This is a genomic window from Gibbsiella dentisursi (genome assembly GCF_039539505.1).
Classification (GTDB): domain Bacteria; phylum Pseudomonadota; class Gammaproteobacteria; order Enterobacterales; family Enterobacteriaceae; genus Gibbsiella; species Gibbsiella quercinecans.
Map to the genome: position 1 here is coordinate 1 of NZ_BAABDG010000007.1, position 57671 is coordinate 57671.

At 54.0% G+C, this 57671-nt stretch carries 42 protein-coding genes, 1 tRNA gene and 4 pseudogenes (1 of these 47 running past the window's edge); 16 read left to right on the top strand and 31 right to left on the bottom strand.

The genetic code is table 11. From position 1 onward, the window contains the following. Positions 1–373: transposase (locus ABFX35_RS14325; protein WP_346081848.1), on the bottom strand; the 373-nt coding region annotated here is incomplete at its 3' end. A gap of 81 nt (positions 374–454) precedes the next feature. Between ABFX35_RS14325 and ABFX35_RS14330 the strand changes: the two are divergent. After that, a pseudogene (locus tag ABFX35_RS14330) lies at positions 455–634 on the top strand (IS3 family transposase); the annotation flags it as partial. A gap of 419 nt (positions 635–1053) precedes the next feature. Then, positions 1054–3021, top strand: a complete 1968-nt coding sequence (locus ABFX35_RS14335) for a hypothetical protein (protein WP_346081851.1) — start codon at positions 1054–1056, stop codon at positions 3019–3021. A 465-nt stretch (positions 3022–3486) separates the two neighbouring features. On the opposite strand, the gene ABFX35_RS14340 is transcribed toward ABFX35_RS14335, so the two are convergent. Further along, a complete protein-coding gene (locus ABFX35_RS14340; protein ID WP_346081853.1) occupies positions 3487–4461 on the bottom strand; it encodes a DNA topoisomerase in 975 nt (324 codons plus the stop codon). A 53-nt stretch (positions 4462–4514) separates the two neighbouring features. Between ABFX35_RS14340 and ABFX35_RS14345 the strand changes: the two are divergent. Then, a pseudogene (locus tag ABFX35_RS14345) lies at positions 4515–5168 on the top strand (DDE-type integrase/transposase/recombinase); the annotation flags it as partial. Positions 5169–5393: 225 nt separating this feature from the next. Here ABFX35_RS14345 and ABFX35_RS14350 read toward each other — a convergent pair. After that, positions 5394–6638, bottom strand: coding sequence for an IS110 family RNA-guided transposase (locus ABFX35_RS14350; RefSeq protein WP_346081855.1), 1245 nt, complete (start codon positions 6636–6638; stop codon positions 5394–5396). Between the two features lie 82 nt (positions 6639–6720). On the opposite strand from ABFX35_RS14350, the pseudogene ABFX35_RS14355 reads away from it, so the two are divergent. Further along, positions 6721–7021, top strand: a pseudogene (locus ABFX35_RS14355) (integrase core domain-containing protein); the annotation flags it as partial. Positions 7022–7049: 28 nt separating this feature from the next. Here ABFX35_RS14355 and ABFX35_RS14360 read toward each other — a convergent pair. The 3 genes and pseudogenes from ABFX35_RS14360 to ABFX35_RS14370 form a co-directional block, all read right to left on the bottom strand. Further along, positions 7050–7964: pseudogene (locus tag ABFX35_RS14360) on the bottom strand (tyrosine-type recombinase/integrase); the annotation flags it as partial. Between the two features lie 161 nt (positions 7965–8125). Then, a tRNA-Asn gene (locus ABFX35_RS14365) sits at positions 8126–8201 on the bottom strand. 104 nt (positions 8202–8305) lie between these two features. Then, on the bottom strand, positions 8306–9460 hold the full coding sequence (locus ABFX35_RS14370; protein WP_346082376.1) for an MFS transporter: 1155 nt from the start codon (positions 9458–9460) through the stop codon (positions 8306–8308). A 159-nt stretch (positions 9461–9619) separates the two neighbouring features. Between ABFX35_RS14370 and ABFX35_RS14375 the strand changes: the two genes are divergently transcribed. The 4 genes from ABFX35_RS14375 (at position 9620) to ABFX35_RS14390 (ending at position 14059) form a co-directional block, all read left to right on the top strand. After that, complete coding sequence (locus ABFX35_RS14375) at positions 9620–10567, top strand: LysR family transcriptional regulator (RefSeq protein ID WP_346081857.1); 948 nt, start codon at positions 9620–9622, stop codon at positions 10565–10567. Between the two features lie 592 nt (positions 10568–11159). Beyond that, positions 11160–12161 carry an N-acetyltransferase DgcN gene (gene dgcN / locus ABFX35_RS14380; protein ID WP_346081859.1) on the top strand — a complete coding sequence of 334 codons (1002 nt, stop codon included), beginning with the start codon at positions 11160–11162 and terminating at the stop codon, positions 12159–12161. After that, complete coding sequence (gene dgcA / locus ABFX35_RS14385; protein WP_346081861.1) at positions 12158–13138, top strand: N-acetyl-D-Glu racemase DgcA; 981 nt, start codon at positions 12158–12160, stop codon at positions 13136–13138. The genes dgcN and dgcA overlap by 4 nt, the downstream gene beginning before the upstream one ends. Positions 13139–13177: 39 nt before the next feature. Then, positions 13178–14059 carry a D-amino-acid transaminase gene (locus ABFX35_RS14390; RefSeq protein WP_279028935.1) on the top strand — a complete coding sequence of 294 codons (882 nt, stop codon included), beginning with the start codon at positions 13178–13180 and terminating at the stop codon, positions 14057–14059. Positions 14060–14230: 171 nt separating this feature from the next. Here the strand turns inward: ABFX35_RS14390 and ABFX35_RS14395 are convergent, their stop codons facing one another. After that, positions 14231–15202, bottom strand: coding sequence for an aliphatic sulfonate ABC transporter substrate-binding protein (locus tag ABFX35_RS14395; protein ID WP_346081864.1), 972 nt, complete (start codon positions 15200–15202; stop codon positions 14231–14233). A gap of 268 nt (positions 15203–15470) precedes the next feature. Between ABFX35_RS14395 and ABFX35_RS14400 the strand changes: the two genes are divergently transcribed. Beyond that, positions 15471–16757: an NTP/NDP exchange transporter gene (locus ABFX35_RS14400; protein WP_346081866.1), complete on the top strand. Its 1287-nt coding sequence runs from the start codon at positions 15471–15473 to the stop codon at positions 16755–16757. Positions 16758–16772: 15 nt separating this feature from the next. Here the strand turns inward: ABFX35_RS14400 and ABFX35_RS14405 are convergent, their stop codons facing one another. The 6 genes from ABFX35_RS14405 to ABFX35_RS14430 form a co-directional block, all read right to left on the bottom strand. Next, positions 16773–18368 carry a putative bifunctional diguanylate cyclase/phosphodiesterase gene (locus ABFX35_RS14405; RefSeq protein ID WP_346081868.1) on the bottom strand — a complete coding sequence of 532 codons (1596 nt, stop codon included), beginning with the start codon at positions 18366–18368 and terminating at the stop codon, positions 16773–16775. A gap of 272 nt (positions 18369–18640) precedes the next feature. Beyond that, positions 18641–19948, bottom strand: a complete 1308-nt coding sequence (locus ABFX35_RS14410; protein ID WP_346081870.1) for a neutral/alkaline non-lysosomal ceramidase N-terminal domain-containing protein — start codon at positions 19946–19948, stop codon at positions 18641–18643. Positions 19949–20203: 255 nt separating this feature from the next. Continuing rightward, positions 20204–21283: a porin gene (locus ABFX35_RS14415; RefSeq protein WP_346081872.1), complete on the bottom strand. Its 1080-nt coding sequence runs from the start codon at positions 21281–21283 to the stop codon at positions 20204–20206. A 78-nt stretch (positions 21284–21361) separates the two neighbouring features. Then, positions 21362–22975, bottom strand: a complete 1614-nt coding sequence (locus tag ABFX35_RS14420; RefSeq protein ID WP_279023762.1) for a tannase/feruloyl esterase family alpha/beta hydrolase — start codon at positions 22973–22975, stop codon at positions 21362–21364. Between the two features lie 296 nt (positions 22976–23271). After that, positions 23272–23889 carry a TetR/AcrR family transcriptional regulator gene (locus ABFX35_RS14425; RefSeq protein ID WP_346081874.1) on the bottom strand — a complete coding sequence of 206 codons (618 nt, stop codon included), beginning with the start codon at positions 23887–23889 and terminating at the stop codon, positions 23272–23274. Positions 23890–24037: 148 nt separating this feature from the next. Further along, positions 24038–24427 (bottom strand): ArsR/SmtB family transcription factor, encoded by a 390-nt coding sequence (locus tag ABFX35_RS14430; RefSeq protein ID WP_279023759.1) that lies wholly within the window; start codon positions 24425–24427, stop codon positions 24038–24040. Positions 24428–24506: 79 nt separating this feature from the next. On the opposite strand from ABFX35_RS14430, the gene ABFX35_RS14435 reads away from it, so the two are divergent. The 4 genes from ABFX35_RS14435 to ABFX35_RS14450 all read left to right on the top strand — a co-directional run bounded on the left by ABFX35_RS14435 (position 24507) and on the right by ABFX35_RS14450 (position 28731). Further along, positions 24507–25697: an MFS transporter gene (locus tag ABFX35_RS14435; RefSeq protein ID WP_279023757.1), complete on the top strand. Its 1191-nt coding sequence runs from the start codon at positions 24507–24509 to the stop codon at positions 25695–25697. Positions 25698–26171: 474 nt separating this feature from the next. Further along, a complete protein-coding gene (locus ABFX35_RS14440; RefSeq protein ID WP_279023755.1) occupies positions 26172–27185 on the top strand; it encodes a taurine ABC transporter substrate-binding protein in 1014 nt (337 codons plus the stop codon). Beyond that, positions 27182–27952, top strand: a complete 771-nt coding sequence (locus ABFX35_RS14445; RefSeq protein WP_346081877.1) for an ABC transporter permease — start codon at positions 27182–27184, stop codon at positions 27950–27952. The genes ABFX35_RS14440 and ABFX35_RS14445 overlap by 4 nt, the downstream gene beginning before the upstream one ends. Next, positions 27952–28731, top strand: a complete 780-nt coding sequence (locus ABFX35_RS14450; RefSeq protein WP_279023752.1) for an ABC transporter ATP-binding protein — start codon at positions 27952–27954, stop codon at positions 28729–28731. Before ABFX35_RS14445 ends, ABFX35_RS14450 begins: the two co-directional genes overlap by 1 nt. A gap of 87 nt (positions 28732–28818) precedes the next feature. On the opposite strand, the gene ABFX35_RS14455 is transcribed toward ABFX35_RS14450, so the two are convergent. Genes ABFX35_RS14455 through sfnG form a run of 7 tightly spaced genes read right to left on the bottom strand, consistent with a single transcriptional unit; the run spans position 28819 to position 36225 of the window. Beyond that, positions 28819–30165 (bottom strand): ABC transporter substrate-binding protein, encoded by a 1347-nt coding sequence (locus tag ABFX35_RS14455; RefSeq protein WP_279023750.1) that lies wholly within the window; start codon positions 30163–30165, stop codon positions 28819–28821. A 52-nt stretch (positions 30166–30217) separates the two neighbouring features. Next, positions 30218–31492: an SfnB family sulfur acquisition oxidoreductase gene (locus ABFX35_RS14460; RefSeq protein WP_279023748.1), complete on the bottom strand. Its 1275-nt coding sequence runs from the start codon at positions 31490–31492 to the stop codon at positions 30218–30220. Between the two features lie 23 nt (positions 31493–31515). Continuing rightward, complete coding sequence (locus tag ABFX35_RS14465) at positions 31516–32268, bottom strand: ABC transporter ATP-binding protein (RefSeq protein ID WP_346081880.1); 753 nt, start codon at positions 32266–32268, stop codon at positions 31516–31518. Further along, entirely contained in the window at positions 32261–33304 is a 1044-nt protein-coding gene (locus ABFX35_RS14470) for a branched-chain amino acid ABC transporter permease (RefSeq protein WP_346081882.1), read from the bottom strand. Before ABFX35_RS14470 ends, ABFX35_RS14465 begins: the two co-directional genes overlap by 8 nt. A 2-nt stretch (positions 33305–33306) precedes the next feature. Beyond that, a complete protein-coding gene (locus tag ABFX35_RS14475; protein WP_095848163.1) occupies positions 33307–34200 on the bottom strand; it encodes a branched-chain amino acid ABC transporter permease in 894 nt (297 codons plus the stop codon). Then, the gene (locus ABFX35_RS14480; protein ID WP_346081884.1) at positions 34200–35087 is read right to left on the bottom strand and encodes an ABC transporter ATP-binding protein; all 888 of its coding nucleotides are present in this window, start codon (positions 35085–35087) and stop codon (positions 34200–34202) included. The genes ABFX35_RS14475 and ABFX35_RS14480 overlap by 1 nt, the downstream gene beginning before the upstream one ends. 28 nt (positions 35088–35115) lie before the next feature. Beyond that, positions 35116–36225 carry a dimethylsulfone monooxygenase SfnG gene (gene sfnG / locus ABFX35_RS14485; protein WP_095848161.1) on the bottom strand — a complete coding sequence of 370 codons (1110 nt, stop codon included), beginning with the start codon at positions 36223–36225 and terminating at the stop codon, positions 35116–35118. 527 nt (positions 36226–36752) lie between these two features. Here sfnG and ABFX35_RS14490 point away from each other — a divergent pair. Both ABFX35_RS14490 and ABFX35_RS14495 read left to right on the top strand, forming a co-directional pair. Further along, positions 36753–38183, top strand: a complete 1431-nt coding sequence (locus ABFX35_RS14490; RefSeq protein ID WP_095848159.1) for an EmmdR/YeeO family multidrug/toxin efflux MATE transporter — start codon at positions 36753–36755, stop codon at positions 38181–38183. 86 nt (positions 38184–38269) lie between these two features. Then, positions 38270–38740, top strand: a complete 471-nt coding sequence (locus ABFX35_RS14495; protein WP_346081886.1) for a VOC family protein — start codon at positions 38270–38272, stop codon at positions 38738–38740. A gap of 53 nt (positions 38741–38793) precedes the next feature. On the opposite strand, the gene yghX is transcribed toward ABFX35_RS14495, so the two are convergent. The 11 genes from yghX to ABFX35_RS14550 all read right to left on the bottom strand — a co-directional run bounded on the left by yghX (position 38794) and on the right by ABFX35_RS14550 (position 56244). Continuing rightward, on the bottom strand, positions 38794–39681 hold the full coding sequence (gene yghX, locus ABFX35_RS14500; protein ID WP_279023736.1) for a YghX family hydrolase: 888 nt from the start codon (positions 39679–39681) through the stop codon (positions 38794–38796). A gap of 354 nt (positions 39682–40035) precedes the next feature. After that, positions 40036–41625: a carbohydrate porin gene (locus tag ABFX35_RS14505; protein WP_279023771.1), complete on the bottom strand. Its 1590-nt coding sequence runs from the start codon at positions 41623–41625 to the stop codon at positions 40036–40038. Between the two features lie 144 nt (positions 41626–41769). Beyond that, positions 41770–43320 carry an alpha-L-rhamnosidase-related protein gene (locus ABFX35_RS14510; RefSeq protein WP_346081889.1) on the bottom strand — a complete coding sequence of 517 codons (1551 nt, stop codon included), beginning with the start codon at positions 43318–43320 and terminating at the stop codon, positions 41770–41772. A gap of 646 nt (positions 43321–43966) precedes the next feature. After that, positions 43967–45730, bottom strand: coding sequence for a tannase/feruloyl esterase family alpha/beta hydrolase (locus ABFX35_RS14515; RefSeq protein ID WP_346081891.1), 1764 nt, complete (start codon positions 45728–45730; stop codon positions 43967–43969). 406 nt (positions 45731–46136) lie between these two features. After that, positions 46137–48326: a TonB-dependent siderophore receptor gene (locus ABFX35_RS14520; RefSeq protein ID WP_346081893.1), complete on the bottom strand. Its 2190-nt coding sequence runs from the start codon at positions 48324–48326 to the stop codon at positions 46137–46139. A gap of 492 nt (positions 48327–48818) precedes the next feature. After that, positions 48819–49985, bottom strand: a complete 1167-nt coding sequence (locus tag ABFX35_RS14525; RefSeq protein ID WP_095848154.1) for a glycerate kinase — start codon at positions 49983–49985, stop codon at positions 48819–48821. A 72-nt stretch (positions 49986–50057) separates the two neighbouring features. Then, a complete protein-coding gene (locus ABFX35_RS14530) occupies positions 50058–51386 on the bottom strand; it encodes an MFS transporter (RefSeq protein WP_095848153.1) in 1329 nt (442 codons plus the stop codon). Positions 51387–51627: 241 nt separating this feature from the next. Further along, a complete protein-coding gene (locus tag ABFX35_RS14535; protein ID WP_346081896.1) occupies positions 51628–53127 on the bottom strand; it encodes a xylulokinase in 1500 nt (499 codons plus the stop codon). Positions 53128–53306: 179 nt separating this feature from the next. Next, complete coding sequence (locus ABFX35_RS14540) at positions 53307–54344, bottom strand: zinc-dependent dehydrogenase (protein ID WP_346081898.1); 1038 nt, start codon at positions 54342–54344, stop codon at positions 53307–53309. Between the two features lie 30 nt (positions 54345–54374). Next, complete coding sequence (locus tag ABFX35_RS14545) at positions 54375–55184, bottom strand: class I fructose-bisphosphate aldolase (RefSeq protein ID WP_346081900.1); 810 nt, start codon at positions 55182–55184, stop codon at positions 54375–54377. Between the two features lie 97 nt (positions 55185–55281). Further along, on the bottom strand, positions 55282–56244 hold the full coding sequence (locus tag ABFX35_RS14550; RefSeq protein ID WP_346081902.1) for a D-2-hydroxyacid dehydrogenase: 963 nt from the start codon (positions 56242–56244) through the stop codon (positions 55282–55284). A gap of 438 nt (positions 56245–56682) precedes the next feature. Between ABFX35_RS14550 and ABFX35_RS14555 the strand changes: the two genes are divergently transcribed. After that, positions 56683–57671, top strand: the 5' portion of a protein-coding gene (locus tag ABFX35_RS14555; RefSeq protein ID WP_346081904.1) for a CdaR family transcriptional regulator. 223 nt of this gene lie beyond the right edge of the window; the window shows 989 of its 1212 coding nt (coding positions 1–989); it begins with the start codon at positions 56683–56685; the stop codon falls past the right edge of the window.

Below are 57671 nucleotides of genomic sequence, written 5' to 3' on the forward strand. Positions count from 1 at the left end.
TGCTTTTTCCTTTGCTGTAAATGTCCGTCTCATTCAAAAATCCTCCGCAACCCCATGTTTTCACATGACTGTTGCGTTGACCAATTGAATCTACAGCAGCCTGCTTTAGTATTTCTTTTTCCATCTCAAGACGCTTTATCTGCGCTTTAAGCTGCTGAATTTCACGTTGTTCAGGTGTAATCGCATTGCCAGTGGACTCAATACCCTGGAGTTCCTGCTTATAAAGCCGTATCCATTTGCGCAAATGATCAGGATTGAGTTCGAGCGCCTGCGCGACTTCCCGAACATCCCGCTGATACTTAACAACCTGTTCGATAGCTTCGAGTTTGAACTCTGGAGAAAATGTGCGTTTAGTCCGACGAGTTTTGATCATGTATCACCTCATGTTCACTGTTTTAACATTAACAGGATTTCGAGGTGTCCTGAATTACCGATCCACTATAGATCCACTACAGTGGCGGAGTCGTTCTTCAGTTCGCTAAAAAAAGAGCGTATCAGAAAACGGATCTACAAAACCCGCGCGCTGGCCCGGGCCGATATCTTCGATTACATTGAAGTCTTCTACAACCGGGCCCGGCGCCACAGTCATCTCGGCGGCGTCAGTCCGGAGGCCTTCGAACAGGCCTCGTCGTGAGGACAGAATATGTCTACTGAGGTGGGGTCAGTCCAGGGTTTAAGATTTCAGGTGGGTAAAAGAAGTTTCCAGAGGCTCTCTGCTTGCAGGAAACCACAGAGATAAAGGGTGCTGTCGGTGACAGCGATTAGCGGGGGAATTACATCAACAGAGGGATCGAGGGGGTATAAGGAACTCTGTTTTGGTAAAAATAAATCATCCTAGAATAGGCAATCATTCTATCTGACAACGTTCCCTTCAATGATTAGCCATGGAAAACGCACCCCCTGGTTCTGCTTAAAAATCCAACATTGTTGACATGATTATTAATGTGGGCTTTTGAGTGTATTGTCTTCTCGCAAGTGAACGAAATGCCCATGGCATCAGGACTCAAGTTATTATAAGGTAAGGGAAATTAAAGATGAATAAGGACGCATTTCATGGTGAACAGGGAATTGAATGTCAGTCACTGTGGGCCCGTGGGCGCAGGCGACTATAATTTGCCCTATGACAGGTTAACGCCCTCCGATAGATTTGAGGCGTTTTGCCGTGAGTTGGTCGTTGAGTATCTTCGGTTGAATAAGGATTATGATTCAGTCAATTGTAGGTCTAACGGTACCAGAGGGTGTGCTCAGGGCGGTGGGGATTTTTTAATTACTATCACTGACTATAATAAAAACACTCAATATCACCTTTACGAAATCAAAAGCGGTAATACGTTGTCATGCCAGAAGTATACCAATGCCCTAGAGAAATTTGTCAGGGAATTAAAAGAATGGGATATTCCGATTTCTACCTTTTGCCTGATTACCGCCAGCCCTTCGCACGCTCTATTGGATCAGGAATTTAGAAAACAGCGAGATTGCCTTGAAGCTCTGGGTATTGAGCATCACCTCTATGATGCACTGGATCTGGCGAAGTGGATGGGAATAGTTAAATCTCCTACGTTGCTCACTGAGTTTTTTGGTAAGGAGTATGTTGAACGTTTTTTAGGTAAAGAGGCGCTTTGGCAAATTGAAAATAATGGATTGTGGGGGCGTAAGGAAAAAATAGGATGGTCGGAGTGTAAAGGCCCTGAGGAGTATAATAAGGGGAATTATCATCGCTCAATTAACGAACATGTCATCATCCAGGCATACCTCCCCAAACCTGAGAGTAATACACTTTCATGCCTGATTACCTTAAGGCACCATGATTATAACCATTTATTATTAACGCTGAGTCAGAATTATTTATTGACGCGTGCTTTTGCTGGTCGGAGGACGCCGGTTCGTGCACTTTGCCGCCCCTGGATCAAGTTCTATAAAAATGATGAATATTTTTGCGATATAGAAAATTGCCGAATAGTTCTGTCGCACGATAGTGTTGTTTCGATCTGCAATGCGTTTGATAAATTATGGCTGCGTTATCAAAAGAGCATTATGGAGATGGATGCATTATATCAATCATCTTGCTTCAGGGATGATGGCTATTGTTCGGTTAGTATTCCCATGATGGAAATTCCACTGTGGCTATGGAACAGATTGGTGATCTTCTGTGAGCATCATGACTTTTTAGGTGAAGAGGATAAATGGAATATTTTTAATACGGTGACTAACAAAATAATGGTCTTCAATACACGGCGAAGCGATATATTTCCGGGGAAAGATGTTTATTTTAGAGCTGTGCCGTCAAGATATGAAAATAAATTTAATGTCAGAAATGTTGTGTTGTTATGGGAAGTTCCTAGTTCGAATTTCCAGCCATTTGAGAAGAACATTAACCCTGATAATTACTGTGATGTACTGACGACTCATCATTGGATTAAGGATGTTCTTATACCCTATGCTTTTAACTGGTTTGAACATAACAAACATATTGTTATAGATAACAGGAAGAAGAAATTTTCCTTTTTCAGGAAAAGAGAGAAAAAAGAATATCTCGAAGAGTGGATGGTTTCATCACTGTACCAGTCAGATTATCTTGTTAGTCCTTTACTGATTAATCGGCAAGAAGATCTCCATGAAGCGATTAAAGTACTACAGGCATTTTATCACTCATGCCAGGATGATATTAGTTTCAATGAACAGGATATGCAGGCACTTCTACAGGCATTTTCTCTTTTCATAAAAAGAACGGAGTTCACTTACGTTGACTACATTTGTGGATGCATTGGTGCCAATGGTAGCAGTAGAGAAGGCATTATCTCTAAGATTGAAGATATATCGTCCTGGCCGCTAAATTTTGAAAAAAGAAATTCACTCATCGAAATGATTTTCCGCAGTATGATTGCGTGTCAACGAGATGGGAAGATGGATCTTTTTGAAGCGGACATCCAGACAATTAAAAAACAGCTCACTCCCTTTATTGAAATGATGAATGATGAAAAGTTGCTGAAAAGGCAACGAACAAAGCATGAGCTGATCTGATAAGGAACAGCGCCATTAGTCATACAGACAATAATGGCGCTGGCAGGATTTAACCTGGCTGTTGAGTAACCTCCGGAAACAGCAAGAGAAACTCTGTTTCGACCCGCTCAAAGGAGGGACGGGTCAAGTCTATTGGCGCTTGCGCACAAAAGGCTCCGGTTGGTTGCCGGTCGGCACCGGCACAAGGCAAGTGAGTATTACCATGTGCGATCAATTTACTGCCTGATGGTCATGCAAACAGTAAACAACTGATTATCGCAGTAAGAGAGTTTACGCTCTGGCCTGCTCGACCATTTTACCGATCCAGATTTCCTGCTTTTGCAGAAAACTCTCCAGCGTTAATTTCCCTGCAGCAATGTCGTCCAGCGCCTGTTCCCATAATGCTGTCATCCCCGGATCTTTAACGATAGCGGGTAACAGACTCATGAGCAGAACGGCGCTGTTGGTGGCGACCAGATGGCGCTTCTATTTCTCGATATAGCCCCGCTTCAGCAGTGTTTCAATAATCCCCGCGCGGGTGGCTTCCGTACCCAGACCGGTGCTCTCTTTCAGCCGTTGTTTCAGGCGTTCATCGGTCACAAAACGGGCGGCATTTTTCATGGCGGCAATCAGCGTACCTTCGGTGTAATGCTCCGGCGGCTTGGTTTTCAGCGCATTGATCTCTGTACCCGCAACGGTGCAAATTGCATTTTTGGCTAATACAGGCAGTGACTGAATATCTTTATCCTCGTCGTCGCGGGAAAACAGCATTCGCCAGCCTGTGGCGACGACCACTTTACAGCTGGCAAGCAGTGAGTGTTCAGCACACCGAAGAACCACCTGCGTTTTATCCACCTCATGCTGCGGTAAAAACTGTGCTAGATAATGACGGCGGATCAGATCGTAAACCTCCCGTTCGTCATCGCTCATTTTGCTGATATCGGTAGTCTGCATGGTCGGAATCATGCCGTGGTGAGCGGTGATTTTTTTGTCGTCCCAGGCGCGGGATTGCTGTTGAAGATTGCAGTGTGCCAGTAGAGGCTTGAGCGTTGGGTCGCTGGTGAGCAGGGCGTTGATGACCAGCGGCACTTCGGCCATCATGGATAGTGGAAGATAGCCGCAATCGGTACGTGGATAGGAGGTAGCTTTGTGGGTTTCATACAGTGCCTGGGCGATATCCAGCACCTGCTGTGCGCCTATTCCCCATTTTTTTGAACAGACCTGTTGCAGTGTGCCTAAGTCAAAAAGCAGCGGCGCGGACTCTTTGACTCGTTTAGTTTCGATCTGAATAACCGTCGCTTGTCCGGTTTGTTGGATCCGTTGTGCCGCAAGGCGTAGCGCTGCTTCATTGATACAGCGGCCTTCTTCATCACACAGGTTTTCTGTGGTCTGCCACTGTGCGGTAAACGACGTATTCTGGGCGCTTAGCCTGACTGACCCTGACCCAAAATCCTGCGCCATTCAGAAACAGAATTCCGGCATGATAAACACTCCCCTGAACGGAGGTGGTGCCGATGAAAAGATCACGATTCACTGAAGAGCAGATTGTTTTTGCCCTCAAGCAGGCTGATCTGAGCCTCGATAAGGCCATGCTACAGGACGTGCTGACAAAAAAGATCTGACGCTGGCACGTCTGCGCGAATGGGTCAGGGATTTGCAGGCCCGTTACGGAGCCAGCGAGAGGCAGGTTTGCTTTGCGCTACGCGAGTCGCAGCTCATTCCGCTATCGTTCTGTGGCCGCAGACGACAGCGCGCTACGCTTGCGCATTCGGGAAATCACCGAAACCCGGGTGCATTACGGTTACCGCCGGGTACACGTGATGCTCAGGCGGGAAGGCTGGCGTGATAACCACAAACGGATCTACCGGCAATACCGCGAACAGGGACTGTCGCTGCGATTCAAACGTCCACGCCGCCATAAATCCGCCCAGCGGCGTCAACCGCAGCCTCAGGGGCTCTATCCAAACCACGTGTGGGGCATGGATTTTGTCTCTGATGCTTTGTTTGACGGGCGTCGGTTGCGTCTGCTGACGGTGATTGACCTTTATACACGCGAATGCCTGGGGATCTGCGTGGGTCAGAATCTGCGCTCAAGTGAAGTTGCAGAGATGCTGAACAGCATAGCGCTCAGGCGACCTTTGCCACAGTTGCTGAAAACCGACAACGGACTACCGTCTGAGTCAACTGTTTTTACGCAAAGGGCTCCTGCCATCTGATCAGAAGGCGATGGTTTATTTTATATCCGATATTGCTCATTTCCTTTTGGCTTATAAACATGCTTACCATGATATACAAGGGTCCGAATAGCCCAACAGGACTTAACACAGCATTTTGGGAAGCCATGGACGTTGAGCATTATCTAATGGTCGCGATGCGCCTTACGGCCCGTTGAATCACGTCCCATGGCTTATTTCGTAATAACCTTTATAATCAATATCCTGTTTTACAATTGCATGCGCCACTTTGGCGACTTTTGTTGCCACAGCCGTCATGGTTTTTCTTTTCTGATCGGGTTTATCTCCATTTTCCCGGATATAGCGTTCATATTTGTACCGGAAGCTGTTTTCTCTCGTTCTTACGGCTACGGTGGCGGCAAGCCAGAAGGCATATCTTAATCGTGCGTTTCCACGTTTTGACAATCGGTAACCACTGTGTTTTTGCCCGCTCTGGCTGGCGGAAAGGTTAAAACCGCAGAAGTTGAGGTACTGTAGGTAATGCGCAAAACGTGTTAAATCACCACTTTCAGCAATTATCATCCGGGCAATGACAGCGCCAATGCCCGGGATCGTACGTAAATGCCGGTAGTCACTTCGTTCCTGTAAATAATTTTCTGCCTGTTTCTCAAGTTTTAATCGTTGAGCCGAAAGTTCCACATACCGGTGAAGTTGTAATCCGAACGTGGTCACAGCCAGAGAATCATCTGGCAACGGTAATGCAATGGAATTTGCAGCAACGTCATAGAGATGTTCAAGAAACTGCTGTTTATACTGCTTCCGGCCAACAACATCCCATGACTGTTTTACAAACAAATTCCGGCCCATTAACGTGATACAGGACGGTGTGGGAAACTGAAGTAAGAACTGGCAGAACCACTCTGCCCGTGACATATGCAGAAATTGTTCAGCTTCGGGAAAATAAAGGGTCAGATAGTAATTCACCAGACTGTTCAGACAGCGGGTTCGTGCCAGCGTAACCTGATGATAGGTATTTGATATTTCCTGTATATCGATAACGCCATTCGCCAGTGGATCATAAAATGGCGAAGATAAACCCTGTTCCAGCAAATACATAATGACACTGGCATCTTTACGATCATTTTTATCCCAGGTCTTAAACAGCATCTCGCGGGCCCGCGCACATCTGACAGATGAAACAAGATGGCACTGTACTCCCTGCTGATGTAACCACCATGCGATGTTGCGATGATAATCAGAGGTAGGTTCAAAGGCAGCGATAATACTGTCATGGGGTGAAGCGGTGAGGGCAAGCAGTCGGTTGAACCCTTCCAGTGTATTTTCAATACGCAGATAAGATGTTCGTCCATCCGGGTACCGAATTTTTGCATCATGATGTTTTTTAGAGATATCTAGGGCAATCAGTGTCCCCGACATGCTGACATTGCTAACAGGAGTGTTCATTGATTTTCTCCACTTGTGACAGACACTACAAGTTGTAGAAAATGGCTGACTTAAACGCTAACCAGATGCATTCAATAGGTGTCATGGTTCTGAATTTGCAGGGAAAATGCTGGATAAATGGGTTTACGAACGGGGTATAAGGATTGACTTTTCCCGACCCGGGACACCCACAGATAATGCTACGGTGGAGTCTTTTAACGGCAGGCTGCGGCAGGAGTGCCTGAATGAGAACTGGTTCATGTCTCTGGAGGATGCACGGTGCAAAAATCGAGGCCTGGCGCATACACTATAATCAGAGCCGTCCCCATTCTGCGCTGGGCTGGATGACCCCCTCTGAATTCGCCGAAAAATCTGCCGATTGCCAGAATATGCAGCCAACCTGAAGCCGGTTATTTCTGATTATGGGTGGATCATATTTTGGGTCAGGATCAGTATCTGTTTCAGAATAGTTATGGCTTGGCGGGAAAGCGGCACAATATGCGGTGTGCGCATTTTTGCCCCACGCGTTGAGAACCGCACTTTATTAATGGCTTCGCGCGTGGCGGGAATAGTCCAGAGTTTGTTTTTGAAATCAATTTCACTCCAGCGGGCAAAACGCAGCTCACTGGAGCGAATAAAAAGATGCAGGATCAGCGTCACGGCCAGACGCGTCAACTGACGCCCTTGCTGATAATTTTCAACGCGACCCAGTAATTCAGGTAGACGCTCCAGCGGCAGAGCAGGGTGGTGATGCCTGACCGGTGCGGCGGTCACGCCATCGAGATGCATTGCCGGATTATTTTCCACCAGCCCCTGCTGCACCGCAAACCGCATGATATTACATAAATGCTGACGGGTACGGGACGCCACTTCCAGCAGACCTTTATCTTCAATCCTTTTCAATAACGCCGTGAAATGTTGTGCTTTTAACGTGGCCACGGACTGACTACCGATAACAGGGAAAATATGATTACTCATAGTGGCAAGCAGGCGGCTGGCATGATTTTCAGACCATGTTTTATTGCTTTTATGCCAGCCGAGCGCAATGGCCTTAAAACTTTTTTCGGGAGAATGGCTGGCTTTTTCTGCGGCGCGTTGTTCTGCCGGGTTAATTTTTTGCGTGAGAAGTTTACGAATACCGTCACGTTGCTGCCGAGCATCTGCCAGAGAGACTTCAGGATAGGCACCTAAACCAAGGCGAGATTCTTTACCGTTAAAGCGATATTTGAGATACCAGAGACGAGAGCCGCCAGGATTGACGAGCAGATACAGACCGAGTGAATCAGTGAATTTTACAGGTTTGGAAGAAGGTTTTAAGTTGCGGATTTTTGAATCATTTAAGGACATGTGGTGGTCACTCCATAATCGAACCGGATTGACCCCAAATCTGACCACCAAATTCTTCCGATGCATGCAGACAAATAGATATGCATCCGGAAGGTTTTTCACGCTAACTCATTGAATCAAAATCATATAGAGATTCGCAGGGATGCATGAAAACAAGAATATGGCTCCTCTGACTGGACTCGAACCAGTGACATACGGATTAACAGTCCGCCGTTCTACCGACTGAACTACAGAGGAATCGTGTGAACGGGGCGAATAATAACGGGGGCCTCGCGGTTTGTCAAAGCGCTAAACGGCAAAAAAAGTGCGTTTGCTGCGCGAATGAACACATTGGCCTGTTTTTATCCATTTTGCTGATTTTTCGAAAGTTGTTGCTCCCCTTTCACCACCACCGGGAAACCGTGCCGTTTCGCCGCCCCTACCACCGCCAGCGCTGTGGCCAGCAAGATAAGCAAGGCGGGAGAAAATGCGCCTGTGCCGAACCGTTCGAGTAAAATACCGCCGACGATGCCGCCACCGGCAATAGCCACATTCCAGGCCGTCACCAGCATTGATTGCGCGACGTCCGCCGCGTCACCGGCCGTTTTCGCCAACGCCGTTTGAAACAGCGTCGCTGCCCCACCAAAGGCCAGCCCCCAAAGGGCGACCGCCGCATAGACAATGGCGGGCTTATTGCCGGCGACGCCGAGCGCCAGCGCGGCAAAGGCAAACAGCAACGTGCTGGCGAGCGTCAGGGGCCGCAGGTAACGGTCAATCAGCACGCCGGTGAACCAGATACCGGCCAGTGACGCGATGCCGAACACCAGCAGCACCAGATCCGTGCGTTGGGCCAGGCCGGCAATCGCCAGGAACGGCGCGATATAGGTATAAAGAATGTTATGCGCCAGCACAAAAGCCAGCACGGCGAACAACACGGAGCGAATGCCGGGCAGCATAAACGTGTGCCCCAGCGGGCGGCGTTGGCTCTGCGCCTGCCCGGCGAAATCCGGCACCTGAAGGCGCACCCAGACCATCAGCAGCAGTGCCAGCAGGCTCATAATAGCGAAGCAGGCGCGCCACCCTACCACCGCGCCCAACAACGTTCCCGCCGGCACACCCAACGACAGCGCCAGCGGTGTTCCCACCATGGCGATCGCAATAGCTCGCCCTTTCTGGTGCGCAGGCACCATACGCGCGGCATACCCGGCCAACAACGCCCAGAGCAACCCCGCCGAAACGCCGGCCAGCAAGCGTGCCGTTATCGTCAGGGGATAACTGGTAGAAAACGCCGTGACGGTATTCGCGGCGAAAAATCCGAGAATAGCCGCCAGTAGCAGCGGTCGGCGCCGGATCCCTTGGGTCGCCGCCGTCAAGGGGATGGCGGCCAGCAGCGAACCCAGCGCATAAACAGTGACGGTCTGGCCGATCCAGGCTTCGGAAACCGCCATACTGTGCGCCATCTGCGGCAACAGGCCGGCCGGCAACGCTTCGGTGAGGATGGTGATAAACGCCGCCATCGCCAGTGCTAACAACGGTGCCAGGGGCAATTTGGAATCGGTCACGGGAATACCTTGTGGTTAATAACGGTTCCGCAACGATAATTACCCGCCGATTAAAGAAAAAGTAGGCTACAGTTCCTTGTTATGCGGAAACATCTGTCCGCAATGGGGGGGGAGATGGAAAACTTAAACGGCTTTGCGGTGTTCGTGCAGGTGGCGGAAACCCGCAGCTTTGTCGCAGCTGGCCGCTTGTTAGGCGTTTCGGCTTCGGCGGTGGGTAAAAGCGTGGCGCGTCTGGAAGAGAAGTTCGGTGCGCGCCTGTTCCACCGCAGCACGCGCAGCGTCACGCTGACCGCCGAAGGCGCCATGTTCCTTGAACGCTGCCGCCGCATCCTCGCCGAGGTTGAAGCCGCGGAGCTGGAGCTTTCGCAGGCTACCGCCGCGCCGCGTGGCAACCTGCGTATCAGCCTGCCGCTGGTCAGCTCGCTGGTGCTGCCGGTGCTGGGCGAATTTATGGCCGCATACCCCGAGATCGTCCTGGATTTGGACTTTACCGACCGGCTGGTGGATGTGGTCGAGGAAGGCTTTGATGCCGTCGTGCGTTCGGGAGAACCCGCCGACTCGCGGCTATCCGCGCGCAGGCTGGGCAGCTTCGAGCTGATGTTGGTCGCCTCCCCCGCTTACCTGGCGCAGCGCGGCACGCCGCAGGTGCCCGAAGACCTGCTCGAACACACCTGCCTGCACTACCGCTTCCCCAACAGCGGCAAGCTCGAAACCTGGCCGCTGCGCCGCGCGCCCGGCGAACCCGAATTGCAACTGCCGACGTCCATGATCTGCAACAACATCGAAACCCGCATGTGTTTCGCGATGCAGGGCCGTGGCATCGCCTGCCTGCCGGACTTTGCCGTCAAAACGCCGTTGGCCGAAGGCGAACTGCGCCGCGTACTGCCCGAACATGCCCAGCGTTTCGGCACCTTCTATGTGCTCTGGCCGGCCAGCAAACACCCTTCCCCCAAGCTGCGGGCGCTGGTTGATTTCCTCTGCAACCGGGTGTTTCCGCAATCGGAAGCCGGCGTGGCCGCAAAAGCCAGAACCAACGCATCGCCTGCGGCACGGCAAGATTGACACATGGAAAAGCATGCCGGGCCGCCAATGCAAGGCCGGCGGAAAAGACAATGGCCTGATCACGCCCGCTGTCTGGCAATAGCCCCGAACAGGTTTTATTTATATAGGGTAGCGTTTCATGCCATTACCCATTCTTTTAATATCCATTAAAGTATCAGTTCCAATCCTATTAAATTACATTGTTTCTAATTTTAAATTAACAAATTAAAAACAATCCGCCATTGCACCAATTTGGCGCCCCGAAATAACACACCTCACCAATTTAGCGCCACGCAACCCAATAAATAAAATTAACCGATTAATATCAAGTGGATAAGCAAAAGCAATTGGGCGGTAATTTATTATTTATGCATAAGAAAATCACATCATTTTAAAATAACACCGCAACGCAGAATTTAACTTCAAAAATCACGTAAATTTATTAATTTAAATTCAATTAAAAAACAAAAACCAGATATTATAACCATAACAGTATTGTTATTGACAATTATATGACTACGGATATTATCAATTGTGAAGTTTGATTTTTAGCCGTAATTTTTATCCCACCATGTTATTAACGTTCACGCTTTTTTGCTTGTGAGGATGAATAATGGATATTAAAAAGCCCTATTTATTATTCCTTGGCGACGCGCACGATCAGTTAGCCGCTAAAGTGGCTATCGGGATCAAACAGTGGCACCCGGAATATTGCGTTGGCCAGTACCGCATGGTGGGCTGCCATGCCGACTGCCAGTTACCCGATATGGACATTAGCGCCGCCCGTAAGGCAGGTGCGCAAACGCTGGTTATTGGCGTCGCCAACCGTGGCGGGATCATCTCTGATGCGTGGATCGCCATCTTGCAAGAGGCGCTGGAAAGCGGCATGGATCTGGCCGCCGGGCTGCATAACCGCCTGGCGGATGTGCCGCAGTTGCGTGAACTTGCCGCCAGGCTTGGCCGCTCGCTGTTCGACGTGCGCCACCCTTCGCAAACCTTCCCGGTGGCCAACGGCCGCAAACGCCCGGGCAAACGCCTGCTGCCCGTCGGCACCGACTGTTCCTGCGGCAAAATGTACACCGCCCTGGCGATCGAAAAAGAAATACTATCTCGTGGTGGCAACGCCACCTTCCGCGCCACCGGCCAAACGGGCATTCTTATCAGCGGTGCGGGGGTGAGTATTGATGCGGTGGTCGCCGATTTCATCGCCGGCGCGGTTGAAACTATCGCCCCGGCCAACGATGCCGACCACTGGGACGTGATTGAAGGGCAAGGATCGCTGTTCCACCCTTCATTTGCCGGCGTAACGATCGGCATCATCCACGGCGCGCAGCCCGATGCGCTGGTGCTGTGCCATGAGCCTACCCGTAAAACCATGCGCGGCGTTGACTACCCGATTCCGGATCTGGCCGCCTGCATGGCCTTGAATTTATCCGTTGCGCAGTTGACCAACCCCAAGGCGCGTTTCGTCGGCATCTCGGTCAATACCGCGGCGCTCAGTGAACAAGACGCGCTGCAGTTAACCCGCGATCTGGAGAAAAAATTCGGTTTGCCTGTGGTGGATCCATTCCGCCATGGTGTTGGGCGCATTGTTGACCAATTGGCGGGCCTATGATCGACATCGAACTGCTGCAGGAAGGCTGGCCACTGCAGGGCACCTTTACCATTTCGCGCGGCAGCAAAACCCAGGCGGATGTGGTGGTGGTCGCCCTGCGCGCCAACGGCGCGGCCGGCTATGGCGAGTGCGTGCCCTATGCCCGCTATGGTGAATCCGTTGACAGCGTGATGGCGCAGATCGCCGCACTGCGTGACGATCTGCGCCACGGCCTCGATCGCGAAGCGTTGCAAACCCGGCTGCCGCCCGGCGCGGCGCGCAATGCCCTCGACTGCGCCTTTTGGGATCTGGAATGCAAACAGCATAGCCAACGGATCTGGCAGCGCCTGAACCTGCCGGCGCCGGGGGTATTGCAAACGGCCTATACGCTATCGCTGGATACCCCGGCGCGTATGCAGCAGGCGGCGCGGCAAAACGCCCACCGCCCGTTGCTGAAGCTGAAGCTGGCGGATCACGACGATTTAGCCAGGGTGGCGGCGGTGCGCCAGGGCGCGCCTGCCGCCCACCTGATTGTTGATGCTAACGAAGGATGGGATGCCGCGCTCTACCTGAAACTGGTGCCGGCGCTGGCGGCATTGGGCGTGACGATGATCGAACAGCCGCTTCCCGCCGGCAAAGACGGCGTTTTAGCCGAACTGCCGCACCCGATCCCGATCTGCGCCGATGAATCCTGCCATGATAGCCATTCGCTGGCGGCGATCGCCGGCTGCTATGACATGATCAACATCAAGCTGGACAAAACCGGCGGGCTGACCGAGGCGCTGCGGCTGCGTGCCAGCGCCCAGGCGCAGGGGTTGCAGATCATGGTGGGTTGTATGGTCAGCACCTCGCTCTCGATTGCGCCGGCGATGATCGTGGCCCAGGGCGCACAGGTTGTCGATCTTGACGGCCCGTTGCTGTTACAGCGCGATCGCGCTCACGGCCTGCACTATGACGGCAGCACCCTGCACGCGCCGCAAGCGGCATTATGGGGTTAACCGGCGAGCCGCAACAACGCGATAATTAAGGAGTTCGTGATGCAACGTCTTGTTTATGTCGATGGGCACTATGTGCCAGAAAACGAAGCCAAAATTTCAGTCTTTGACCGCGGTTTCCTGTTTGCCGATGCCGTGTACGAAGTCACCGCCGTCGTTAATGGCAAACTGGTGGAGTTTGACGGCCACATGGCGCGTTTACAGCGCTCTTGCCGCGAACTGTCGCTGGCGCTGCCGGTCACCCTTGCCGAACTGCAGGCAATTCATCAGGCTATGATCGAAAAGAACGGCTTGCAAGAAGGGGCGATTTATTTGCAGATCAGCCGTGGCAGCGCCGGCGATCGCGATTTCAGCTTCCCCCCCGCCGGGGTGCAGCCCACGCTGGTGCTGTTTACCCAGGCCCGCGCCGTGCTGGATAACCCCAAAGCGCAAAGCGGTCTGCATGTCGTTACCTGCCCCGATATCCGCTGGCACCGCCGGGATATTAAAACCGTCAACCTGCTTGCTCCCTGCCTGGCCAAAGAGTACGCCCACGCGCAGCATGCCGATGATGCCTTTCTGGTGGAAAACGGCTTCATTACCGAAGGCAGTTCCTGTAACTGCTACATCGTTCTACACGATCGCACCGTGGTCACGCGCCCGTTAAGCAACGACATTCTGCACGGCATTACTCGCCACGCGCTGTTGGCGTTGGCGGCCAGCGATAACATCACGCTGGAACAACGGCTGTTCACCCCGGAAGAAGCCTATCACGCCAGCGAGATTTTCATCAGTTCAGCCACCACTTTCGTGCTGCCGGTGGTCACGCTGGATGGCAAAACCATCGGCGACGGCAAACCCGGCCCCGTCACGCGCCGGCTGCGGGAGATATACATCGAGCGGGTGAAGCAGCAGGTTAGCGATCGCCCGGCGCACGCGGGCTAACAGGCCTAGCTGGCCAAACCGAACGCGGCCCGCAATAGCGGTGGTGGGATTTGGCGTAAATCAGCACCAACGGGATATCCGCAACGGCGAAATCTATGAATTGCACAATTCCCGTTAATCAACGTTACCCGCAGTTCGTCTTCCAGGCTGGTACCCTCCGCGCCGCTGATGTTATTTTCCCGCTGTGGGGGCCCAGATCGTCACCGCCTGCGCATCGATCCGCTTAGGCAACAGCCCGGCGTCAAAAAACGCATCGGCGATTTGCTGTTGCTCATGCAAACCGTCACGCGTCACCGGCCGCACCTGGTAAGTGCGGCGGGCGTTGGCCTGTTCGACGGTTGCGCTGTCCAGATTGCCCCACAGCGGCCCCAGCAGCGCTGCCGCTTCGCTGGGGTTGGCTTTGATCCAAACGCCGGTTTTCGCCAGCTCGCGGTAAATCAACGCCAGGATTTCAGGGTGGTTACGGGCATAGGTGCTGGAGGCCAGGTAATAGCGCTGATAGCTGGCGATACCCTGCCCCTGGCTCAGCACGCGGGCGTGCTGCTGGCGCTCGGCGCTGGCGACGAACGGCTCCCAAGTCACCCAGGCATCCACCTGGCCGGTCTCAAACGCGGCGCGGCCGTCCGCCGGCGCCAGATAGGCCGGCGTAATGTCTTTAAAGCTCAAATGCGCCTTGGCCAGCGCGGCGATCAGGAAATAGTGGCTACCCGCCGCTTTGGTTACCGCGATGCGTTTGCCTTTCAACTGCGCCAGCGTGGTTAAGCTGGACGTTTGCGGCACCAAAATCGCCTGCGCGTCCGGCGAGGCCTCTTCACGGGCAAAATAGGTTAAATCCGCCCCAGCTGCCTGGGCGAACACTGGCACGGTATCGGCCACGTCCGCAGAGATATCCACATTGCCGACATTCAGCGATTCAAGCAACGGCAGGCCGCTGGAAAACTCGAACCAGCTGATGTTCACCCCCTGCGGGCCTAGCTCCTTTTCCAACGTGCCCTGCAACTTCAGCAGCGTCATCAGGGTTGAGGATTTTTGATAACCGATCCGCAATTCGGTTTGCGCCGCGGCCGGAAATTGCAGCAGCAACGCGATCAGTACCATAGCGCTATAGAACACCCGGCGTGGAATAAGGTTGTGAAAAGACATAGCAGCACCGCCCAACGGCAAAGGAAAACCATAAATTCCGGAACTTCCCCTGATAAGTCAAAGCACAAGATTGGCTATAGAAAGACGTTTTCCTGATTTACGTAGCGCAGGATCGGCCCAGGCGGCACCCATCCCCGGGTGATAAAACGGCTCTCCTCCTACGGCACCGGCCGGAGTGATTATACTCAACCTGTCAGCACGCCAACGACCGTGAGTTATTCGGGCCCGATCCATGAACCGTTGCCGGCCATGCCGCTGGGGAGTACCTATGGCGAATCTTCATGCATTATTGCACCACGGGTTAAACATTCAGCCAGGCGAAATCCGGGCGGTCGCAGCGGGTTTCATGCTGCAGTTCAGCTTATTTGCCAGCTATTTCGCCATGCGGCCGATCAGGGAGACGATGGGCATCGTCGGCGGCGTTGAGAATTTGCAGTGGCTGTTCACCGCCACCTTTTTCGCCACTTTGGCCGTCAGCCCGCTGTTCGGGTGGCTGGCTTCGCGGGCAAAACGCAAACATATCACCCGCTGGGTTTACAGTTTCTTTGCCGTAAACACCGTGGCTTTCGCCGGCGCCATTTATCTGCATGGTGAAACCCTTTGGCTGGCGCGGATCTTTTTTGTCTGGCTGTCGGTCTTTAACCTGATTGCGATTTCACTGGCCTGGAGCATTCTGGTTGATGTGTTCACACCAGAGCAAGCTAAACGGCTTTTCGCCGTGATGGCCGCCGGCGCCAGCCTTGGTGGCCTTGCCGGCCCGCTGATCGGCGTGCTGTTTGTGACCGTCATCGGTAATGCCGGGCTGCTGCTGGTTGCTACCGTGCTGTTGCTGCTCACCCTGTTCTGCGCCGAATACCTGCAAAAAACGTTCGCGGCCAGCGCCGGCACATTGCCGCCCGGCGACGATACGGCGCTGGGCGGCAACCCGTTTGACGGCGCGGTTCACGCTTTCAGGACGCCGTTGCTGTTCGGCATTGCGCTGTTTGTCACGCTGCTGGCCAGTGTGAATACCTTCCTTTACTTCGAGCAGGCACGTTTCGTGGCCGAGCACTTCACCGATCGCGCTGCGCAAACCCGCTTCTTTTCGGGCGTTGATACCCTGGTCCAATTCCTGACCCTGATGCTGCAGCTTTTCGTTACCGGCCGGATTGCCGCCGCGTTCGGCATCCGAGCGCTGCTGCTCATCGTGCCGATATTCATGATCGGCGGGTTTATCATGCTCAGTTTTTCCGCGCTGCTGGGGGTATTGGTGGTCGTGATGGTGCTGCGCCGGGTGGGTGAATATGCGTTGATCAAACCCGGCAGAGAGATGCTGTTTACCGCGGTGGAAACCACGGATAAATACAAGGCCAAGAACTTTATCGATAGCGTGATTTATCGCGGAGCCGATGCCGTCAGCGGCTGGTTGAAAGCAGCCTCCGATCTGCTGCTCAGCCCGCAAATGGGTGGGTTTGCCGGCGCTGCCATGGCGTTCGCCTGGTGGCTTTCCGCCGTTTGGGTATTGCGCCTGCACCGCCGGCAGGAAAAAACACCGGTGTACGCCGGCACGCGCTAAGCGCGCCGCACGCTATCAGGCATGGGGCGGTTTTTCATCACCGGCCGGTTGCACAAGCGACAGCGTGGCCTGGCCGCTGACGGAAACATCGCCGGATTGGCCTTCCTGCACCCCGGCATCCAGCAAGGAATCGCTGTCGTCATGGGCGATGCCGTCGGCACAAACCTTCAGCCCCAGCCCCTGCCCCAGACCAACAAGGGCGCGCACCAGCTTCGCGCTGGATTCCTGATCCATCCGTTCAACCAGCCGGCGGTCGATCTTAACCTGATCGAAGTGGAATTCGCTCAAATGATAAAGGTTGGAGTAACCGGTGCCGAAGTGGTTCAGCACGATAGCCACGCCGTGCGCCTGTAACGGTGCCACCAGTGCTTTGGCGGCGGCCAGATCCTGCACCACCATGTTTTCGGCGATGTTCATCTGTAGCCGCTGCGGCGCCAGTCCCGTGTTATCCAGCATCTGCAGGATCTCTGCCGCCAGGCGGGGGTTTTGCATTTGGCCCGGCAGCACGCTGATCGCTAATGCTACCTGCGCCGGCCATTGCAGCGCCTGCGTACAGGCACGGTGCCAAACCTGCATGGCGAGCGTGTGGATCAGACCGGTTTCCGCCGCGATCGGCAAGAAACGTTCGGGTGGCAACGGCTCGCCCTGTGTGCAAAGCCACTGCGGCTCCACCTCGAAGCCAACCACCGCGCCGGTGCGCAGATCGCGCGAAGGGCGGAAGCTGGGTTGAATTTGATCTTGATCGAGCGCCAGCTTCAGGTCTTTTTCCAGCTGTTCACGTTCACGGATGATTTGATCCATTTCTTCTTCGAAGAAACGGTACGCCGCACGCCGCTCCGCCTTGGCGCGATACAACGCCACATCGGCCTTCCGCATGGCCTCTTCGGCGGTTGCCGCATCCAACGGCAGCAACGCGATGCCCACGCCGGCACTCAAATTGTGCGCCACGCCGTTGACCATGATGGGGTTTGCCAGGCTCTCCAACAGCCTCATGGCGATACTCGACGCCGCCTCCGGCCCGAGCAGATGCCGGGCAAGCACCACAAATTCATCGCCGCCCAGCCGGGCAATGGTTTCATCTTCGCGCAGCGATTGGCAAAGGCGCTGTGCGACAATCATCAACACGGCATCGCCGGCGTCGTGCCCATAAACGTCATTGACCTGTTTGAAACCGTTAAGATCCAACATCAGCACAGCATGCACCGCCCCCGAGCGCGGCGGAGAAGCGACCGCGATATCCAGCGCCTCATCAAACTGGCGGCGGTTGGGCAAGCCGGTAAGCGGATCCTGATAGGCCAACTCACGCGCGCGCCGTTCGGCATTTTGGCGCCACAGCATCTCGCGCTTCTGTTCATGGTAGCGGCGGACGGCAAACGCCAAAAAGCCCAAGAGCAGCACCACACCAATCAGCAACGCTTCGTCCAGTTCGATCGTCTCTTTGGCGGCGCTGACCCGGCCTTCATTAGTGAAGAGATCATAAGCAAACGCCACATAGCTTAACAAAGCGACCACAGAGGCGATGATGCTCAATTCGGTCAGGCTGATACGGTTTCTCACGATAAAACGCCATAGGTGATTCAGGGAGGTGTATTGCTCTTTTTGGCCCGGCATAACAGCTTTCCCTAACGGTTAATTCAGCAGCACGGTAGCAGCGCCGGCCGCATGGGTGGCGCCGATGCAGCGCGGGCGGCCTGACCTGCACATGCACCCCTACCTGGATTGCGGCATTTACGCCATACAGCATATAAATGCCTTAGGGTCTGATGCTACACGAAACACAGCGTTCGCATAGCGTGACGACCAACAATAATACTACCATCAATACCGGCCAGGCGCGGCTGCCTGCTGCCATGACGAGCACCCGCCTGGCCGGTTGGTGCCGCTTAGCGCAGGTTATCCTCAATCATCGCAGTAAGATTATTGACGATCCCTTCCTCGGCGCAACCGCGCTCCACCGGGCTACCGTTTACCACTTCAAAAATGGGCAGATCGAACGCAGCATCATCCGGCAGATACCCGACCCGGTCGTTAACAATCGACATCAACAGGGTGTTTTTCAGCGGCGTAGCGCGCGCCAAACGGCGGGCGGTGTTGGTCATCACCTCCCCCGACACGCCGGCCAACGCCGTCTGGTTCAGGGTGATAACGCCAAGATGAATATTCACCTTATCGACTTTCTGCTGGTTGATGCTGCCCATGTCCTTGATACCGCTGCGCATTGGGCAAGAGAGAATACGCTCCTGGGCATTGATTTTCACCTGCTCGCTGGTGTGCGTCACGCTGTTGGCCAAACGCACCATTTCAGCACCGGCCATCGTGCCCTGGGCATTCATCGCTTTCCAGGCAAATTCGGCATCCTTGCCGTGATCGGCTTTCTGACCGGCGTTAAAGATGCGCGGGTTTTGATCGCCGACTGAACTGAGCGTCCAGAGCACGACCGCGTCACCGCCCAGCTTCTCTTCCGCATAATTCGTCGCAGCGCCGGCCAAATCGCCGCTAAGTTGGTTAATGCCCAGGCTGACCACCGAGTGCACCGCATAGTTGGAAACCAGCGCGATCGGCTGCCCCTGCAGATTCTCGAACTTCATCACCCACATCGCCTTATCCGACGGCCCGTCTGGATTGTAGCCAATATCCCAGCCTTTTGCGCTGTAGGCATCACGATTGATATTAATGTCCAGTTGGCCTTGCGCGACGCCGAAACGGGCCGGTTGTTCGATACGCTGCGCCTGCTGCAAAGAGGCGATCATCTGTTGGTAAAGCCATTCGCTCCACTGGTTCGAGGCCGGCGTACCGTCATGCGCCAGCGCGCCGGGCGAAACGTTGCCCACGCGCGGGGCGCTGTGGTTGTGGGTTGCGGTAATGAAAATATGATCGGCGCCGATGCCGGTCGCTTGCGCGATGCGCTTGCGCACTTCGGTCATGTCCCCCACTTCAATCGCGTCCACCACGATCAGCGCCGCGCGCACCTTGCCGTTATCAAGCAACAGGGTGCGCATATAAATGGGATCCTGTACGCGGGTAAAATCGCCGCCCATCGGGTTCATATCACGCAAATCTTTGGGCGTGATATCCGTTTTTACCGCCCCCACCTTAAGCGCGCCGCTTTCCGCGGCCTGAACGGCGCCCATCCCTGCGGCAAAAAGTAATGAGGATGAAATAATCACACTCATCAAACGTAACTTCATCATGTTTTCTCCTGGTTCATGCTAAATATACCCTTCATACTTCAAGTTGCAGGTGTGTTGGCTTGGTTACTCGGCCCATCCCTGGGCCTCGCCCCTTCGGGGCCGCTGCTAACAGCGTTCAAATCTGCTCCTGACAGATTTGTCGCTCACCCCAGTCACTTACTCCAGTAAGCTCCTGGAGATTCGCTGCGTTGCCGCCTTCCTGCAACTCGAATTATTTTGGGTATAAACAGGTGGTTTGCCACTGCTGCCGGCAGATTAAAAACCATAATAGACACCGGTAACGATTTTATTCCCGGTTCCCGCAAACAACCCACCGACGCTGTCGGTATAGTCATTTTTCTCCAGCAGGTTATAAAGAAAGTCTAAATACACGCCGGCGTGGGAATTAAGCGCGTAGCTCGCCCCAATCTCGATATAATTGGCCATTTGCGCCTTGCCGCCTTTGAAACTGCCGCTGGCTGGCAAATCAACCCCTTGAGTATAAACCCAGGAAAGAGAAGGTTTTAGCCCAAAAGGAAATTGGTACTGGCCGATAATCTCGAAGTTTCGGGTTTTATTCGCCACGTTGTCGTTAGCCTGCATGGTCATATTGCGGGTTTCTGCATAAACGGTGCCGAAATAAAAATTGCCCGGCTCCCATTTCATGCCGATTGCCCAGGCTTCGGCGCTGTCGCCCTGGTGATCCAACTTTTGTTCCGCGGTACGTTCGGAGTGGCTGAAACCGGCGATCACGCTATATGGCTCAAAATCGTAAGAGAGTGACAGCCCGGCGCCATTGCCGTTGGAACGGGCCAGCGTTGATGCCTCGTTAGCCGCCTGGAATTGGCCAGTAAGCTGTAATTTGCCATCAAGGCCCAGGAAATCGTTATTACGGTAGGTTAATACGCTGTTCGTCCGGCTGACCATGCAGTTGTCGTCTTTCGCCCAGGTTTTCCCGGTCACCGAAGGCGCCACGTCCGCATAGGCTTCGACGTTGTACATCACGCCAAAGGCGCGGCCGTAGCTGATAAAGTTATTGCGGCCCAATTGCAGGCCGGCATAAGCCTCGCGCACCTCCGTAGTTTGTTCATCTTCCGGCGCCGAGACATAAAAGCGGTAGTTCAAAAAGCCAAAGCCGCTGAGATAATCATTAACCTGGGTTTGGCCGTTAAAGCCGAGCTGAGCGAAACTTGAATCGCCACGCCCTTCGCGTGCGCCGCTGGTAATATCACTGTATTCGCCAATCATCACGCCGAATAAATCAAGCCGGTTATCATCTTTATCATAAATAACAGCGGAACACGCATTCCATGACATCAGGCACAGCGCGTAAAAACACATATTATATTTTTTCATGCTATCACACCAAAATCAAAGGCAGGGGAAGAGATGGGGCGGTTATTCCGCCCCGGATAATTTATTTCTTATAAGGAGTTAGTTCGAACAAATAAAATTGTCTGCGATATTTATATCTCCTGTTCCACTATATTTTGCGGTTTGTGGGTAAGCACAAATTGGCCGGCTACGCACGACTTGATTATTTTTCACTCTCAGCGCCTTAATCACATCCGGCGCTTTATTTTTCTCGAACCAATCATCCAGCGCATCGATTTTATTAAAGGTGTCGCAGCCGTCACCGCTATGGCAATGCGCCATGCCGGGAATAACAAACAACCGCAGAAAATCATTATTGGCTTTGCCCACGTTGGCAACGACGTCGTTATAATAATTAATCAGATCGAGGGGATTGTGGAAATCATTCCAGCCGATAAACATCAGCATTTTACCGCCGCGTTGGAAGAACGGGCGCAGGTTTGCATCCACCTGCAAACGGCCATTGAGCACCGCTTGCGAATGGGCAACGTCTTTCCGCCAGTCAAACTTTTTCCAATCCCAGTCCGGGTTTTGATACACCGCATAGCGGAACAGATCTAACGCTGTTTGGTGCGGCTTGCGCAGATAGTCGTCGATTTCAAGCTCGCTGCCCTTCGCCGGCCCCTGGAAAATAACCTCGCCGGTTTGCGGATCAACCGGGCCGCGGTAGATATTTTCCATCAGCGTAACCTGGGCCGCCGTCAGGCAATCGGCGCTATCCCCGTTTTTACACAACAGTTGTTTCGGTTCGAACTGGCATTTATCCGGTTCTTCGATAAACCCTTGCGCTTGCCCGACGGGTGACGCGCACTGCTTGATCACGGCGTTATGCAGCAGTGCCAGCTTTTCACGTGGTATATCCATTTCCGGGTGTTGATTAACCAGCCACATTGGCCAGAGCTGTGCCGCATTAAAGTTCAGCAAAGGGTTCGGCGGTGCGCCAATCACCATGCCGTCATAGTCTTCCGGGAAGTTTTTCGCTTCAATCAACCCTTCCAGCCCACCGAGCGAACAGCCGATCCAATAAGAACGCTCCGGCCCTTGGCCAAAGAAAGCCCGAATAATTGTTTTGGCATCCACCGCCATCAAATGGTGGGCCCGCCAGGCATAGTCGGTCAGCTTTTCCGGGTGGCCGGTAATGAATTTACCGCCTTTTTGCAGCGGGTTGCCCTCATCATGCCCGGTGTCGGTGCTGGCCGTGGCGTACCCTTTCTCCAGGCCGCTTAGCATCACCGGATACATGAAGTAGCCGCCCCAGCTAAAGTTACCGGTTCCCATAAACTTGCCGTTCCAGTTATCCATTGGTAACCAAACCTCAAGGCGTATTTCGGAATCGGCAGACGGGCGTTGAATGGCTTTTACCCGGCAAAATGCGGGGTTGGGCGCTAATGTTGTTTGGCCGCCGGCGTTAATACCGGTGAGGGTTTGCAGTAGCGCCATGGGTCCCGGCCCGGCCGGAACGGTGAATTCACCTTTTTTCACCACTTCCGCAGAAACGACCTCCAGCCCCGACAACGCTTTTTGACTTAACGCGGCGCACGCATCGGCGCCGGCTTTCGTTGCCGCCAGCGATTGCCATGAAACTATCTGTAAACAGGCTGCAAAAAATAAGAGCGCCTTGCGGCGGCAAAGCGCATGGGGGGATATCCCCCTTGGCATATTGTTGATCTGCATTTTTACACCATCCTCGCGGGGCACCCCGATGATCCCCCGTCATAAAAACCGGTACCAATGAGTACCACTTTTACTTTTTTTTACAATATGTTTTTATGCAGAAACAGATAGCGATCACAATTTGAGCGCCAAAGATAAGCGGAAGTGGAAAATTAAAAATTATATAACTTATTAAAATATAAATATAAACTTACAGTTTCCTTTAATGGAAAAATGCAAATGGGAATAAATGAGGCGGGAAAATCAACATCACTCATCACGGAACCAGTAACAGGAACCGGCAAAGCTTGGCGCTTTTATGGGTTATCGGCATACCGCTCTATCCCATACAGCACCACCTGTAACGCAGCAATAATATGCGCTTTTCGCGACGATAAATCATCAAACCCTGGCCTTTTCGGCACGAGCGCGCCAAAAACAATATCCATGATTATCGAAGCCAGAAAAGTTATTTTTCCTGGATCTTTGATACCAAGTTTACCCTGTTTCTGTTGCTGGCTTAGCCACTCAATTAATTCTTCACGGTGCCTGACCACGCCGGAATCATACATTAATTGATAAAGCGCGGGGTGCTCGATCGCATCTTTTAATAACATCGTCAAGAATTGATGCCGTTGCGGATCCTCATCATCATCCGTGTTCAGATGAAATATTTCGAGCAGCCCTTCCAGGGTTGTCCCGGCATTTTCTCCCGCGGCAATAGATAATACCTTATGCGTATTACTGGCGATTACCGCAATATACAGTTCATTTTTATCAGGGAAATATTTATACAAATCCCGTTTGGATATCATGCACTTGCTGGCAATCATATTCGTGGTGGTCGCGGTGAAGCCGTGGCTGAGAAATAGCTCGAATGCCCCTTGTACAATTGCGGCTTTCTTCGTGGTTTCCATTTCAGGTGATTTTTTCATCGCGTATTTATCTTATCCGTCTGGCCACAATATTTTCCCCCCTCATACTGCAAATTGCAGGAGCAGCGCCAGCGCTGTGCAAAAACGCGTTTGCATTTTTGCCCTGCAATGCGAATGAGTTGGGGCATTGCCAACAGAATAACCGATATCAGTCATGATTTATATCGGCCGGCTGCCAATTGGCCACCAGCGCCAGCAAACCGGGGAAGCGCGCATCCAGATCTTCACGGCGCAGCCGGCTGCGCCGCTCCAGGCCATATTGCCGCTGGCGGATCACCCCGGCCACACGTAGCGCTTTGAAATGGTGCGTCAACGTCGACTTGGGCCGATCGAAGCCAAACCAGCCGCAGGGGTGGTCATACGCGTCGGAATCCCGCATCAGTTTATACACGATGGTCAGCCGCAGCGGATCGGCCAACGCCGCCAGAATGGCCTCCAGCCGCATCTCATCGGCCGCCGGCTCCGGAAGCGGTGGGGGAAGGTCTTGCGCTATCTCTGCCAGGCTGGCAGGCGTGTTGTCATCAGCTAATTTTTTCATCGTCATATCATCATAGCTCTTGTACGAGTTTTATCGAACTGCTATACAGTACGATAAAACTCGTACAAGGAGTCGGTTTATGTCAGATCTCTCCGTGGCCAGCGATGCCGCCCCATCTATCGCCCGCATGCGGGCGGCGGCCTGGATGGTGACCGGGGTGTTTATGCTCTCCAACACCCCCACCCCATTGTATGTGCATTGGCAAGAGCAGTTGGGCTTTTCCTCCGGCATGCTGACCGTGATATTCGCACTTTATATCGCCGGCCTGCTGGGCACGCTGTTGCTGGCGGGGCAACTGTCAGACCATTATGGCCGTAAGCCGGTGCTCCTGCCAGGCCTGTTCGCCGCACTGGCCGCCTGCGGGCTGTTTGCCGGCGCGAGTTCGATCGGTATGCTCGCCGCAGGCCGCTTGTTGACCGGCATTGCCGTCGGTGTGATAGTTTCGGCCGGCATGGCCGCGGTTGTCGATGCTGGCGGCATTGAACATCGGCGCCGGGCGGCGCTGCTGGCGTCTATTGCCATGGTGCTGGGGGCGGGGTTAGGCCCGCTGCTGGCCGGCGGGTTAAGTCAGGCGCTGGCGCAGCCCGTGGTGCCGATCTTCACCCTTGAAGCCGCCATACTGCTTAGCGCATTGACTATCGCCCTGTGCCTGCCGGCACGCAATACACAAACCAGGCCACCATTGCGCCTGCGCTTACCGCACGTGCCGGCGCCTAACCTGCGCCAAGTGCTGTGCGGCATTGCCACGTTCGGGCCCGGCATCACCGCCACATCCTTCGTTCTTTCACTCGGCCCCTCGCTGCTGGCACGTTTGCTGCACGAACGCAGCCCGCTCCTCGCCGGCGGCATGGCCTGCGCGATGTTTTTTGCCGCGGTTGGCGTCCAGTTCGCCGTGCGGCGTTGGCCGGTTGCCCGGATCTTTCTGGCCAGCGCGCTGGCGACGGTGCTGGCAATGTTGGGACTGCTGCTGTGCATCTATGGCGCATCCGCTACGGCATTCGTGACCGCCGCTCTGTTTGCCGGTGCGGCACAGGGGCTGGGGCAGTTGGGCGGGCTAACGCTGATTGGCCTGCACGTGCCGGATAGCCACCGCGCGCAGTCAAATGCCGTGCTGAATATTGGCGGTTATATTCCGGCGGGCCTGTTGCCGGTGGCGACCGGCTACCTGATCGACGCCGTGGGGCTGGCCCAGGGCGCAACGCTCTTCGCCGTGGTGTTGGCGGCGATTGCCCTGATTGGCGGACTTTGGGCCTGGCGCCAAACGCCATAAATCACCGCGTGCTACCGATTAATGACGCCACACCAGGTCCCCTTCGGGGGTATAAAATAACGGCCGTGTTGACCAATCGGCTATATAAAAAAGTATCATCAACACCCTTAAACACTTTAGCGCCGATGGCTAAAGTGTTTTTTTCTGTAAAGCACAACGCCATGCCTTTCTTTATCTCTTTTTCAACAATGCATTGCCGATATTTTTGGTTAGCGGCTTATGGCCGAAGGGTATAATACATTCAGTAAGTTACAAAAAATTAATTCATTTTAGCATCGTACTTATTAACCAGCGCGGACCAAAACCACGGTGGTTTTATTTTGCCGGCGCGTATTGGTATTCAATGTGCTTTCGTCAGGAGCCCCACCTGCCATTTTCACCTTATTTAAACATCGCTAACAAACCCAATATCTTAACTTTTTAAATATAAGCCCGAAACGGGACTGTATTTCTCATGCATTAAAGGAAACGGCAATGAAAAAAAATCTTTCCATGTTACTGATCGCCGGCAGCCTGTGGGCAACGGCAAGCCAGGCAGAAACGCCGCCACCGGCGGAAGTGCGGGTGGCCTACAGCGGCGGTTCACAGGTATTGATGTTGGCGAAGGCCGATGGCTCGCTGGATAAAGCGCTCAACAGCAAAGTGAAATGGGTGCAATTCGCCTCCGGCGCAGACGCCCTGACCTATTTTGCCAGCGATGCCATTGATATCGCCAACTTCGGCTCCAGCCCGGCCACCGCCGGAGTGGTGCGTAAACTGCCGGTAGAGATTGTCGGCGTCTCCGGGGTGATCGCCACCTATGAGCGGCTGATCGGCAAACAAGGTATTAACAATATTAAAGATATTGAAGGAAAACGGGTCGCCTATCCGCCAAACTCCACCGCCCAATATGCGCTGGAAGCCGCAATCAGCGTCAATAAGCTCGATCGGCGTAAAATCACCCTGCTGCCGCTGCGCCCGGCCGATATGGTGGCCGCCTGGAAACGCGGGGATATTGATGCCGGCTATGTATGGGCGCCATTTGCACAGGAGCTGGAATCCTCCGGCGGCCATCAGGTGTTCGCCACCAAAGATCTGCAAAAAGACGGTTACCTAATTTACAACAACTATGTGGTCAGCAAGCGTTTTGCTGAAAAATACCCGCAGACCGTCAGCGCCTTCCTGCGCGTCCACCAGCAGAAGGTCGATGAGTTCCGTAAAGATCCGGAACACGCGGCGGCGTTGGTGGCCAAAGAGGTTGGCGCGCCGGTTGCTACCGCGGCCAATACCCTGGGCGGCCTGGAGTACCCTTCGCTGGCGGAACAAGGAACGGCGGCCTGGCTGGGTGACGGCAGCCATACCACGCAAAGCGGCATCGGCCAGGCGCTAAGTAAAACCGCGCACTTCCTGGCGGATATCGGTGAGATCCGCCAGCGTGATATCCCGGATAACTGGGATAGCGCGATCAACTCCCGCTACATTCGCGATGCGGCGGCAGCGGCAAAATGAAGCTCGGTCATCATGTCGCCATCAGCATTCTGTCGGTGGCGCTATTCCTGGCGCTGTGGCAAATCGCCGCCAGCCGGCAATGGGTTGATCCGCTATTACTGCCCTCGTTGACCGATATCGGCCTGACAACCGGCGAACTGCTGGCGGACGGCTACCGGCAAGTGCCGCTTTGGCAGCACATCGCCGTCAGCCTGGCGCGGGCGCTCGGCGCCTTTGCCGTCGCGATTGTCATCGGTATCCCACTCGGGCTGATGATGGGCCGCTCCGATGCCCTTACCGCCGTGCTGGGGCCGTTTGTGCAATTTTTGCGCCCGCTGCCCAAGATTGCCTTAATCCCTCTGGCGGTGGTGTGGCTGGGCATCGGTGAAGCGTCCAAGTTCTTTTTAATCTTCATCGCCACCTTTTTAAGCGTAGTGGTGGGGGCCAGCGCGGCGGCCGAACGGATCAGCGCCTCCCGCATCCGGGTGGCGCAAACGCTGGGGGCTTCTCGCCACCAGATATTTTTACGCGTGGTGCTGCCAGACGCCCTGCCGGAATTATTTACCACCGTCCGGCTGTCGATTGGCATCGGCTGGACCTCATTAATCGCCGCAGAGATGGTGGCGGCCAGTTCGGGCCTGGGCTGGATGGTGATCAACGCCAGCTCTTATCTGCGCACCGATATTGTCATGCTCGGAATTTTACTGCTGGGCGGCATTGGCTATTTATTGGATTTATTCATTCTGGGGTTGCAACGGCTGCTGGTGCCCTGGACGGGGAAAGAGTAATGGCTGCACATATTTTACTGGAAAACGTGTCGCTGCAGTTTGCGGCAAAGCCCCGCCCCTTTACCGTGCTGGAAGATATCTCGCTGGCCATCGATAAAGGAGAATTTGTGGTGCTGCTCGGCCCTTCCGGCTGCGGCAAATCCACCATTTTGAATCTGGTGGCCGGCTTTAACCAACCGGATAGCGGCCGCATACTGTGCGCGGGGAAAGCCATCAAAAAACCCGAGCCTTCGCGCGGCATGATCTTCCAGCAGCCGAACCTGTTCCCGTGGCTGTCCGTGCTGGACAACGTCACTTTTGGCCCGCGCCTGCACAAATACAATAAGGCGGAGGTTAACGCCCGCGCAATGGACTGGCTGCAACGCGTGGGGCTGCAGGGCTTTGAGCACCATGCGCCGTGGCAGCTTTCCGGCGGCATGAAGCAGCGGGTGGCGCTGGCGCGCGCCTGGTTGCCGGGGCCGGAAGTGCTGCTGCTGGATGAACCGTTCGGCGCTCTGGACGCGCAGACCCGCATCATGATGCAGGAACTGTTGCGCGCCGCCTGGCAGAGCACCCGCACCACCCTGCTGTTTGTCACGCACGATGTTGAAGAAGCGCTGTTTCTGGCGGACAGGATCCTGATTATGTCCGCCCGCCCGGGCAAGATCGTCGATGAGATCGTGCTGCCGTTTGGCCAGGATCGCGATATCGAAACGCTGGCCGAACAGCCGCAATACCGGGAAGTCAAACGCCACGTGCTGCACCGCGTGCGCCAGGAGGCCAAACGGCATCTTGGCTAATGCATCCTCTGGTCAAACACAAAAAAACGCCGGCAGCGAACTGACCGGCGTTTTTTATCCCTCTGGGCGCAGAGGGATTATGCAGCGCTAACTGTCATCCTTACACTGGCGCGGCGTGATCTGGTTGGCTTTGGCATAGTCGCTGGCCGATTTTTCAATAATCGGCCGTAGCAGCGCCCAGTCCGGCGCAATCCAATCGCTTATCACCGACCAATGGTTGCCGTCCCATTGCTGGAAGGTCACCCGTCCCTGCCCTTCATGATCTTCACAGGTGACGTTGATCGAATGGAACAGCCCCTTGGCGCCCAGTTTCTCCACCCGCGCCGGATCCAGGCGCAGGTGCTCAAACCCCCAGCGGATCTCATCGCCGGTCAGGGTTCGGTGGCCGAACTTGGCTTGCGCAATGCGAATGGCCTCAACGTTCAGAATGCCGTTAACGATGCCGAGGTTGTGATACACGCTGCCGATACGCTTCCGGTCCTGCAGGTTGCCCTGATTGGCGCCGTAAACTTTATCCACGATCTCTTTCACCACCGGATACACCGAACCGGAGGCCTGCGTGGTCAGGGCAATGTAGCCTTTGGCCGCGCTGCCGGCCGGGATCACGTCTTCTTCCGAGTTGGACCACACGTTGCCGATAATATGATCGGCCGGGTAGCCCACTTTCTGGGCGGTTTTCAACGCCACCGGGTTCATCACGCCAAAGCCGCGCAGCACCACAAAATCTGGCTTGGCCCGGCGGATGGTCAGCCACTGGGATTGCTGCTCATTACCCGGGTGCGGCACTTCAATCTGTTGCAGGTCAAAGCCGTACTTTTTCGCCAGCAGTTCAAAAATCGGGATGGTTTCCTTACCGTATGGCGAACCGTGGTACAGCACGATGATCTTTTTGCCCTGCAGTTTCTCAAGCCCACCCACGCGGCTGCCGATAAACTTGATGATGCCGGAAGTCTCGCTGTACGGGTTTAGCAGCAACGGGAAAACATAGGGGAAAACCCGGCCGTCGGTGGAATCGGTTCTACCGTGATCGATGGTGATAAGCGGCGTTTTATCGCGCGTTACGTCGTCAATCATGGCATAGGCAATGCCCACGGAAAGCGGGTTCCATGCCGCAACGTTGGGGCGGCTTTTCTGCCGTTTGTAACACTCTACGCCACGTTCGACTTCGTATTGCGTTTCGCATTCGTCCCAGGTGAGCTTCACGCCATTCACCCCGCCGTCGCGCAAGTTAATCAGCGTCAGATAATCGATAAAGCCGCCGAAGAAGCCGCTGCCCGCCGCGGCATAAGGGCCAACCCGGTAGCTTTGCAATGGGAAGTACTGCTCATCCGCCCTGGCGCTCTGCGATAATTGCGCCGCCAGCAACATCAATCCAACGATAAAACGGGCAAGCCATGTGATTGCAGGTGATGATGTCATGTTAATTTTGACCATGTTTATACCCTGTTATATAGCATTATTATTTTGGTTATCTGGCCGGCGGCGATCAGCTCCAGGCGTGCAGCGGTGGGTTAACGCCATTCAAGGCATAGTTGCCCAAAATGGCATACTTCCAGCGCACCGGATCGTGCAGGGTATGGGTGCGGGCGTTGCGCCAGTGGCGATCCAGGTTGTGCTCGGCCAGCGTGGAGCGGGTGCCCGCCAGCTCAAACAGGCGGTTGGTGGCTTCAATCGCGATTTCCGTACTTAACACTTTGGCTTCGGCAACGGCGATCTGCGCCTTCGCCACGTTCTCGGCGGTGGGTTCGGCTACCGCACGGTCTATCTGCAGGCCGGCCTTTTCCTGCAGCGCTTCGGCGGCATGCAGCCGCAGCGTTAAATCGCCAATGCGTTGGATGGTGTAGGGATCCTGGCTGGCGTGCTCTTGCCCGCTGTCTACCCAGGCACGCGATTTCTCGCGCACAAAGGCGATGGTGTCGTTAATCGCCGCTTCGGCGATGCCGGTATCCACGGCAACCTGAATAATCTGGAAGATCGCCCCATCGGCGCTGGGGGTTTCATAGCCTTTATAACCGGGCACCAGGTGGGTTTTCGCCACCCGCACATTGTTCAGCAACACGGTGCCGCTGGCCGTGGTGCGCTGGCCGAAAGCAGACCAATCGTCGATCACCACCAGCCCTGGGGCATCGCGTTCGGCAATCGCATACCATGCCCGGCCCTGGTCATCGAGCGCCACGATCGGCACCCAATGCGCCAGCAGCGCGCCGCTGGAATAGAACTTTTTGCCGCTGACCAGTACGTGATCGCCGTTATCCACAAAGCGGGTTTCAAAGTCCGCCGCCCGTTTACTGCCAAACTCGGAGAACGCATTGCCGAAGCGCTCGCCGCTGAGCACCTGGGCAAACAGCGTTTTTTGCTGCTGCTCGTCGCTGACGGTGCGGATCGCCGCCACTACCCCTAAATGGTTTTGTGAAATCTGCGAGATGGATGGATCGGCCGCTGCGATGATCTGCACGACACGCGCCAATGTGGCATACGATACCTCCGGGCCGCCGAAGCGTTTGGGCACGTTCAGCGACCATAGCCCACTTTGTGAAAAGGCGTCCAGCTCGTCGATCGGCAAAATCCGCTGTCGATCGCGTTCGGCGGCGTTCACGGCAAACTGCGCGGCCAATGCCTGTGCAACGCGAATCGCTTCTTCATCGCTTTTAATGATATGGGCCGGCGCCGCCGGCTTGGGATAGCCCGGAACGCCGCGCGGGGCGCTGTCCGCCGGTGTTTGAGAAACGGAAACGGCGTCTTGGGTTTGAATGGTGCTCATGTTGTACTCTCCTGTAAGAAAGGTCATGCCGCAAAGCCGAGATAGATCCTCGGCACATCTTCCTGCTGGCTCAGTTCCTGCGCATTGCCGGAAAGCGCCACGCTGCCACTGTCCAATACGTAAGCCCGATGGGCATGGCGTAATGCGACGGTGGAATTCTGTTCCGCCACCAGAATCGACAGCTTTTGCCGCTGATTAAGCTGGCTCAATACGGTAAAAATCTCCTCGACGATCCTGGGTGCCAGGCCCATTGAAGGCTCATCAAGCAATAACAGCCTGGGGTTGGCCATCAGCGCCCGGCCAATCGCCGCCATCTGCTGTTCGCCACCGGAAGCCAGGCCGGCCGGCAGATGGCGTTTATCTTTCAGGCGCGGGAAAATCTGATAAATCTCCTCCAGCCCCTGGCGTATCTGCCCGCGGGACGCCGAACGCGCCAGCGCGCCGGTGATCAGGTTCTCTTCCAGCGTTAAGGAAACAAAGCAGTGCCGCCCTTCAAGCACCGGCACAATCCCACGGCGCACCAGCTTGTGCGGCGCTTCGGCGGTGATATCCTGGCCGGCCCACAGCACCCGGCCGGCGCTCACCTCGCCGCGGCGCGCCGGCAACAGGTGTGAAATCGCCTGTAGCGCCGTCGATTTCCCGGCACCGTTGCGCCCGAGCAGGGCGACAATCTCCCCTTCACCCACGGTGAGGGAAACATCTTCCAGCGCGATAATATACCGCTGATAACGGGCGCTAAGGTGAGTGACGCTGAGCAACGGGGTATCGTCAGACATGGCGTTTTCTCCCAGAGGTAAAGTAGGCGGCCAGGCGCTGCGTTAATGCCGCCAGTCCTTTGGGCTCGGCGATCAGAAAGCCGATCAGCAGCACGCCGATAATGATGTTCTGCACCAGCTCCAGCACGCCGGAATCGACCCGTTGCCCGAACAGCCATTCGCTGCCGCGCGCGAGCAGCAGCGGAAACAGCGTCAGCAGCGCCGCGCCGAGAAACGCCCCGCGCACGGTGCCCAACCCGCCGATAATGATGATGAACAGCAACTGGAACGACCGCTCTAGGTTAAAACCCGCCGGCTCGATGTTGCGCAGATAGGTAAACGACCACAACACGCCGGCGATCCCGATGATGAAAGAGGAAAGGCCAAAGGCGATCATCTTGGTACGCAGGATCGGCACGCCAATCACCCGCGCCGCCAGCGGATTATCGCGGACGGAAATAAAATTCCGGCCAGCGGACGAATTCACCAACCGCACTACCAGCCAGGTCAGCAAACTGACCACTGCCAGCGTGAACAGATAACGCCGCACCGAACTGTCGATAGCCCACTCCCCCAGGTGCAACGGCGCCACCGATACCACGCCAGAAGCGCTGTTAAGGGAAAACCAGCCGAAGTTATTCAACGCCCACTGGACGAAAAACTGGGTCGCCAAGGTGGAGATCGCCAGATAAAAGCTGCTAAGCCGCAGGCTGGGCAAGCCGAAAATCAGCCCCAGCAGCGCACTGATGGCGCCGGCCAGCAGCAGTACGATCGGCAACGGCAGAACAGGCAGCCGGCTGATAAGATTCAGCGCGGCATAGGCGCCCACCGCCATAAAAGCGGCGCTGCCAAGCGATATCTGCCCGGTATAGCCCGCCAGCACATTCAGCCCCAATGCCGCCAGCGACAGCGCCAGAAACGGCGTCAGTACCGCATCAAAAAGGTATTCATCGCCAATCCACGGCAACAGAACAAACGCCACGCCCAGCAGGGCAAGCAGCCCAAGGGGCAGGCTCCGCAGTGGATAACGGCGGATAGCGAGGGGCAATATCGACATGTTCACAACCTCGACAAACGGTGGGAGCCGAACAGCCCTGCCGGGCGGATCAACAGGAACAGCAGCGCAACGGCATAGGCGATCCAGCTATCAATGCCGCCGCCCAATAATGGGCCGAGATAGACCGAGCCGAGCTTCTCAATGGCGCCGACCAGCAGGCCGGCGACAATCACCCCGGCGATCGAATCGAAGCCGCCAAGCACCAGCACCGGCAACGCTTTGAGCACCACCAGAGAAAGCGAAAACTGTACCCCGAGCCGCGCTCCCCACAGCAGGCCGGCTACCAGCGCTACCACGCCCGCCGCCGCCCAGACCACCGCCCACAGGCGGCCAATGTTCAGGCCTACCGCCAGCCCGGCGAAGGTGTCGTCGGCGACCGCGCGAAACGCCAGCCCGGTGTGCGTATAGCGGAAGAACAGGCTCAGCAACAGCACCAGCAGCCCGGCCACGCCGGCGGCAAACAGATCAAACAGGCTGATCAGCACCCCGCCCACCTCAAATGGGGTGTCGTCGATACCGAGATCCAACGCATGCACCTGGGTGCCCCACAGCAGTTGCGCCGCACCTTCGATGATGTAGGAGACGCCGAGCGTGGCGACGAACAAAATAATCGGCGGCTGATTCACCAGCGGCCGCAGCACCGAGAACTCGATCAGCATGCCCAGCAGTGAGATGATCACCAGCGTGATCGGCAGCACCGCCCAGACCGACCAGCCGCGCTCGACCAGGCAAACGAAGGTTAACGCGGCAAACAACAGCATCGATCCCTGGGCGAAGTTGAATACGCCCGAGCTTTTGTAAACCAGCACAAAACCCAACGCCACCAGCGAATACATCACGCCGGATAACAGCCCGCCGACCAGCACTTCGATTAAAAACAGCCAGTCGATATTCATCACACCGCCTCCGCAGAAGGCGCTGGCCCGGAGGCGGCGCCCAGGTAAGCGGCAATCACCGCTGGATCCTGCCGAATAGCCTCTGGCGTGCCCGTCGCGATATTGCGCCCATACTCCAGCACCACGATGCGATCCGACAGGTTCATCACCACGCCGATATCATGCTCAATCAGCAGGATCGTGGTGCCGAAATGCGCGCGAATGTCGCGGATTAGCCCGCTAAGCCGCTGTTTGTCGGCCAGCGTCATGCCCGCCATCGGCTCGTCCAGCAGCAGCAGGCGCGGCCGCGTCACCAGCGCGCGCGCCAGTTCGGCGCGCTTTTGCAGGCCGTAGGACAAGCTGCCTATCGGGTTATCGGCAACCGGTTGCAGGCCAAAAAAATCGATCACCGCATTGGCCTGTTGCCGGTGGCTGGCCGTCTCGTGCCGCGCGCGCGGCAAACCGAACACTTCACTGAACAGCGCCGTTTGCCGCCGGTGCGCCAGGCCTTGCAGCACGTTATCCCGCACCGACAAGCCATGGAACAACGCCAGGTTCTGGAACGTACGCGCGACGCCGGCGCTGGCCAGCTTCTGTGCACTCATGGCGCGGTAGCGCCGGCCATCGAGCACAATCGCCCCTTTATCCGGCCGATACAGCCCGGAAATCACATTCAGCAGCGAGCTTTTACCGGCGCCGTTCGGGCCGATAATCGCCAGCAGTTGCGATGGGCCGGCTTGCAGCGAGACATCGGTTAACGCGCTGACGCCGCCAAAGGCAAGGGAAATACCGGAAAGCGCCAAGGACGCACCGCTATGCTCGGCGTCGATCGGTTCTGCATCGAGCTCCCCTGCCAACGCCTGCTGGAATGCCGCCAGCGAGGAAGGCGATGTTTCTGATAACGTCATAATGATCTCCAGGCCGGTGGGGTTATCGTCAGTTAACCGGGGCAATGGCAGGCCGAGATTGCTTTTCCAGCTCGCGCACCAGAGGGATCACTTCCCTGCCGAAGAACTCGACTTCCTCCTGGAAATGCAGGAAAGCCAGCAGCAGCAGATTGACGCCCGCCTGTTTGAGCGCAATGATGCGTTCCGCGATCTGCTGCGGCGTGCCAATCAGGTTGGTTTTAAAGCCGTCGTTGTATTGCACCAAATCTTCAAAGGTGGATTTGGCCCAGTTGCCCTCGCCCTCCGGCGATGCGCTGCCGGCGTTTTTCACTTCGTGCTGGAACCCTTTCACCGCGTCCGGATTGGCGTTATCAATAATTTCCCGCAGCACCGCCTGCGCTTCTTTTTCGCTTTCACGCGCAATAACAAAGCCATTAACCCCGATCTTCACCTGATGCTGGTTTTGTGCCGCCTTGCGCTGGATGTCATCCACCTGTGCTTTGATGCCTTCAGGCGTGTTGCCGTTGGTGAAATACCAATCGGAAACGCGCGCGGCCATATCCCGCGCGGCCCGTGAGCTGCCGCCCTGGAAAATTTCCGGCAGCGGCGCCAGCGGCTTGGGCTTGAGGGAATAATCACGAAAACGATAGAAATCGCCGGCAAAGGTAAAGCTGGCTTCGCGCCAGATGCCTTGCAGGCAACGAATGAACTCTTCCGAACGCAGGTAGCGCTCTTCGTGGTCGAGCCAGGGTTCACCGATGGCTTTAAACTCCCCACGGAACCAGCCGCTGACGATATTGACCGCGATGCGCGGGCCGTACAGGTGGCTGATAGTGGCGATTTGCTTTGCCGCCAGGGTGGGGTTCCAGGGGCCGGGGAGCAAGGCGGCGATCACTTTCAGCTTTTCCGTCGATGCCAGCAGCGCCTGGGAAAAAGACACCGATTCATGCTGGTTGTCGGCGCCATAGCCGGCGGTAAAACGGATCTGCGTGAGCGCATAGTCAAAACCGGCGCGTTCGGCGATTTGCGCCAGTTTTCGGTTGTAGCCGATATCCCAACTGGTGCGCTGCGGAATATTGCTGATCACTAACCCGCCCGACACGTTAGGCACCCAATAGGCAAACTGCAGCGGATGATTACCTGGCTCTGAAATGGACATAGGGCACTCCCGTCTTTTATTGATGAATTTTTATATCCGCCATACATCAGGTTGCAGGCGAGTTGGCTTGATATCGCGTAGGGTGAAAAACGCTTTCGCCGCGAATTATCATTTTTCTATATAACGTTTTCTGCTTTATGAAAATAAAAAGATAATCATTGGTTATAACGGTGTTAGCAGAATGTGTGCCAACTTCAAGAGGAGAAATAAATGATGAAAATCAATTGAGTGAAAGGAGCATAGCGCCGAGTTACTGTTGCATTTCCAACCAGCCATGTTGCATCTATGTTACATTTGCAGCAACCGATTGGCGGCGGCCGGCATCTGGCGGAACCCGCGCAGCGCGCCGCAGAGATACGGCGTGGCTGATACCCTGCGTTTTCCCCCGGTTTTTAACGCGCTTGCGCCGGGTGAAACGCATGAAAAATTTTGTGCAAAACGGTAGCAAAAAAGACTTTGCATAATGCCGAATCTTTTACCATCATGATTCAAAACGCTGTTCCACTTTTCCTGGCATCTGGACTCTCTTGCAAAACGTCATCCTCTCTTTGCGCAAAGCGATTGAGCGCACGCCCTGGTATCCCAAACGGCGTTCCTATCGTGTGCTGTTCTGGCGTGAAATAACGCCCCTCGCCGTACCTATTTTCTTCGAGAATCTGTGCGTACTGTTAATGGGCGTGCTCAGTACCTTCCTGGTGAGTTGGCTGGGCAAGGAAGCCATGGCGGGCGTGGGCCTGGCAGACAGCTTCAATATGGTGGTGATTTCGTTCTTCGCCGCGGTCGATCTGGGCACCACGGTGGTGGTGGCGTTCAGCCTCGGCAAGCTGGATCACGAGCGCGCCCGCGCCGCCGCGCGCCAGTCTTTAGCGATCATGACGGTGTTTGCGGTTCTGTTGGCGCTGGTTATCGAGTTTTCGGGGCAGCAAATCATCAACATGATTGCCGGCAGCGCCGCGCCGGAAGTCAAAGCGTTGGCGCTTTCCTATCTGCAAATGACCAGTTGGAGCTATCCGGCGGCGGCTATTGCGCTGATTGGTTCAGGCGCGCTGCGCGGCGCGGGGAATACCAAAATCCCGATGCTGCTCAACGGCGGCATGAACATTCTGAACCTGGTGATCAGCAGCCTGCTGATCTACGGTTGTTTCTCTTGGGACGGCCTGGGCTTTATCGGCGCTGGCCTTGGCTTGACCATTTCCCGCTATATCGGCGCCGCCGCCGTGATCTTTGTGCTGATGACCGGCTTCAACCCGGCGCTGAAAATCCCGCTGAAAAGCTACTTCCTGCCGATGAACACCAATATCCTGCGCGAAGTGCTGGGCATCGGTATTCCGGCCAGTATCGAATCGGTGCTGTTCAACGGCGGCAAACTGCTGACGCAGGTTTTCGTCGCGGGGATGGGGACCAACGTGATCGCCGGCAACTTCATTGCCTTCTCGATCGCCTCGTTAATCAACCTGCCGGGCAATGCCCTGGGCTCCGCCTCAACCATTATCGTCGGCACGCGGTTGGGCAAGGGGCAAATCGCCCAGTCGGAGCGCCAGCTGCGGCATATTTTCTGGTTATCCACGCTGGGGCTTTGCGCGCTGGCGATGCTCTCGGCCCCGTTCGCCGGCATGATGGCTCGTTTCTATACCAATGAAGAAGACGTTATCGATGTGGTCAAAACCTTAATCTGGCTGAATGCGGCCTTTATGCCGTTCTGGGCCGCCTCGTGGGTGTTACCGGCCGGGCTGAAAGGCGCGCGCGATGCGCGCTTCACCATGTGGGTTTCCATGCTGGGCATGTGGGGCGGGCGCATTTTGGTGGGGTATTTCCTGGGGATCGTGCTTAATTTCGGCGTGGTGGGCATTTGGCTGGGAATGTTCTTCGACTGGATCCTGCGCGGCCTGCTTTTCTACTGGCGGATGGTCAGCGGCCGTTGGCTCTGGAAATACCCGAAGACCAAAAAAACGTCGTAAGGCGCCAGGCGCGCCGCCCATACCGGGCCGCTTCAAACACGGTTGTGTGACGCAACCAGCGCTTTCGCCTGCCGCCCGGCGCTAACATGCCTTTGATTCAGCCTACCCAGGAGGTAACCCAAATGGTAAAAGTCATCGGTATTGACCACCTCGCCATCCGCGTGAGCGATTTGGCGCGTTCGAAGCAGTTCTACAACCGCGTGCTCGGTTTTATGGGGTTCAGTATCGAGTGGGAGTTTGACCGCGTGGTCGGTTGGACGAACGGCGAGACCATGTTCTGGATCACCGAAGCCGACGAACAGGGCCGCAAGCACCACCACCGCACGGGAGACGTGGGGTTCCATCACTATGCGTTTGAGGTGGCCAGGTATGAAGATGTCGATGCGCTCTATGGCGTGTTGTTGAAAGAAAACGTCACCATCGTTGACGCGCCCGCCGCCTATCCAAGCTATGGCGAGGGGTATTATGCGGTGTACTTTCTCGATCCGGATGGCCTGAAGCTCGAAGTGATGTTCTTCCTGGAAAAACAAAAGCGCCGCGCCGCAAGAACGCAGTAAAGCACTGCCGGTGCCCATGCACCGGCGTGCTGATAAAGAGAGACCGTGGCCCGCTACACCAGGTAGCGGCGGAACCAGTCGATGGTCCGCCCCCAGGCCAACTCTGCCGCCGCCTTGTCGTAACGCGGCGTGGAATCGTTGTGGAAGCCGTGATTCACGCCAGGGTAGATATACGCCTCGTAGTTTTTGCCGGCCGCTTTAAGCGCCGCCTCGTAAGCCGGCCAGCCTTCGTTGATCCGGGTATCCAGTTCCGCGTAGTGGATCAACAGTGGAGCCTGGATGCGCGGCACGTCTTCCGAACGCGGCTGGCGGCCATAGAACGGCACCGCGGCTCCCAATTCAGGGTAGGCGACGGCCGCCGCATTGGCGACGCCACCGCCATAGCAAAAGCCGGTAATGCCCACTTTGCCGGTGATTGACTTATCGGCCATCAGAAACTCAACGGCGGCAAAAAAGTCATTCATCAGCTTGGTGGGATCCACCTGGCTTTGCAGCTCACGCCCTTTATCATCATTGCCCGGATAGCCACCGACCGAACTCAGCCCATCCGGCGCCAATGCGACAAAGCCGGCCTTCGCAACACGGCGCGCCACATCTTCGATGTAGGGGTTCAACCCACGGTTCTCATGCGCCACCACCACGCCCGCTAGCGGCCCCTCGGTTTTGGCCGGGCGCACCAGATAGCCGCGCACCTCCCCATGGCCGTTAGGCGATGGATAGGTAATGTATTGCGGCAGGATATCCGGATCGGTGAATTCAATCTGCTGCGCCAATGCATAGTTGGGGCTTAGCGAAGACAACAGCGCGGCGGCAGTCAAACCGCCGACGGTATACTTGGCGGCGCGGTCAAGGAATTCACGGCGAGAAATCTTGCCGTGTGCATAGTAATCGTAAAGCTCAAGCAGTTCAGGGGGGAAATCTTTCGCGGTGAGACGACTCATCCATTCCTCCTTACATTATGACATGCACGTGGTATTACCCATGAGCCACGAAAACAACCTATGGCGTTGGCCGTGCCCGGCGCTGCGGGCACGGTAAGATCCTTAACGCTGCAGCGGCGTATAAGGCGTAAAGAAGTCTGCACCAGCCCAAGCCGGCATGTCAAAGGCAATCGCCGGGCCGCGGACAAAACTGGCGTGCTGGAACCATAGCGGCGGCGTTTTTTGTCATCGTTTATACATTCACACGCCAAATCTCCATATTGTGTGTAGAGATGCCGGCAAAAATGAATATTCAGCTTTATGAGGCCATTTCCGCCAACGGCTTAACGGCGCCGATGAGATGACAACCGTTATTTACCACCACACTTCTGCCTGAACGCCCACGCTGAGTTGGTCGTCTTTATCATCTGCGAAGCTAAATTGAGAAATGCCGTTTTGCAGCGATTTCAAATAGCTGGCATAGAAGCGAATTTCCGGGCGAGAGGTCAACATACTGGTATTGACTTTAAAGGTATGGAACAGCGTGGTTTTGTACCCTGATTCCCGGTAGTTGACATCGTTAGCCGTATTTTTTTGATTAAAATAGGCTAACTCCACCCCGCTCTGGTTGTACTGGTCCCAGATATAGGCAGGGCGCAACACGGCGCGGAATGTTTCAAAATCAGAGTGAGGGCCGGTCTCGTAGCTGTAGAGATCGTTCCCGCGGCCATAAACCAGCGCGTTCGCTACAATAACGTCCGGACGCAGGTATGCCTCACCCTGTGAGATAATGCGCAAGGCGGTGCCACCGGTATGCTCACCGTAGTAATATTTACCGTCGCCGTAATCAGGGTTAGCATCGGAAATACGCATAAACCCGCTGGCAATAGAGTTATTGGCAAACTGTACGGCAAGTTCATTAAACCCGCCCTTGGTGAATTTTTGCCTGATAACACCCGTCGCCAACCATGCGTCTTTCAACGCGAAATAGCTGCTTGATTTTTGGTTATTGCTTTTATTCGCTGTATTATATTTACCGTCAATTTCCAGCGTGGCGTTATCCCACAACGGGATCTCGCGGTAGCGAATATCCAGTGCATTGGTGTTAACCTGGGTAGTTGTTGAATAATCCTTTGAGTAAAGATCAAGATCCTGGCGCAACAAGGCCACGTCCAGTTTCCCCCCCGCCACGTCGATATTTTCCAACCCAACAGCCCCAGCAGAATCCGCTTTATGGGCCTTCCAGTCCAACATCTGGATTTCATAATTGCGCAGATAGTGTTTACCCACCCAAAAAGACGCCTCCGGCAGGAAGGGAATAAAACCGGTGGTCGTTACGTACATATCAGAGAACTGCAGCAGGTTATCACTGCTGGAATCAAACATCCCATTACTGTACGACTGCCCTACGTTGCCATCCAGCCAAACAACTGCATGGACAGATTTGCCGTCCTGTTCATAAACTCGCTGATTAAGGATTAAATCAAACCAGCCACTGTGCTCATTACCGAAACGGCCAAGCGAGCCAATGGCATAAGATTTGGGAACACCGTGCGACGCCGTGGCCCAGCCAGCACGGAAATAGCCAGAATAAGTAAAGCCGATATCATTTTTCACGTACTTGCTGATATCGTCCAACGTGAGCGCCGGCTGGCCCACGCCGGCAGTGGCGGTTGCAGCCGCCGCCGGTTTATCCCCCCCAGTTTGTTTATCTTTGGCAGCCACCCGCGTTTTTTCCGCCACCGGGATATACACCTGCTCTTTGCCGGATAATTTATCCTGACGATCTTTTGCGGCTGCAGCCTTATATTCTTTTAACTCTTTTTTGGTTTCAATAAGCTCTTGTTCCAATAATGCCAACCGCTCCTCGACGGTTAATTTTACGGCAACTGCATTATGAGGAAAACCAATAGAGAGTATTGCTGACAGAACAACTCCTGCCGATAAAGTGTTAATCTTAGCCATCATCATATTCCCATGTCATTATTATAAATAGGCACGGGGATGCCCGCCGATTATCCCCGGCCGATTATCGTTGTCTTAAACAGTGCTGTTTATCGATATTGTTTTCACACGGCGCCGTTTTATCGGTGCAAGCCGCCTTAGCGATTATTCCCTTTGCGCAAACCCATTACGGATAAAGTAACTGGGGGTGCAGCTCCAGGCATGACAGTAGCTATCGATTTGCTTACTACCATAGGGCGAAGACAGCGGGTTCTGGGGATCAAACGCTTCCCAAAACGTATTTGTGCCGGTGCTCACCATCGCCCCCCAATATGTCTCTACCAGAGATTGCGCCTGCAACTTCAGCCCGCAACGTATCAGGGCATCCACCATATGGTGATACAAATACGGCGTCATCGGGCGAACGGCCTGCGGCATCGCCATGACGCGCTGCAACGCCTGCGCCATTTGTTCGCGCGGCAAGACATTGGCCAGCGCCATCCAGGCCTGGGATGCCCAGGAAACCTGGCGCTTTTCACCACTGACGAATACGCCCTGCGATTGATCGAAAAACTGACGCACAGCGGCCTGTTTCATCAACGCGACTTTGTTTTCGATATCCACCGCTTCTTGCTGACGGCCAACTTCACGCGCTAACACCAGCCCCTGCTGGCAGCTATAAATCAGCAGACCTTGCATCGCAGCCTGCTTATCCAACCCTTTCAACGCTTCGCTCTGATCCTGCCCCGGGTTCCAGTCAATAAAGACATAATCTTTCTCCGGCGCCACAAACAGCCCCTGTGCGTTAACGTTCTTCAGTGCCAGTTCCAGCTGTTGCTTCGCCACCGGCCATAGCTCCGCGGCGGTTTGCGTATCTTTGGTCGCATGCAAATAGTCAAGCACGATGCTGCCGAACAGGGCCGCATAGTCAATCAGCACCACTTCGCCAATGCGGGGTTGAGGTTTTTCATAAACGCAGGCGGTAATGTAGCCGTCTTCACGTTGCAAGCCGGCAAACAGATACAGGCAGCGGCGAACTAACGCGGTATTATTGAAACTGGCATAGTTGACCAAGGCCTGCAGGCGCAAGTCCCCCACCCATAAACGCCGATCCCGCTTTGGCCCATCTTCAAAACAGGTTTGCATGCATTCATGCAGGGTTCGGATGCTGACCCGATCGATATCGCGCAGCATTGGGCTGGGGTAATTCGCGGGCCGCAGCCGATCGGCGCCGGCGGAAGACACTGCCTGCACCTGAAGATCGCTGAACGTCGCGCTGAAATTTGAAGACGTAGAGATCACCTCGATCTTGACGTAGCGAAAGCCGTGGCGGCGCACAATCCTCACCTGCTGCGGCAAAAAGTCCACGTTAAGCACCTCGTCCGGCAGCCAGGAAGCGCTGATCCAGCCTTTATAGGGATACAACGGCTGGGCGACATCGGTGCTGACCTCACCGAAGATCAGGCGCAGGCGCACCGGCGCGTCGCACGACACCCCTTTCCAACCCAGCGTGAAGGTCAGATAGCCGGTATAGTGCTCGCCGAAGTCGATAATGAAACTTTCGCCGTTCTTAAAGCTTTTTCCCGGAAGTTCGGCAATGCCGTATTGGTTATCCATTACCACGCCCAGCAAATTGGTTTTGTCTTCACGCGGCACAACCACATCGATAGCGGGATAAGGCGTTTCTTTCAACGACGGTTTTAATATTTCAGCCATCTCAAGCCAATGCTGCTGCCGGGTAAGCGGGGCCGGCTTATTGCTTGCCGGCGTTCCAGACGTTGCGCTAACCGCGCTAGCAGCCTGCGCAGCCGGTAGTGCTTTTACACAACCAGCGACCACGGCGGCTTTGATTAATAACTCTCTTCGGTTCATCGTCATTCCTCTGCTGATTGGCGTTCAACAATCGCTCAAACGCTAAAATTTAGGCAAAAAAAAACCTAAACCCCTTTACTGCGGTGTAAGACACCACAGATAAAGAGATTTAGGTTTTGCCTCATGGCGCGGTGATGAAAACACGCCGCCCATAAAGTAACAATCCTGAATACCACCGCCCCGAAATAGCTGGCATTGGCAATAGTTTGAGTATGTTGTTATTTGGCCAATGAAGCAACAGCCCGCTGAAACACCTGTTTGCTTTTGTGACTAACTGCAAAGTTTAAGCCTAATCGTGACGCAGCGTTAAATACGCGTCAATTCCCCCTACCTCCCCATCAGGCGGTGGCACGCCACCGCCTGATTTTCTTCCTTTTCAGACAATCGTGACAGTAGCGCACAGCATAGGCGCCATCCCCGCCCCAGACAGCCAGTGAACCCCGTTGACGGAGCGCGGTTCGTGGGTATAGGTGCGGGCACGGTAAGATCCTTAACGCTGCAGCGGCGTATAAGGCGTGAAGAAGTCCGCACCAGCCCAAGCCGGCATGTCAAAGGCAATCACCGGGCCGCGTACAAAACTGGCGGCCTGATTCACATCCCCTTTACCGGCGTAGCTCACAGTATACGGCCACGGGTAAACCGGGCGGGTACGCAGGATCTTCACCGCCAGGGGCGCCGCAGGTTGATGTGCTTGCTTATCGGCCTTGCCCGGCTTATCGCCCACCGGGGCGCCAAAGTCGCTGGCGGCGGCTTGTTCAGGCTGGCTGGCGACGACCACTTCCGGCGCGGCGCCCTTTTCAACCCAGCTCATCATCGGGGTGAGCAGATCCACCTGATACGGCCCTTCCCCGTTGCCGCAGTGGTACATGCCGGGGAACAGGTAAAGACGTGTAAAGGCATCGGCCTGGGTTTTACCCATCTGTTTTTCCACCGCCGTGTAATAGGCAATGGTGTTAATCGGCGATATATGCTGATCGGCCCAGCCGTGCCAGAGGATCAGCTTGCCGCCCGCGGCGGAAAAGGCGCTTAAATCCGGGTTGGTGGCATCAAACAGCGCGTGGCGTGGGCGCAGCTTATCGAAAGTGGCCAGATCGAACTTCATGTCGGCCAGGCCAAAACTGGCCGGCGGATTGGTTTCAAACGCCATATTGCGCAGCACCTGCAGCGAAACCATCTCGCTGAAGATTTTCTGATCGTGGGAGCTTGGCACATAAACGCCGGTCCAGGCCAATTCAGAGCCGAACTGCGGGCCGCCGGCCGTCAGGCGCGTGCCTGTCGCCGGATCGCGCGGGCCATCGTAGAATTTACGCACCACCCCCACTTCCGCCACCGTCAGGCAAGCCGATGTGTCTTCGGCGCCCACCGGGCACTGCACGGTGGCAGGATCAAAGTGACAGGCCAGCGGGTTCTGGATCAGCCCATCAGCCAGGCCGTCGAGTTTGTCACAGGCCGCGAGCACCGCTTGATGCAGGATCGGTAACCGTGATGCCAGCAAAATCGGCTTGCCATCCGCCCCGGTATTGGCGCGTGCCTGCCAGGCATGGAACACCGCATTCTGCGCCTGGAAATTCAACGCGCTGGCGCCGGCGATAATACCGTTAAAATCATTCGGATAACGTTGCGCTTCAATCAGCGCTTCACGGCCGCCGTCCGAGCAACCATTAAAATAGGCATAGGCGGCCTTCTGCCCGTAAAAGGCCTGAATCAGCGCTTTGGAGGCTACCGCCGTCAGATGTTGCGCACGGTGGGCAAAGTCCGCTCGCTTTTGCGGATCGCTTCCGAATGAGCCATCCTGATCCTGGTGCCCCATATCCGTGGCGGCAATCACAAAACCGCCGGCGTTCAACGGCGCGCAGCCATCCGCCGCCCCCACGTTTTTCGCTACCCGGCCGCACAACCCGCCGCAGCCAATCTGCAGGTAGCGCTGCGCCCAACTTTCCGTCGGCAGTTCCACCGAAAACGTAATTGACGGCGCCAACACGCCCTCTACGGCGCAAACCGCCGCGCCCTGGCTGGAGCGTTGTTCTTTCGCTGAAGTCACACGGCTGCCGGCGCCGCCGATAGCCGTCAGATCAAAGGTTGCCAGATTGGCACAGGCCGTAACGGGTTTAACGATCTCAAGCGCGGCATACTGTGCAGCCGACGGCGTTTGCGCCGTAGCCGTCGATAAGGCGCTCCACGGCAACAGCGCGGCAGCCAGGCATGCCAGCCATGATGATCCAGATCCGCCTGAACGAACTTTGGGTGTAAGCATGAATGAAACCTCATTTCTTGTTGTTGATGGCCACGGCGTTCGCATAACACAGCGCCCAGCGCCGTGCCAACCGAGTAATAAGCCTAAAATGTGCGATCACTAATATAAACCAATCATTCGTCAGGTTTCTGATAAGAAAGCGTTATTATTTTCCGTAATACCGGCGCGTATGAATGTTGGCGCGCGGTCGGGCAGTGGCGGGCGGTCAGCTTCGCAGGCCACAGGTAAACCTATTGGCGATGAAGAGAAAAAGCTGCGTGGCAGATCGTTATTCCACAGATGTGGATCATGAAAAAAGAGCAGAATGAGAGGCGCCCCATTCTACCCTAAATCAACAATATTTCTTTAGCATATTGCCCTGGCCGGATCCCGCGCTATCAACGGTAACCGGCCAGGGCGATGCCGATTAGAATGACATGGTTAGCCCGGCGTAGTAAGCACGACCGGGTTGGTTATAGGTGAGAGCCCCGCTATTTTCACGATAGATTTTTTTATCGAACAGGTTGCTGATACCTGTATTCACCCGCAGGTTCTTCATCACGTCGTAGTTCACCCCTACACCAACGAGGGAGTAAGCACCAAGTTCATCAGTAGCCAGCCCCGTCCTTAACTCGTTACGTTTGTCGGCATATTGACGCGGTTTTTGACGGCCGTACATGGTCCAGGTGGCATTGGTGGACAGCTTGTCGGTAACCTGCCAATCCAGCATAGTGTTGATGGTGTATTTCGGAATAACCGACAGCGGGTTACCCGTTTCTTTATTCTTGGACGTGATCATGTAAGTAGCAGTCGTGCGCCAGTTAAGCGTATCGCGCACCACCGGCACCACCAAGTTGGCTTCCAGCCCTTCCACCAGCGCCTTACCGCCGTTTTCCCAACGCAGAATGTACTTATTGTCGGACGCCTGGCCTAAGACTTCCGTACCGGAGACAATCTTATTCTGGTAATCATTACGGAAATAAGTGATACCCGCATCGTAGCCGTTATGGGTGAACTCCAGGCCAATTTCTTTGTTGATACTAATTTCCGGCTTCAGATTGCCATTACCCAGCAGGTAGCAGCCGTTGTCCGTGGGTATCGTTACCGGGCACCCATTACCGCTGGTGCTTAATAAATAACCTTCACTAGACTGATACAGGTTAGGCGCTTTGAACACGCGGGCGATCCCCGCCTTCAGCTTGAAGTATTCCCCCAGTTCCTGCGATGCGTTCAGGCTTGGGCTCCAGTTGCCGCCAAATTTGCTGTGATAGTCAAAACGCAGCCCGGGAATGATTATGGTGCCCGGTACGGCTTCAATATTGTCTTCGAAATAAATCGCGCTTAATTCCGAGCTGTTTTTAGTACTGCGCGCAGACGCATCGCCCGATATGTTATCAATGATCACCCCACTTGCAGAGGTCGCTTGCATTGAGGCCGGATCGTTTAGCTGCTCACGGTTCCATTCAGCGCCCAGCGTCACCGTTTGTTCCACCAGCAGATTGAGCGGAATATTCACTTCGCCGTTGGCTTTGTAGTTCTGCAGGCGGCTGGTGGCGTATTCGTCGCTGGTAATCGTTCCTTCATTACGCCCGGTGGTACCTTCCTGCAGGCGGGTGTTGTTGGTTTTTTCATAATAGAAGCCCAAGCGGGACTGGCCCCAATCCCAGATGCCGTTGTGGGTGACACCGTAGGACTGGCGGTACATGCGGTTGGTTTCCGAGCCATACAACGTCGGAACAATTGAGCTGATATTACTGTTGCTATATTGGGTATCGCCGGCGTAGATATTGCCCTGGCGGCTGTAGGCGTATTCAAAGTCCATAATCTGCTGCGGGTTGATTTTCCACGACAGCAGCGTGTTGATATCCCTGTTGCGCACCCCTTCGCGCCCGGCCGCGTAGGAACCGTTCTGTGCAGTATTAATGTCATAGGCATCAGCGTCGGTTTTGTTGATGTTGCCATACATGCGCATGGTCAGCACATCTTCAATCAACGAACCGCTCAGGCTCACGTTGGCCCTTTTGGTCGCCCCTTCTTTATCGTTTTCAGGCTGATTGGTATACAGGGAAAGCGAGCCATGCCAGTCTTTAGTTGGGCGCTTGGTGATGATGTTGACCACCCCGCCCGCCGCGCCGGAGCCGTAGCGTGCTGCAGCCGGCCCGCGCAGCACTTCAATGCGCTCAACCATTTCCGCCGGTACCCAGTTGGTGTCGCCGCGCGTATCGCGCTCGCCGCGCCAACTGTAGCGCACAGAGTTGCGCGACATCACCGGTTTGCCATCGATCAGGATCAGCGTGTTTTCCGGGCCCATACCGCGTATGTCGATTTGGCGGTTATTGCCTCGGTCGCCGCTGGCGCTGTTCCCGGTCAGGTTAACGCCTGGCATTTTACGAATAATATCGGAGAGATCGTTTACCGGAGGTTCCTTCTTGATGTCTTCAGCGGTAATGATCGAGACTCCCGGCTGCTGTTTGAGTTCTTGTTCTGCGGTGGCATGCACAACCAGAGTATCAGCCGTATCGGTTTGATCTTCATCAGCAGCATAGGCATTGGCGCTGAGCAACCCGGCCAGCAGCAAGGCGAGCGGTGTTTTTTTGTAATCTTTTTTTACATTCACAGACCAAATCTCCATATTGTGTGTAGATATACAAGTAAATGCGCATGATAATGATTACTATTATTATTGTAAACAATGTAAATAAATCTCCATATTTTCCTCACAATGTTCCATTTGGTGTAATTAAGTGAATAATTAACTTATTTCGTTAATAAATAATTCAGTTTTATAACTGTGTTTTTCCGAAAATGATTTAATAAGGCGTTAAAGCCCCCGCGAATAGGTAACAAATCTTTATCTCATACCCTTTGCCCTGGCGGGCTCGGGCGCTTTACAAATGATGGTTAGGATGATGGTTGTTCCCACAAAGGAGTACATACAGTGTAAAAAACCGTGGGGTGGTCGGCGCCAGGGGAATATCCCCTTAATAGAAGAAGGGATAATGAAACACGGTAGAAAACCAGGATAGGTTCTAAGGATTTCACCGGGCAGCCCAAAAGCGCTGCCCCGGCTTTTATAGAGTTACAATTGGCATTTCCTCGTTGTACAGTCTCAACAAGGGCTTTCGCAACGGCCTGTTTTTAGCCGCTGCCCGATCTTTAACGTGTGGGCTATATTCCTGGCGCAAACATGGATATTTTCAGAGGCGTTTCCCAGCGCACCGGTCAACGTGGTTACTTTGTTTAATATACTGAATGCCGAATCAATCCCGTGGGCATAAACCTCTTCAACGCCGTCGCCAAAGCAGCCGGCAATCACGATAACAGGAATGCCATGTGCCTTTGCCAGATGCGCAACGCCGATGGGCACTTTCCCATTAATACTTTGATTATCGATCCGCCCTTCACCGGTAATCACCAGATCGGCATCCCTGATGATCTCTTTCAACTTAAGAGATTCGGCGATGATATCGAACCCAGGCTTTAATTCTGAGCGAAAAAAAGCCAGCAGCGCCGCCCCCATCCCACCGGCGGCCCCCGCTCCAGGCACATCCGCTACCTCAATATTTAAATCACGTTTGATGACATAGGCAAAATGAGCCAGATTGTTATCCAACTGAACGATGGTTTTCTTCGTTGCGCCTTTCTGCGGGCCGAAAATCGCCGAAGCGCCATATTCACCCAATAGCGGATTCGTCACATCACAAGCAATGTGGAACTGGCAGGATAAAAGCCGCTTATCCATGCCAGACACATCAATTTTATCCAGCTTTGCCAACCCACCGCCGCCGAAAGGAATTTGCCTGCCTCGCTTATCAAGCAAACGCCCCCCCAGCGCCTGTATCATCCCCGCCCCGCCGTCATTGGTCGCGCTACCGCCGATGCCAATAATAAAACGACGCGCGCCCTGATCCAGAGCGGCTTTTATCAATTCCCCCGTGCCGAACGAGGTCGTGATCAGCGGATTACGTTTTTCTGGCGGCACCAACGCCAGCCCACTGGCCGCGGCCATTTCAATAAACGCGCAGGTTTTATCACGTGACAGGCCCAGAAAAGCACAGACTTTGTTCCCCAAGGGCCCGGTAACCTCTGCCTCCACGATGCTGCCCTGGATAGACTCGATCATTGTCACTACGGTCCCTTCCCCGCCATCAGCTACCGGGCATTTGATGTAGCATGCGTTGGGGAAGACTTCCATAAACCCTTTTTGAATATGAATTGCTACATCTAAAGCTGATAAACTCTCTTTAAATGAATCAGTCGCAATAATTATCTTCATCAGAAAAAAACCTCTCCACATCCGTTACAGCGTTTATCAGCTTGCCAAATAGTGAGTTAAATAAACCGAGCGTTATTTCGGCTCATCAATAATAAAGATCATGATCAATCCAATCACCGCGCAAACACCAAAATAGGTGAATACGGCGCCAAAATTCCCGGTAATATCCAATAAATAGCCCGCAACCATCGGTGAGACAAAACCACCCAAATTACCCCCACTGTTAACCAGCGATATAGCAATAGGATAATTCTTGCGATCGACAATTCCCATTGGGTAAGCGGTGAAAGCCGGCCAACCGATATTGAGCATTAACCCGACAAAAAACAGAGCGGCGGCCAGAATCGTAGTATTCCCAGGTATATTCACCATGATATACATCATGATCATCGTAGAGAAAGCAGTAAATAACATTGTCGGTTTACGCCGCCGCCCCAGCACTTTATCGGAGAACCATCCGCCAAAAATGGCACCGACAAAGCCACCGATAAACGGCATCGCGGCTATAAAACCCATTTTTATAAATGAAAAACCTTTTTCATTAACAAGATAGGAAGGTACCCATGTCAAAATACCATAAAGGATACTGACCATCATAAAGTACGCTATCGTGTTACCCCAGATGTTCCTGGATTTAAATATTTTTGCCGCTGAATCAATCGGAACAACTGATTTAGTACGGATGAATTTATCAAGCGACTGAAATTTATCGGCAATAACGATATTGCCTTCCACTTTGGCATTATCTACCGTGGCGTCTGAAGAACGGATATATTGCAGCTCGCTTTCTGAAACAAATTTACTCTCTTCAGGCCGGGATTTTACCAAGATAAACCAAAGCAATGCCAGAAATATGCCCGGTATGGCAAAGGCAAAAAATACCCAACGCCAGCCATAGGCGAGAGAGATCCAGACCACCAAGGGCGGCACAAGAATAGGTGCGAACATGGTGGAAGCAATGTAGACCCCCGTTGCCGTTGCTTTTTCTTTCGGCGGGAACCAGTTATTGATGGTTGAGGTTAATCCGACGGGCGTCGGCCCTTCCGCAACCCCCAGGCCAAAGCGGAGCCACTTAATCGCAAATGCAGAGTTGGCGGTGCCGATCAGCCACGTGAAAAGTGAAAAGCCAAGAATAGAAAACGAAATGATGCCCCGAACCCCTCTTTTCGCCATGAGAAACCCGGCGGGGATTTGGCATAGCGCATAGCCCAGGAAGAACATACTGGCTAGCGAACCGGCCTCAAAATTATTCAGCTTAAACTCTTCAACGATAAAAGGCAGAACGGCACCAATATTTGATCGATCGGCATAGTTAAGTGCATAAACAATGAATATCATAACAAGAACAAACCAACGATAATTTGTCTTTGGCTTTATTCCATTTATAGTCGCATTTATCATAATGTTACCCTACCGAGTAAACTGTTTATTTGGATATTTTCAAATTAAGGCATTTGAAAACACTGTTTTATGATCGTAATGTAAACATCTTACAACGGAGAAAACGTTATCCCTTATTGGTAAATATAAAGGCCAACATTCCCTAATTATGTTTTACAGTTATCTATCCCAATGCACGGCCTAAGACGGAAAGAACGCCAGGTAGCCTGATACAAAAACATTTCATGCAGAAAAAACAACGTCAGTTTATAAGCAACTTATGCATAACTTTTTTTAGTGATGGGTAGAGTGATTCGTAAATTTCGAAATTCTTTTCATATATCTCTTTAATTTTCAAATCACGGTTCGGCTTAAATGACACCTCATCGGTTCTGATAATAGGAAGATCCGGATCGTTAATACCGCAAAACTCACCGGCGCCCGTCGCGCCAATGATTGCCGCACCAAAAGCAGCAGCGTCGCTGCTCTGCGATATGCTGTACTCCACCTGAAGAATATCCGCTTTGATTTGAGTCCAAAGGTTGTTACGTGAGCCACCGCCAACGCTCAGAAGCTCATCCAGCGTGACGCCCCACTTCTCGTGCGCGATTTTAAGCAATTGCTTCATGCCAAAGGCGGTGCCTTCAAATGCAGCCCTGATCATATCATTGCGATCGTGAGACAAACGTAGCCCAATCCATGCGCCGGAAGCCTTAGCGTCCCAGATAGGGCTTCTTTCCCCGGCAAGATAAGGCAAATAGATTAGCCCCCTGGCGCCAGGCTCTGATGCACTCGCCAATTTCTCCAGGCTTTTATGATCGTTAACTTCAGGCCAGACAGATTGATTAAGCCAGCCAAAAGTGCCCCCCGTGGTTGACATTGCGCCATGAGCCAACCATTGGTTTGGCACCACGTGATAACGGTTCATAAAGCGGCTGTCGAAGTTTGGCGTGTCCAGGCAAAACGTAATAACCCCCGAAGTCCCGATAGATTCGAACGCGCTGCCGCCGTCGATCAAACCAACAGCAAACGCCGATGCGGCCGTATCCGCAGAACCCAGCACGATCGGAATACCACTCATTAACCCTGTCTCTTTTGATACCGCCTCGTTGACATGGCCAATCACAGAGGTGCATTGATAGATCGGCGGGAGAATATCGTGATCGAATGCCCAAAACTTCAGCAACGATGCAGACCATTTCGGCGCTCTGGCTAGCGCCACAGCCCCCGAATAGGCCGCCTGGGTTGGATCAATCCCGAGCTTGCGGCTCCCCAGTTTTAACGCTAAAAACCCATTAAACAGCACCATACGGTGCACTTTTTTCATCAATTCGGGTTGATTCTGCTGTAACCAGCCCAGCGTCCCCACCCAACATGCGGACGGGCTTGGGCTGTTACAGGTCAGACTTTTGACGCTTTCCTGATCTTCCCCGAGCGTTTGGTGAATGAAGGACTCGGAACGGCCGTCCAAATAAGTAATCGCATTGCATACCGGATTATTAGCTTTATCTAATAAAACCAACGTAGGGCACGCGACAGAAAGACCAATTGAAATAATGTTATCGACTTTGCCGGTCACTTCCTTTATCGCCGACACAACCTGTTGCCAATACTCCGACAAATTGAGTTCATGATGCCGTGAAGATTTTGAAATAATCTTTGTGTCTCTAGATGCTTTAGCCAGTAGTTCACCATGAAAGTTAAATGCGCAAACCTTTACGCTGCTACTTCCGGCATCAATGCCTAAATAGGCTTTATTCATCTTATTCACCTCCATTAGGCGAAGGCTAGGTTGTATTCCACAATAATGCGTGAACGCCGCTGGCAGTCATTGGGCTGGGGCCCAAGCCCGATCGCTACATAATCAGGCTTGAACATAGGCCCAGCCCGGCGCATTTTTTGATCATAGGCCTTAGGACAACTATCTATTACGAACACAACCTAGTTATTAATAATTATTTTTATCGCCGCACCCTCAAGGGCGCATTTAAAGGCATCTTCTACGTTTTCCAACGCAAAGCGATGACTGATCAGTTTTTCAACGTTAATTTGCCCCGAGCTAATTAACGACAAGGCCGTTCTATACCCTTCCCGGCTGAGTGCACTGGCCCCGGTAATAATTAATTCGTTATAGTGAATAATATTCACATCAATACTGGCCATATCATCTTTTGAAAAACCGGCAAAAAGGTTTATGCGGCCACCCTTGCGTGCCAGCGCGAACGATGCGTTGACCAGGGATGGAATACCAATCGCCATAATGACGACGTCAGCACCAACACCGCCGGTTTCTGCCAGCACCTTGCCATGTAGATCCTCCTGGCTGGAATCAACGACATCGTCGGCACCGCACTGCAACGCCGCCTCGCGCCGCTGTGCATTCAACTCGCTGACAATAATTTTTGATGCGCCAGATAACCGTGCCAGCATGATATGCATCAGGCCAATCGGGCCGGCCCCGACAATCACCACGGTGTCGCCCAGTTCAATGCCCACATTTTTTTGGCCATTAATACAGCAGGCCAAGGGTTCGGCCAAGGCTGCGGCGTCATGGGTAATTCCCTCTGGGATGTTAAATACATTCCCCGCTTCCAGAGCAATTGCGGGTATGCGTACGTATTCGGCAAAAGCGCCATCAAATTCATAGCCAATCGCCTGCCGGTTCAGGCACACGTTTTCTTTGCCATTACGGCAATATACGCAGGCACGGCATGGGATCACCGGATCAACAGCAATGTGATCCGCGACCTTAAATTGCCTGACGCCTTGACCGACTTCGACAACCTCACCCGAGAATTCATGACCAATCACCGAAGGGTAACGCACGCCCTTGGTTTTTTTCCCGGTGACAATACGCCCATCAGTCCCACAGATTGCGGCGGACTTAACCCGGATAACCAACTCACCGGCATTCGCCCTGGGCTTTTCAACTTCTGCCAGTTCAAGTTTATTGGCCGCGAATAACACTGCTGCTTTCATCTCATTTCCTCCAGCATAAGTAGCAAACGGTTATTTGCCGCCGGCCTGTTGATAAACAGCAATCGCCTGATCAACGCTACAGTCACTGTTAATCAGAGCATCCAAGGCTTTCACCACCGCAGTCGGGGTTTCATGCTGCCAGACAAAACGCCCATAGGTAACGCCGCCGACGCCGATATCCAGCGCCTTACGGGTATTGGTTAAGAAACTCACCAGATCGCTCCCCATATCCCCACCGGCTAATGCCACCATTGCCGGGCAACAATCAACAACTTCCTTGAACGTTTCCGCCGAGCCCGACCACAGGGTTTTGATGATATCCACGCCCAATTCCGCCCCGGCGCGTACACAATAAGCCAGGTTTTTCGGATCGAATGAATCTTCGATCATCGGCCCTTTGGGATAAATATGCGCCACTACCGGCAAGCCCACGGAACCGGCCGCTTTAGTTACCTGGCCGAGGAAGGTTAATTGCCTGGCCTGCTCTGGCCCGCCAAGAATACAACCAACGGAAATTGCATCAGCGCCAAAACGAATGGCTTCTTCAACATCTGCCACCGGGGTGTCGTATGCTTCATGATAAGGAATCGAATAGCTGGTGGCCTTCATGATGATCGACACATCGGAAGCCGCGTAAGGTGCAAATACTTTTTCAATAATGCCTTTATGCATCGTGATGGCATCTGGCTTCCCGGCAACGACCTTTTCCATCGCCGTATTAATATCGCCAATCCCCGGCAGAACGCCACGCGTGATCGGATGATCCATGGTGATCGCCAACAGACGGCCGGAATGTGAGTTCAACAAGCGGTTCATACGAATTTTTTTGCCTAAGAACATAGTATTACCTCTTTGTATTATTAAAAAACAGCATGCCTCTTCACACCAAAAATAACAGGCAGTTGAGTTATGGATTATTGGATATAACGTGGAGCAACTAATTAACCAAATTAATTGGCTCTCCAGATAAATAATCATTGATATTTTCTATCAGCTTATCGGCTAATGTTTGAATCGCCTCAAGGCTGGCCCAGGAAATATGTGGCGTCAGAATAAAATTGGGCAGTTTGGTCAGGGCCATGATCAAATCCTGCGGCGCTGGGGGCTCGTTAACCGCCACATCAAAGGCCGCGCCGGCGATCTGGCCTTGAGTTAATGCATAATAGAGCGCTTTCTCATTGACGATCCCGCCCCGCGCCGTATTAATAACCAAACAGCTCGGCTTCATTTTTTCAAACTCGGCGCTACTTATCATGTCACGGGTTGAATCAAGCAATGGGCAATGAATCGCGATAATGTCGCTCTCGCGCAATACCTCTTCAAACGGTGTATACAGCGGCCCCATGGATGAATTCCCCTTATATGCGGAGAATAAAACGTTCATTCCAAAACTTTTGGCAATTTCCGCCACGGCCTTACCTAAGACACCATCGCCAATCAACCCCAGCGTACAGCCCGACAGGTTTTTTATCGGATAATCGAAGAAACAAAACTGGCCGGCACGTTGCCAACGCCCGGCGCAAACGGCCTGATGATAGGCAATGATGCTGCGCCGCAGCGCCAACATTAGTGCAAAGGTATGTTCAGGAACCGAATTCATCGCATAATGGCGGATATTCGCGACGGAAACCCCCAGCTCTTTACAGGCCGCAAGATCAACAACATCGGTGCCTGTTGCAGCAACGGCAATAAAACGTAATTTGGCGGCTTTTTGTAAGATTTCCCTGGTGATTTTTACTTTATTGGTGATAATGATATCAGCATCATTGATGCGTAATGAAATATCTTCCGGCTTTGTACTTTCGTAAAGGACTATTTCATTAGGGGTGTTGATCTTATTTAACACAATTCCCGGCGGGAACGTTGCGTGATCTAAAAAAACAATCTTTATCTTCTCCACCTTATCACTCACCTTATCGCTGTGATGCAACAACATGTCCAATCGATGGGTTAATAATACGTGAAGGATAGAAAAAGCATTTCATGCAACTGCACAAAAATAAGGCGGGCTAATACCAATAAGCCATTCAAATGCACAAAATGACGTTATGCGGATCACACAATCATTTTCTACCGCGCGTTGTTCATCCCCGGTTCTGCGCAAAAAGAGCCGCGCCAATCTGTTATTCCGCGCAACGCGATAAAAAGCATACTTGCACAAAAAATCAGGCTATTTCGCATCTCGCCAATTTACGTTGATAAGCGCGAGCAAAAAAATGTGATGTCTTTTCCATCTTCACATTTATCCCAGACCTTTTGTGCATTTGCACAATATGCCATGCAGTTTATTACATGTAGGCTCTGTCAAATCCGTGTCTTGGCCCAAATGGAGATCCTTATGGCAGCTTATCATCTCGATGGTAGACTGGCCCAAGTTATCGTTGATCGTACGATGAAGATTATCGACAGCAATGTTAATGTGATGGACAACCGCGGCCGAATTATCGGCAGTGGCGATCAGGATCGGATAGGCGAATTACACGAAGGCGCGCTATTGGCTATCTTGCAAGAGCGCATTGTTGAAATTGACGAGGCCGCCACCCATAACCTGCACGGTGTTAAGCCCGGCGTGAATTTACCGTTACGTGTCGAGGGCAACATCGTTGGCGCCATTGGTTTAACCGGTTCGCCAAAGGCGCTACGCCGTTATGGCGAGTTGGTCTGTATGACCGCAGAAATGATGTTGGAACAGGCGCGGCTGATGCATATGCTGGCGCAAAACACCCGCCTGCGCGAAGAGCTGGTGCTGAACTTGATCCACGCCGAGAAATTCTCCCCTCCCTTGATAGAATGGGCGCCGCGGCTGGGGATTGATCTTAATCTGCAACGGGTTGTCGTGGTGGTTGAAGTCGACAGCGGCCAGTTAGGCGTAGAAAGCGCGATGGAAGAACTCCAACAATTGCAAACGTTACTGCTTACCTCTGAGCGCGATAATCTGATCGCCATTGTTTCACTTTCACAGATGGTGGTGCTTAAACCCGCGCTGAACGCTCGCGGGCGTTGGGATCCGGATATCCATCGCCAGAAGCTGCAACAGTTGCTCTCGCGCATGTCCAAAAGCAGCCAGTTGAAAATACGCCTGGCGCTAGGCAACTATTTCCCCGACGACGGCGGGATCGCCCGGTCCTACCGTACAGCCCGCACCACCATGGCTGTGGGCAAACAGCGCATGCCGGATCAACGTAGCTACTTTTATCAGGATATGGTGTTGCCGGTGCTGCTTGACAGCCTACGGGGAGGATGGCAAGCGTGCGAGCTGGTGCGCCCACTGGCCAAACTGCGGGGTATGGACGGTAATGGCCTACTGCGGCGCACCCTGGACGCCTG

Bases quoted from the DNA above. Each gene is read 5' to 3' on its own strand.
- ABFX35_RS14445 (WP_346081877.1), top strand. From the start codon at position 27,182: ATGAAGCTCGGTCATCATGTCGCCATCAGCATTCTGTCGGTGGCGCTA.
- ABFX35_RS14530 (WP_095848153.1), bottom strand. From the start codon at position 51,386: ATGATAAATGCGACTATAAATGGAATAAAGCCAAAGACAAATTATCGT.
- sfnG (WP_095848161.1), bottom strand. From the start codon at position 36,225: ATGTCCATTTCAGAGCCAGGTAATCATCCGCTGCAGTTTGCCTATTGG.
- ABFX35_RS14335 (WP_346081851.1), top strand. From the start codon at position 1,054: ATGGTGAACAGGGAATTGAATGTCAGTCACTGTGGGCCCGTGGGCGCA.
- ABFX35_RS14415 (WP_346081872.1), bottom strand. From the start codon at position 21,283: ATGAAAAAATATAATATGTGTTTTTACGCGCTGTGCCTGATGTCATGG.
- ABFX35_RS14435 (WP_279023757.1), top strand. From the start codon at position 24,507: ATGTCAGATCTCTCCGTGGCCAGCGATGCCGCCCCATCTATCGCCCGC.
- dgcN (WP_346081859.1), top strand. From the start codon at position 11,160: ATGGATATTAAAAAGCCCTATTTATTATTCCTTGGCGACGCGCACGAT.
- ABFX35_RS14375 (WP_346081857.1), top strand. From the start codon at position 9,620: ATGGAAAACTTAAACGGCTTTGCGGTGTTCGTGCAGGTGGCGGAAACC.
- dgcA (WP_346081861.1), top strand. From the start codon at position 12,158: ATGATCGACATCGAACTGCTGCAGGAAGGCTGGCCACTGCAGGGCACC.
- ABFX35_RS14450 (WP_279023752.1), top strand. From the start codon at position 27,952: ATGGCTGCACATATTTTACTGGAAAACGTGTCGCTGCAGTTTGCGGCA.
- ABFX35_RS14505 (WP_279023771.1), bottom strand. From the start codon at position 41,625: ATGGCTAAGATTAACACTTTATCGGCAGGAGTTGTTCTGTCAGCAATA.
- yghX (WP_279023736.1), bottom strand. From the start codon at position 39,681: ATGAGTCGTCTCACCGCGAAAGATTTCCCCCCTGAACTGCTTGAGCTT.
- ABFX35_RS14540 (WP_346081898.1), bottom strand. From the start codon at position 54,344: ATGAAAGCAGCAGTGTTATTCGCGGCCAATAAACTTGAACTGGCAGAA.
- ABFX35_RS14425 (WP_346081874.1), bottom strand. From the start codon at position 23,889: ATGAAAAAATCACCTGAAATGGAAACCACGAAGAAAGCCGCAATTGTA.
- ABFX35_RS14510 (WP_346081889.1), bottom strand. From the start codon at position 43,320: ATGGCTGAAATATTAAAACCGTCGTTGAAAGAAACGCCTTATCCCGCT.
- ABFX35_RS14495 (WP_346081886.1), top strand. From the start codon at position 38,270: ATGCCTTTGATTCAGCCTACCCAGGAGGTAACCCAAATGGTAAAAGTC.
- ABFX35_RS14470 (WP_346081882.1), bottom strand. From the start codon at position 33,304: ATGTCGATATTGCCCCTCGCTATCCGCCGTTATCCACTGCGGAGCCTG.
- ABFX35_RS14455 (WP_279023750.1), bottom strand. From the start codon at position 30,165: ATGGTCAAAATTAACATGACATCATCACCTGCAATCACATGGCTTGCC.
- ABFX35_RS14475 (WP_095848163.1), bottom strand. From the start codon at position 34,200: ATGAATATCGACTGGCTGTTTTTAATCGAAGTGCTGGTCGGCGGGCTG.
- ABFX35_RS14465 (WP_346081880.1), bottom strand. From the start codon at position 32,268: ATGTCTGACGATACCCCGTTGCTCAGCGTCACTCACCTTAGCGCCCGT.
- ABFX35_RS14350 (WP_346081855.1), bottom strand. From the start codon at position 6,638: ATGAACACTCCTGTTAGCAATGTCAGCATGTCGGGGACACTGATTGCC.
- ABFX35_RS14535 (WP_346081896.1), bottom strand. From the start codon at position 53,127: ATGAATAAAGCCTATTTAGGCATTGATGCCGGAAGTAGCAGCGTAAAG.
- ABFX35_RS14410 (WP_346081870.1), bottom strand. From the start codon at position 19,948: ATGATGAAGTTACGTTTGATGAGTGTGATTATTTCATCCTCATTACTT.
- ABFX35_RS14400 (WP_346081866.1), top strand. From the start codon at position 15,471: ATGGCGAATCTTCATGCATTATTGCACCACGGGTTAAACATTCAGCCA.
- ABFX35_RS14515 (WP_346081891.1), bottom strand. From the start codon at position 45,730: ATGCTTACACCCAAAGTTCGTTCAGGCGGATCTGGATCATCATGGCTG.
- ABFX35_RS14395 (WP_346081864.1), bottom strand. From the start codon at position 15,202: ATGTCTTTTCACAACCTTATTCCACGCCGGGTGTTCTATAGCGCTATG.
- ABFX35_RS14405 (WP_346081868.1), bottom strand. From the start codon at position 18,368: ATGCCGGGCCAAAAAGAGCAATACACCTCCCTGAATCACCTATGGCGT.
- ABFX35_RS14420 (WP_279023762.1), bottom strand. From the start codon at position 22,975: ATGCAGATCAACAATATGCCAAGGGGGATATCCCCCCATGCGCTTTGC.
- ABFX35_RS14340 (WP_346081853.1), bottom strand. From the start codon at position 4,461: ATGGCGCAGGATTTTGGGTCAGGGTCAGTCAGGCTAAGCGCCCAGAAT.
- ABFX35_RS14430 (WP_279023759.1), bottom strand. From the start codon at position 24,427: ATGAAAAAATTAGCTGATGACAACACGCCTGCCAGCCTGGCAGAGATA.
- ABFX35_RS14370 (WP_346082376.1), bottom strand. From the start codon at position 9,460: ATGGCGGCGTTTATCACCATCCTCACCGAAGCGTTGCCGGCCGGCCTG.
- ABFX35_RS14460 (WP_279023748.1), bottom strand. From the start codon at position 31,492: ATGAGCACCATTCAAACCCAAGACGCCGTTTCCGTTTCTCAAACACCG.
- ABFX35_RS14390 (WP_279028935.1), top strand. From the start codon at position 13,178: ATGCAACGTCTTGTTTATGTCGATGGGCACTATGTGCCAGAAAACGAA.
- ABFX35_RS14525 (WP_095848154.1), bottom strand. From the start codon at position 49,985: ATGAAGATAATTATTGCGACTGATTCATTTAAAGAGAGTTTATCAGCT.
- ABFX35_RS14440 (WP_279023755.1), top strand. From the start codon at position 26,172: ATGAAAAAAAATCTTTCCATGTTACTGATCGCCGGCAGCCTGTGGGCA.
- ABFX35_RS14545 (WP_346081900.1), bottom strand. From the start codon at position 55,184: ATGTTCTTAGGCAAAAAAATTCGTATGAACCGCTTGTTGAACTCACAT.
- ABFX35_RS14480 (WP_346081884.1), bottom strand. From the start codon at position 35,087: ATGACGTTATCAGAAACATCGCCTTCCTCGCTGGCGGCATTCCAGCAG.